At 50.3% G+C, this 57,671-nt stretch carries 51 protein-coding genes (2 of these 51 cut by a window edge); 30 read left to right on the plus strand and 21 right to left on the minus strand.

Annotation, left to right across the window (positions count from 1 at the left end):
• The 5 genes from BDT_RS04505 to BDT_RS04525 form a co-directional block, all read left to right on the plus strand.
• Window positions 1-742, plus strand: partial view of a TldD/PmbA family protein gene (locus tag BDT_RS04505; protein WP_015090080.1) — the 3' portion only. 647 nt of this gene lie to the left of the window's left edge; 742 of the gene's 1,389 nt are visible here — the last part of the coding sequence; its start codon lies beyond the left edge, outside the window; the stop codon is at window positions 740-742.
• Window positions 742-2,085: a TldD/PmbA family protein gene (locus tag BDT_RS04510; protein WP_015090081.1), complete on the plus strand. Its 1,344-nt coding sequence runs from the start codon at window positions 742-744 to the stop codon at window positions 2,083-2,085. The genes BDT_RS04505 and BDT_RS04510 overlap by 1 nt, the downstream gene beginning before the upstream one ends.
• 2 nt (window positions 2,086-2,087) lie before the next feature.
• Window positions 2,088-2,534 (plus strand): LEA type 2 family protein, encoded by a 447-nt coding sequence (locus BDT_RS04515; RefSeq protein ID WP_015090082.1) that lies wholly within the window; start codon window positions 2,088-2,090, stop codon window positions 2,532-2,534.
• 92 nt (window positions 2,535-2,626) lie between these two features.
• Window positions 2,627-3,145: a hypothetical protein gene (locus BDT_RS04520; protein ID WP_015090083.1), complete on the plus strand. Its 519-nt coding sequence runs from the start codon at window positions 2,627-2,629 to the stop codon at window positions 3,143-3,145.
• Complete coding sequence (locus BDT_RS04525; RefSeq protein ID WP_015090084.1) at window positions 3,100-3,423, plus strand: hypothetical protein; 324 nt, start codon at window positions 3,100-3,102, stop codon at window positions 3,421-3,423. Before BDT_RS04520 ends, BDT_RS04525 begins: the two co-directional genes overlap by 46 nt.
• On the opposite strand, the gene BDT_RS04530 is transcribed toward BDT_RS04525, so the two are convergent.
• Entirely contained in the window at window positions 3,400-4,185 is a 786-nt protein-coding gene (locus tag BDT_RS04530; RefSeq protein WP_015090085.1) for an HAD family hydrolase, read from the minus strand. The two genes, BDT_RS04525 and BDT_RS04530, sit on opposite strands and share 24 nt — an antisense overlap.
• A gap of 158 nt (window positions 4,186-4,343) precedes the next feature.
• Between BDT_RS04530 and topA the strand changes: the two genes are divergently transcribed.
• From topA to BDT_RS04585, 11 genes are all read left to right on the plus strand, one after another.
• Window positions 4,344-7,073 carry a type I DNA topoisomerase gene (gene topA, locus BDT_RS04535; RefSeq protein ID WP_015090086.1) on the plus strand — a complete coding sequence of 910 codons (2,730 nt, stop codon included), beginning with the start codon at window positions 4,344-4,346 and terminating at the stop codon, window positions 7,071-7,073.
• Window positions 7,074-7,164: 91 nt separating this feature from the next.
• A complete protein-coding gene (locus BDT_RS04540; RefSeq protein ID WP_015090087.1) occupies window positions 7,165-8,064 on the plus strand; it encodes a hypothetical protein in 900 nt (299 codons plus the stop codon).
• A gap of 119 nt (window positions 8,065-8,183) precedes the next feature.
• Complete coding sequence (locus BDT_RS04545; RefSeq protein WP_015090088.1) at window positions 8,184-10,205, plus strand: S41 family peptidase; 2,022 nt, start codon at window positions 8,184-8,186, stop codon at window positions 10,203-10,205.
• A 176-nt stretch (window positions 10,206-10,381) separates the two neighbouring features.
• Window positions 10,382-11,971: a tetratricopeptide repeat protein gene (locus tag BDT_RS04550; protein WP_080602329.1), complete on the plus strand. Its 1,590-nt coding sequence runs from the start codon at window positions 10,382-10,384 to the stop codon at window positions 11,969-11,971.
• Between the two features lie 9 nt (window positions 11,972-11,980).
• Window positions 11,981-14,710, plus strand: a complete 2,730-nt coding sequence (locus BDT_RS04555) for a hypothetical protein (protein WP_015090090.1) — start codon at window positions 11,981-11,983, stop codon at window positions 14,708-14,710.
• Between the two features lie 148 nt (window positions 14,711-14,858).
• Window positions 14,859-15,989, plus strand: a complete 1,131-nt coding sequence (locus BDT_RS04560; RefSeq protein WP_148278712.1) for a thiamine pyrophosphate-dependent dehydrogenase E1 component subunit alpha — start codon at window positions 14,859-14,861, stop codon at window positions 15,987-15,989.
• Window positions 15,989-17,044, plus strand: a complete 1,056-nt coding sequence (locus tag BDT_RS04565) for an alpha-ketoacid dehydrogenase subunit beta (RefSeq protein WP_015090092.1) — start codon at window positions 15,989-15,991, stop codon at window positions 17,042-17,044. Before BDT_RS04560 ends, BDT_RS04565 begins: the two co-directional genes overlap by 1 nt.
• Window positions 17,045-17,884 (plus strand): class I SAM-dependent methyltransferase, encoded by an 840-nt coding sequence (locus tag BDT_RS04570; protein WP_015090093.1) that lies wholly within the window; start codon window positions 17,045-17,047, stop codon window positions 17,882-17,884.
• Between the two features lie 259 nt (window positions 17,885-18,143).
• Window positions 18,144-18,590 (plus strand): phospholipase, encoded by a 447-nt coding sequence (locus BDT_RS04575; protein ID WP_235046264.1) that lies wholly within the window; start codon window positions 18,144-18,146, stop codon window positions 18,588-18,590.
• A 12-nt stretch (window positions 18,591-18,602) separates the two neighbouring features.
• Window positions 18,603-19,388 (plus strand): phosphatase domain-containing protein, encoded by a 786-nt coding sequence (locus tag BDT_RS04580; protein ID WP_015090095.1) that lies wholly within the window; start codon window positions 18,603-18,605, stop codon window positions 19,386-19,388.
• Window positions 19,389-19,392: 4 nt separating this feature from the next.
• A complete protein-coding gene (locus BDT_RS04585) occupies window positions 19,393-20,562 on the plus strand; it encodes a hypothetical protein (RefSeq protein WP_015090096.1) in 1,170 nt (389 codons plus the stop codon).
• Between the two features lie 27 nt (window positions 20,563-20,589).
• Here BDT_RS04585 and BDT_RS04590 read toward each other — a convergent pair whose 3' ends face one another.
• Genes BDT_RS04590 through BDT_RS04605 form a run of 4 tightly spaced genes read right to left on the minus strand, consistent with a single transcriptional unit; the run spans window position 20,590 to window position 23,555 of the window.
• Window positions 20,590-21,606 (minus strand): hypothetical protein, encoded by a 1,017-nt coding sequence (locus tag BDT_RS04590; RefSeq protein WP_015090097.1) that lies wholly within the window; start codon window positions 21,604-21,606, stop codon window positions 20,590-20,592.
• Between the two features lie 42 nt (window positions 21,607-21,648).
• Entirely contained in the window at window positions 21,649-22,164 is a 516-nt protein-coding gene (gene pyrE, locus BDT_RS04595; protein ID WP_173362279.1) for an orotate phosphoribosyltransferase, read from the minus strand.
• 32 nt (window positions 22,165-22,196) lie between these two features.
• The gene (gene cutA, locus BDT_RS04600) at window positions 22,197-22,511 is read right to left on the minus strand and encodes a divalent-cation tolerance protein CutA (RefSeq protein WP_011163517.1); all 315 of its coding nucleotides are present in this window, start codon (window positions 22,509-22,511) and stop codon (window positions 22,197-22,199) included.
• Window positions 22,512-22,514: 3 nt separating this feature from the next.
• On the minus strand, window positions 22,515-23,555 hold the full coding sequence (locus BDT_RS04605; protein ID WP_011163518.1) for a CNNM domain-containing protein: 1,041 nt from the start codon (window positions 23,553-23,555) through the stop codon (window positions 22,515-22,517).
• A gap of 236 nt (window positions 23,556-23,791) precedes the next feature.
• Here BDT_RS04605 and BDT_RS04610 point away from each other — a divergent pair, with 236 nt between their 5' ends.
• Window positions 23,792-24,580 carry a dienelactone hydrolase family protein gene (locus tag BDT_RS04610; RefSeq protein WP_011163519.1) on the plus strand — a complete coding sequence of 263 codons (789 nt, stop codon included), beginning with the start codon at window positions 23,792-23,794 and terminating at the stop codon, window positions 24,578-24,580.
• A 122-nt stretch (window positions 24,581-24,702) separates the two neighbouring features.
• Window positions 24,703-25,212, plus strand: a complete 510-nt coding sequence (locus tag BDT_RS04615) for a hypothetical protein (protein WP_011163520.1) — start codon at window positions 24,703-24,705, stop codon at window positions 25,210-25,212.
• 81 nt (window positions 25,213-25,293) lie between these two features.
• Here BDT_RS04615 and BDT_RS04620 read toward each other — a convergent pair whose 3' ends face one another.
• The 3 genes from BDT_RS04620 to fusA all read right to left on the minus strand — a co-directional run bounded on the left by BDT_RS04620 (window position 25,294) and on the right by fusA (window position 28,230).
• Window positions 25,294-25,734, minus strand: coding sequence for a hypothetical protein (locus BDT_RS04620; RefSeq protein WP_015090098.1), 441 nt, complete (start codon window positions 25,732-25,734; stop codon window positions 25,294-25,296).
• Window positions 25,735-25,965: a hypothetical protein gene (locus BDT_RS04625; protein WP_015090099.1), complete on the minus strand. Its 231-nt coding sequence runs from the start codon at window positions 25,963-25,965 to the stop codon at window positions 25,735-25,737. It abuts the gene before it with no gap.
• Between the two features lie 156 nt (window positions 25,966-26,121).
• On the minus strand, window positions 26,122-28,230 hold the full coding sequence (fusA, locus tag BDT_RS04630; RefSeq protein ID WP_015090101.1) for an elongation factor G: 2,109 nt from the start codon (window positions 28,228-28,230) through the stop codon (window positions 26,122-26,124).
• A 196-nt stretch (window positions 28,231-28,426) separates the two neighbouring features.
• Here fusA and BDT_RS04635 point away from each other — a divergent pair, with 196 nt between their 5' ends.
• Genes BDT_RS04635 through aat form a run of 3 tightly spaced genes read left to right on the plus strand, consistent with a single transcriptional unit; the run spans window position 28,427 to window position 31,619 of the window.
• A complete protein-coding gene (locus tag BDT_RS04635; protein ID WP_015090102.1) occupies window positions 28,427-29,863 on the plus strand; it encodes a RecQ family ATP-dependent DNA helicase in 1,437 nt (478 codons plus the stop codon).
• 17 nt (window positions 29,864-29,880) lie between these two features.
• Complete coding sequence (locus tag BDT_RS04640; protein ID WP_041577028.1) at window positions 29,881-30,954, plus strand: PQQ-dependent sugar dehydrogenase; 1,074 nt, start codon at window positions 29,881-29,883, stop codon at window positions 30,952-30,954.
• Window positions 30,954-31,619 (plus strand): leucyl/phenylalanyl-tRNA--protein transferase, encoded by a 666-nt coding sequence (gene aat, locus BDT_RS04645; protein WP_015090104.1) that lies wholly within the window; start codon window positions 30,954-30,956, stop codon window positions 31,617-31,619. Before BDT_RS04640 ends, aat begins: the two co-directional genes overlap by 1 nt.
• Window positions 31,620-31,638: 19 nt before the next feature.
• On the opposite strand, the gene BDT_RS04650 is transcribed toward aat, so the two are convergent.
• Window positions 31,639-32,220, minus strand: coding sequence for a hypothetical protein (locus BDT_RS04650; protein ID WP_015090105.1), 582 nt, complete (start codon window positions 32,218-32,220; stop codon window positions 31,639-31,641).
• Window positions 32,217-32,777, minus strand: a complete 561-nt coding sequence (locus BDT_RS19055; protein WP_158320223.1) for a cell wall hydrolase — start codon at window positions 32,775-32,777, stop codon at window positions 32,217-32,219. Before BDT_RS19055 ends, BDT_RS04650 begins: the two co-directional genes overlap by 4 nt.
• A 251-nt stretch (window positions 32,778-33,028) precedes the next feature.
• Between BDT_RS19055 and BDT_RS04660 the strand changes: the two genes are divergently transcribed.
• From BDT_RS04660 to BDT_RS04675, 4 genes are all read left to right on the plus strand, one after another.
• A complete protein-coding gene (locus BDT_RS04660; RefSeq protein WP_015090108.1) occupies window positions 33,029-34,618 on the plus strand; it encodes a polysaccharide deacetylase family protein in 1,590 nt (529 codons plus the stop codon).
• Entirely contained in the window at window positions 34,618-35,493 is an 876-nt protein-coding gene (locus BDT_RS04665; protein WP_015090109.1) for a trypsin-like serine peptidase, read from the plus strand. The genes BDT_RS04660 and BDT_RS04665 overlap by 1 nt, the downstream gene beginning before the upstream one ends.
• 9 nt (window positions 35,494-35,502) lie before the next feature.
• The gene (gene abc-f / locus BDT_RS04670; protein WP_015090110.1) at window positions 35,503-37,314 is read left to right on the plus strand and encodes a ribosomal protection-like ABC-F family protein; all 1,812 of its coding nucleotides are present in this window, start codon (window positions 35,503-35,505) and stop codon (window positions 37,312-37,314) included.
• Between the two features lie 80 nt (window positions 37,315-37,394).
• Complete coding sequence (locus BDT_RS04675) at window positions 37,395-38,861, plus strand: DUF1254 domain-containing protein (protein WP_015090111.1); 1,467 nt, start codon at window positions 37,395-37,397, stop codon at window positions 38,859-38,861.
• Window positions 38,862-38,896: 35 nt separating this feature from the next.
• On the opposite strand, the gene BDT_RS04680 is transcribed toward BDT_RS04675, so the two are convergent.
• From BDT_RS04680 to BDT_RS04695, 4 genes are read right to left on the minus strand one after another with little or no spacing between them, the layout of a single operon-like run.
• The gene (locus BDT_RS04680) at window positions 38,897-39,184 is read right to left on the minus strand and encodes a hypothetical protein (RefSeq protein WP_015090112.1); all 288 of its coding nucleotides are present in this window, start codon (window positions 39,182-39,184) and stop codon (window positions 38,897-38,899) included.
• Between the two features lie 31 nt (window positions 39,185-39,215).
• The gene (locus tag BDT_RS04685; protein ID WP_015090113.1) at window positions 39,216-40,142 is read right to left on the minus strand and encodes a hypothetical protein; all 927 of its coding nucleotides are present in this window, start codon (window positions 40,140-40,142) and stop codon (window positions 39,216-39,218) included.
• Window positions 40,143-40,156: 14 nt separating this feature from the next.
• The gene (locus BDT_RS04690; protein ID WP_015090114.1) at window positions 40,157-41,641 is read right to left on the minus strand and encodes a TolC family protein; all 1,485 of its coding nucleotides are present in this window, start codon (window positions 41,639-41,641) and stop codon (window positions 40,157-40,159) included.
• Window positions 41,635-42,369, minus strand: coding sequence for a hypothetical protein (locus tag BDT_RS04695; RefSeq protein WP_148278713.1), 735 nt, complete (start codon window positions 42,367-42,369; stop codon window positions 41,635-41,637). The genes BDT_RS04690 and BDT_RS04695 overlap by 7 nt, the downstream gene beginning before the upstream one ends.
• A gap of 191 nt (window positions 42,370-42,560) precedes the next feature.
• Here BDT_RS04695 and BDT_RS04700 point away from each other — a divergent pair, with 191 nt between their 5' ends.
• Window positions 42,561-45,713, plus strand: coding sequence for an efflux RND transporter permease subunit (locus tag BDT_RS04700; protein ID WP_015090116.1), 3,153 nt, complete (start codon window positions 42,561-42,563; stop codon window positions 45,711-45,713).
• Between the two features lie 35 nt (window positions 45,714-45,748).
• Here BDT_RS04700 and soxR read toward each other — a convergent pair whose 3' ends face one another.
• Complete coding sequence (soxR, locus tag BDT_RS04705; RefSeq protein ID WP_015090117.1) at window positions 45,749-46,222, minus strand: redox-sensitive transcriptional activator SoxR; 474 nt, start codon at window positions 46,220-46,222, stop codon at window positions 45,749-45,751.
• Window positions 46,223-46,316: 94 nt separating this feature from the next.
• On the opposite strand from soxR, the gene BDT_RS04710 reads away from it, so the two are divergent.
• Window positions 46,317-46,682 carry a hypothetical protein gene (locus tag BDT_RS04710; protein WP_015090118.1) on the plus strand — a complete coding sequence of 122 codons (366 nt, stop codon included), beginning with the start codon at window positions 46,317-46,319 and terminating at the stop codon, window positions 46,680-46,682.
• Here BDT_RS04710 and ygiD read toward each other — a convergent pair.
• Entirely contained in the window at window positions 46,679-47,449 is a 771-nt protein-coding gene (gene ygiD, locus BDT_RS04715; RefSeq protein WP_041577031.1) for a 4,5-DOPA dioxygenase extradiol, read from the minus strand. The two genes, BDT_RS04710 and ygiD, sit on opposite strands and share 4 nt — an antisense overlap.
• 1 nt (window position 47,450) lies before the next feature.
• Complete coding sequence (locus BDT_RS04720) at window positions 47,451-48,068, minus strand: YceI family protein (RefSeq protein ID WP_080602332.1); 618 nt, start codon at window positions 48,066-48,068, stop codon at window positions 47,451-47,453.
• 95 nt (window positions 48,069-48,163) lie between these two features.
• On the opposite strand from BDT_RS04720, the gene BDT_RS04725 reads away from it, so the two are divergent.
• A complete protein-coding gene (locus BDT_RS04725; RefSeq protein ID WP_015090121.1) occupies window positions 48,164-49,063 on the plus strand; it encodes a LysR family transcriptional regulator in 900 nt (299 codons plus the stop codon).
• On the opposite strand, the gene BDT_RS04730 is transcribed toward BDT_RS04725, so the two are convergent.
• Window positions 49,060-49,602: a PilZ domain-containing protein gene (locus BDT_RS04730; RefSeq protein WP_015090122.1), complete on the minus strand. Its 543-nt coding sequence runs from the start codon at window positions 49,600-49,602 to the stop codon at window positions 49,060-49,062. The two genes, BDT_RS04725 and BDT_RS04730, sit on opposite strands and share 4 nt — an antisense overlap.
• Before the next feature lie 64 nt (window positions 49,603-49,666).
• On the minus strand, window positions 49,667-50,623 hold the full coding sequence (gene thiL / locus BDT_RS04735) for a thiamine-phosphate kinase (protein WP_080602333.1): 957 nt from the start codon (window positions 50,621-50,623) through the stop codon (window positions 49,667-49,669).
• Between the two features lie 79 nt (window positions 50,624-50,702).
• Here thiL and ppk1 point away from each other — a divergent pair, with 79 nt between their 5' ends.
• Window positions 50,703-52,883: a polyphosphate kinase 1 gene (ppk1, locus tag BDT_RS04740; protein ID WP_015090125.1), complete on the plus strand. Its 2,181-nt coding sequence runs from the start codon at window positions 50,703-50,705 to the stop codon at window positions 52,881-52,883.
• A gap of 7 nt (window positions 52,884-52,890) precedes the next feature.
• A complete protein-coding gene (locus BDT_RS04745; protein ID WP_015090126.1) occupies window positions 52,891-53,397 on the plus strand; it encodes a SixA phosphatase family protein in 507 nt (168 codons plus the stop codon).
• Here BDT_RS04745 and BDT_RS04750 read toward each other — a convergent pair.
• A complete protein-coding gene (locus tag BDT_RS04750) occupies window positions 53,394-57,413 on the minus strand; it encodes an alkaline phosphatase family protein (RefSeq protein ID WP_015090127.1) in 4,020 nt (1,339 codons plus the stop codon). The two genes, BDT_RS04745 and BDT_RS04750, sit on opposite strands and share 4 nt — an antisense overlap.
• 198 nt (window positions 57,414-57,611) lie before the next feature.
• Window positions 57,612-57,671, minus strand: the 3' end of a protein-coding gene (locus tag BDT_RS04755) for a transposase (protein WP_015090128.1). The gene runs 483 nt beyond the window's last position; 60 of the gene's 543 nt are visible here — the last part of the coding sequence; its start codon lies off the right edge, out of view; it ends in the stop codon at window positions 57,612-57,614.

Consider the following 57,671-nt stretch of genomic DNA (forward strand, 5'->3'; position numbering starts at 1 on the left):
GATGCTGCTGACGAAGGCGGCTTATGCTCCGGCCGGGGACATGCCTGTTTTGATCGATAATGCCTTCGGGGGCGTTTTGTTCCACGAAGCTTGTGGTCACGGCCTGGAAACAACAGGTGTTGCGAAGGACTCTTCCGTATTCTGCGGCAAGATGAACCAGAAAATCGCACACGAGTGTGTGACAGCGATTGATGATGGCACCATCGAAAACGGATGGGGCTCTTTGAACATGGATGACGAGGGCAACAAGACCAAGAAAACGACTTTGATCGAAAACGGTGTTTTGAGATCCTATATCGTTGATGAAATGGGTTCCCGCCAGACCGGTTATGAAATCACTGGCAGCGGTCGTCGTCAGTCTTACAAATATGCTCCGGCTTCGCGCATGAGAAACACTTTCATCGCGGCTGGTAAAGACAAGTTTGAAGACATGGTTCGCGATGTGGACTATGGCCTTTATGCAAAACGCATGGGTGGTGGTTCTGTGAATCCGGGCACCGGGGATTACAACTTCCAGGTGGCTGAAGGTTACATCATCCGCAATGGTCGCATCGAAGAAGCGGTGAAGGGGGCCTGCCTGATCGGTCGTGGTATCGATACGCTGGGTAAGATCACCCGAGTTTCTGATGATCTGAAACTGGCGCGCGGTATGTGCGGATCTGTCAGCGGGACGATTCCAGCAGCTGTGGGTCAGCCTCAAGTTCTGGTTTCCAGCCTGATGGTTGGTGGGAGAGCAAAATAATGGATACTATTAAAAAGAACTTCCAAAAGTTGACTGAACAGGCCCGTAAAGACGGTGCCAAAATTGAAATGCTGGTGACCGGGGGCGAAGCCCTGAGCATCGGTTATTCCAAACGCAAGCTGGAATCGTTTGAGTCCACACAGACTCAGATGGCAGGTTTGCGTGTGATCCTGGGTGCGAATCAGGGTTATGCTTACACGGAAAATCTTTCTGAAGAATCCCTGCTGCGCACTTACGGTGAGGCTTTGAACAACGCCAAGACCGTGCAGACGGGTGAAACAAAACCAGTTGAGCTGGTGAAGCCTCAGGCCGTGAAAGCGATGCCGGAACTGTTTAAGCCAGAGGAAATCGCCATGGAAAAAAAGCTGGAAGTGGCAAGACTTCTGGAAGAGCTGTGCCTGGCAAAAGATTCCCGTGTGACGAATGTGCCTTATTCTGGATTCAATGAATCCGTGGTGTTCAAGCGCATTTTGAATTCAGAAGGTCTGGATCAGGAGTTCAAACAGAACTACTACAGTGGTTACACTTATCCTCTGGCCAAAGACGGTGAAAATTCAAAAATGGACGGCGAAGGTTTCTTTGCCCGCAAGTTTGATGACATCAACACCGAAGAAGTGACGGGCGAAGGTGTACGTAAAGCCTTGGCTCGTTTGGGAGCGACTCAGCTTCCGACGGGTAATTATGCAGTGGTGATCGACCGCGAGCAGTTCCCGACGGTTTTGCAGATGATTCATGATTATTTCTCTGCGAAAGAAGTCCACGAAGGTAAATCCCTGTTCAAAGGCAAGCTGGGTCAGAAGATCGCCAGCGACAAATTTGAGCTGTTGGACGATCCGTTTGAAACTCGGGGGACGTCAGTACGTCCGTTTGATGATGAAGGTGCGCCTTCTCAGAAGACCGTGCTGTTTGATAAGGGTGTATTGAAAAACTATCTGTCCAATCTTGAGTATGCCAACAAGATGAATCTGCCGCACACAGCTCATGCCAGCCGCGGTCCTGCTTCCCAGCAGGCGATTGCGCCGACAAATTTGGTTGTGGCAAACGGAGAGAAGTCTTTGCAGGATCTGCTGACATCTTATGACAAGGTCATCCATCTGGCAGGATTCGAGGGTGGTTTGCACGCGGGCTTTAAACAGTCCACGGGTGATTTCTCGATGCCGGCGTCTGGTTTCTTGCATGAAAAAGGCCAGAACATGGGTCCGATTGAACAGTTTGTGATGTCTGGAAACGTGCTTGAACTGCTTCGTGATATCGAGGCGGTGGGCCGTGACTACAACAAACCAGGCAATTCCTTTATCTGTCCTGATGTTCTGATCAAGTCTTTGAGTTTCGCAGGAGCATAATCATGAAGAAGTTCGCACTTGTTACATTGTTGTTGTTTCAGATGGTGGTAAGTGCGGGCTGCTCCAGCTTGTTTGGTTATGCCGAGGAACCGAAGGTTCAGTTGAATCAGGTGTATGTGCGTGATGCGGACTTCACCGGGGCGACCTTGATCTTTGTGGTGAATGTGCAAAACCCGAACAAGAGCGATATCAAAGTCAAAGAGATCGCCTACAAGGTCTTTATTTCTGGGAAAGAGCTGACCGAGGCCAAGACGGAAAAGCCCATTCTGGTTCCGGCCAACGCTGCCACTGACATCGAAGTTCCACTGCCGGTCAAATACACGGCGATCCTTGGTAATCTCGGGGACATCCTGACGGCTCGTGAGGTTGCCTATCGTATTGATGGCAGCGCCAAGACGGGCTTCTTTAGCATTCCGTTTTCCAAAGAAGGAAAAGTCGAACTTCGCTAAATTCCTGATGGCTAGTTTTTCTGTGGTGAATTGAAGTCCACTTGCCGCAACTTCTTCAGAGTCCTATGCTTTTTCACAAAGTAAGAGGGCTTATGAAGTTCATTTCTGTTTTGATTTTCCTGTTCACATCCATTTCATTCGCACAAACAGTGTCTCGTATTCAAGGGACCGAGGCGACCATCAATCTGGAAGGTCACGAAGGACTGATTGTGGGCGATCGTGTGCATTTCCTGAATTCACAGCTAAGCACGGCGGGCGAGGGCGAAGTTTCGCGCGTTTCTGCTGGTGGCAAAAAGGCCTTGGTGAAAATCCTTTCCGGTAAAGTGAAGACGGGAATGACGCTAGAGAAAATTTCATCCTCTGTGAATGCACCTAAAGAAACTGCGGCGCAAAGTTCTGCCGGAACGGCTATGCGTGCCGATGGTATTTCTTATGCTTCTTTGAGTGAAAGCGACCGTGCGATTCTGGAGCGTGGTGAGATTTCTCAGACGCGCTATGTGGTGGGTGGTATCTTGGCGACGTATCCATTGGTCTTGGAATCGGTCATGCCGTTCAAGGACGCTATATGGAAAAGGGCTGGATCTTTACAGTCGGTGAGCTGGCATCCCTGATGGTGTTCATGGCGGGAGTGGGTGATTGCGTGGACGATGCCTGGAGTTCCAATAGCAACTGCAGTAATAGAGGTGGGCTGTTGTTCGCCGGGGCGTTTGGTTTTGTCGGCTTCCGCATCTGGGAAGCGGTGGATGCGTGGGCGACTCCGCCCGAACAAAACCGCCGTTATCGTGAATTGAAATCCCGTTTGCCGGCCAGCGAAGACACGATCACCTTTGAACCAGGGTTCATGCCTTTGGCTGGCGGAGGCGCATTAGGCCTTCGTGTGACTTTTTAAGATCGCTTTTGCAATTTCAGTGAAACCCAACCCACCTCGGTCTTTAGAGACATAGGTGGGTTTGTTTTTTATCTGATCGATAAAGTTCTGAATGTTCGCCACCGCAAAGCTGTGCGGGAAGTAAGCAAACATCGGTTCGTCATTCGGGGAGTCCCCACTGAAGGCACAGACTTTTTTCGCCTCTTCCGCGCTGACACCGAATTCCTTTTCCAAAAATCTTAAAGACATGGTCAGTTTGTCATAGCTTCCGAACCAGCCGTTGACGTGGATGGAGCTGACTTTGGCTTGAGCACCGACGGCATGAAACAGGTCCACGATCTTTTGCACTTCGGTTTTAGGCAGGGCAGGAACATCTTCGCAGAAGTCGATGGCCAGGTCCATCAGGCGACAGAACTGGTCGCTGGCCAATGCCGAGCCCGGGACTTTTTGCAGAATCTCTTTTTCAAGTTGCTGAAGTTTTGTGCGATTTTCTTTCTGAATCTTTTCATCAAAGAAGAAATGACGGTGCATGGTTTTATTGTGATAGCGGAAATAGAAGCCACCGTTTTCACCCACGATGCCGCTGACGGGCCAGACGCGGGCGATCATTTCGCACCAGCCAGCAGGGCGGCCTGTGACCGGAATCACATGGATTCCGGCATTGTGCAGATTCCACAAAGCTTGATAAGCCTCCGGACCCAAATGTCCTTCGTCAGTCAAAGTGTCGTCGATATCAGTCAGAAGAAAGCGCAAGGGACTTGAGAATTCAGAGGCATTTTTCATTTCTGCAGTATATCTGCTGATCTTGCGAAGGTCTAAGTTGATATGGCTCGTCAAAATTTAGACTTGCACGGGCGGGCATTCGCCTTCATGTTTTGTCTATTATATAGGGGTCGCTACAGATATCCTCTGGAAGGTGACACCTAGACGAAGGACTTAGCATGGCCAAAAAAAGTGACGCAACAGATGGTATCAAGCTTGTCATCGTGGAGTCTCCCACGAAGGCAAAGACCATTCGCAAGTTCCTGGGAAGAGATTATGTGGTGGAGTCCTGCATGGGCCACATCCGTGACCTTCCTCAGTCCGCAAAAGACATCCCGGAAAAGGTGAAAAAAGAAAAGTGGGCGCAACTCGGCGTGAACGTCGATAAAAACTTCGAGCCCCTTTACTGCGTTCCCAAGGATAAAACCAAGGTCGTCAAAAACCTGAAAGACAAACTTGAAGAAGCCTCAGAGCTGTACCTCGCGACGGATGAAGACCGCGAAGGGGAATCTATCAGCTGGCACTTGCTGGAAGTTTTGAAGCCGAAAGTTCCAACCAAGCGCATGGTATTCCATGAGATCACCAAAGACGCGATTCAAAAAGCTTTGAAAGACACCCGTGAAATCGACTTCAACCTGGTGCGTGCCCAAGAAGCCCGCCGTGTTCTGGATCGTTTGGTGGGTTACACGATTTCTCCGCTGCTTTGGAAAAAAGTAGCTTACGGTCTTTCTGCGGGCCGTGTTCAGTCCGTGGCGGTTCGCCTGATCGTGGAAAGAGAACTTGAGCGCGTGCGCTTTAAAAAGTCCTCTTACTGGGGCGTGCTTGCGGAGCTGAGCAAAGACGGTGTGGCTTTTGAATCCCGTCTGCAACAATACAAAAATCAACGGGTAGCAACCGGTAAGGACTTTGATGGTCTGACGGGTCAGCTGACGGCAGGTAAAGACGTTCTGGTTCTGGATGAAACGACCGCGGGCAAACTGTCCATGGATTTGAAATCCGGCAACTGGCAGGTGACGGATGTCGAGGAAAAACCGACCTTCCGTAAGCCAGCGCCTCCGTTTATCACGTCCACTTTACAGCAGGAATCCAATAGAAAATTGGGTCTCAGCTCGCGTGAAACCATGCAAGTGGCGCAGAAGCTGTACGAACAAGGTTTCATCACCTATATGCGTACGGATTCCACATTCCTTTCCAATGAAGCTATCACTGCTTCCCGTGATTGCATCGAAAGCAAGTACGGAAAAGACTATCTGACACCTCAGCCGCGCAATTACGCTGCTAAGAAAGTCAAAGGCGCTCAAGAGGCCCACGAAGCGATCCGTCCTGCCGGGAACCAGTTTATGGATCCGGATGAAACGGGTCTGACGGGGACTCAGTTCCGTCTTTATGATCTGATCTGGAAACGTACGATTGCGTCCCAGATGGTGGATGCCCGTCAGAAACAAGTCAGCGCAAAAATCACCGTGGGTGATGCGTTGTTTGGTGCTTCCGGCATGACCATTGAATTCCCGGGCTTCTTGCGAGCTTACGTGGAAGGCAGTGATGATCCAGAAGCGGATCTGGCTGAACGTGAAGTGCGTCTGCCGGCTTTGAAAGTCAAAGACGGTGTGAAGTGCGCGAAACTGGATCCAACGTCCCACGAAACCAAACCACCAGCTCGTTATACAGAGGCAAGCCTTGTTCAAACGATGGAAAAAGAGGGCATCGGCCGTCCTTCCACGTACGCTTCTGTTATCGGAACCATCATTGACCGTGGCTACGTTCGTAAGAACGGAACGGCGTTGGTGCCGACCTTCACGGCGATGATTGTTTCAAAACTTCTAAGTCAGCATTTGTCCCAGTATGTGGATTTGGGCTTCACTTCCGAAATGGAACAAAGCCTGGATAATATCGCTGACGGGGAACTGGATTGGGAAAGCTACCTTGCGTCCGTGTACAAAGGCCCTAAGGGCTTGCGTGCGATGGTCGACAATCAAGGTGACAAGATTGATCCAAACGAAGCCCGTACAATGACCTTGGAAGGCATGGACAAATACAAATTCCATGTCGGCCGTTACGGTGCTTATGTGACCACTCAGCGTGATGGTGAAGATGTCAGTGCCTCTTTGCCTGACAATGAATCTCCGGCGGATATCACTCCGGAAATCGCTGAAAAACTGATTGATCAGAAAATCAACGGTGCTGATTCTTTGGGTAATGACCCGGAAACAGATCTGCCGGTTTATGTTCTGAACGGCCGTTATGGTCCGTATGTTCAATTGGGTGATGTGACTCCGGAAGACGACAAGCCGAAACGTGCGTCGCTTCCTCCGGGCACGCAGCCTGAACAGGTGGATCTGGCGATGGCGCTCAGCCTGCTGCAATTGCCAAAGACCTTGGGGACTCACCCGGGCACGGGCAAAGACATCAAAGCGGGCTTGGGTCGTTTTGGTCCGTTCGTGGTTCACGACGGCGACTATCGTTCGATTCCAAAAGGTGAAAGCATCTTTAATATCACCTTTGAAAAAGCCATGGAGATGCTGGCTCAACCGAAAAAAGGACGTGGTCGTGCGGCTCCGTTGAAAGAGCTGGGCGCGCATCCGGATTCAGGCGATGCGATTCAGGTCTTCAATGGTCCTTACGGTCCGTACATCAAGTGCGGCAAGGTCAATGCTTCTTTGCCAGAGGGTGCGACGCCAGACACGGTGACCCTGGAGCAAGCTGTTGCTTTGATCAATGAAAAGGGCCCGGCAAAAGGCAAAGGTAAAGCTAAAGGAAAGGCGAAAGCCGCTCCGAAAGCCAAAGCCGCTAAAGCTGATGGCGAAAAGCCTGCTGCAAAAAAGCCCGCTTTGAAGAAAGCCGCTAACGCCAAAGAAAAAGCCGAAGCTTTGGGTGTCAAAAAAGTAGTCACTCGCAAGTCCAAGAAGTAATTTGTTCACCCCCCTTTTCCGAGGGGGGAATCTCTGATAAATTCGTTCCGCATAGTTACAGATCCCATCACTGGGCATCGAAAGGTGTGTTATGAGCGACAGTCCCCTGAAGGGACAATTGGAGTTAGGAATCAACCGTTCCAAGGAGAAGGATAGAAACTTCCACCTTGGCGGTCGCAGTTTCTATTTCTTCGATTTCGACGACAACATCGCCTTTTTGACGACGCCGCTGATTCTTTTCCATAAAAGCGACAAATCTGAAGTGCAGATCTCCAGCGGGGACTTTGCCCAGCACCATCAAACTATTGGCAGCAGTGGTCCCTTTGCGGACTATAATATCGACTATTGCGATGTGACCGGCACCTTCCGTAATTTCCGTGACCACCATGTGGATGAACTGGAAAAACTGGAAGGCAAGAAGCAGATTTTCGTGCAAGACGTGGCCGCGGCTTTGGGTTATCCCGACTTCCAATGGAAGGGGCCTTCCTGGGAGTGTTTCTATCACGCGGCCTTTAATCAGCGCCCGCTGTCTGTGATCACGGCACGTGGTCACCATCCGGAAACAATGAAAGACGGTATTCGGGTCTTTGTTCAGAAAAAAGTTCTGCCATTGGAGCCCAACTATCTCAGTGTGTATCCGGTGAGTCATAAAGAGACACGTCAGCTTCTGGGTGATTCGGACTTCAAAGAAGGCACTGCAGAATTAAAACAAAGAGCCATCCGCGCCAGCGTGGAGCAGGCGATTGATCTTTATGGTTACAATCCGCATCACCGCTTCGGGATGTCGGATGATGATCCTAAGAATATCCAGCTGATTGTTGAGGAAATGACTCGACTAAAGGCGAGATTCCCCGAGATGTCGTTCTTTATGATCGAGACTCAGCATGGCAGTTTCATCAAGCATGAGGTCAAATTGAACGGCCTACGTGGCGACAAAGTGGAAAACCTTTCCCAGCTATCCTTCTTCGAAGAAGATCGACGAAAGTCTTAAGAATCCTTTCTACGTCCTAATTTATGACGTGCTTCATAAATTGAATGCTCTCAGCTAATTATTTGATAATCTAATGCAATTAGGACTGCTCCCGTTCGGGGAGCCATGGAAGGATCAGCATGAGTTCATTCTCAAAAGGCGTTAGAGGTTTCATCATTGCCGGATCATTGGCAGTTTCATCTTTGGCATCGGCCCAACTGAAAGAAGGCCTTGAGTGCCGTTACCTGACAGTGATTGAACAGGGCTTCCTTGCCAACCACGTGAAGTATTCCAACCGCGACACTGACTTGCAAAATCGTGTGATCGAGCAGTATCTGAAAAGACTGGATCCTTCCAAAATCTATCTGACTCAAGGTGATGTTGATTCCATCCGCAAGGCTGCAGGCAACGTTTTTGATAAAACCAAAAACCGTGACTGTTCATTCCTGGATGCAGCTCAGAAGATCGTTCTGGAGCGCGTGAAAGACCGCTCTGAATTTGCAAAAAAATATCTGGGCAAAGACTTCAAATTTGAATCCGCAACTGAATTCACGTTCGATCCAGAAAAGAAAACCTGGCCGAAAGATTCCGCTGAAGCGAATGAATACCTGAAAAAATACATTCAGTTCCAGATCGGGAACTACATGGCGACAGACATGAAGATGGATGAAGCCAAAAAGAACGTGATCAAAAACTATGAGCGTGCAGTGAAAAGAACCGCTGACACAACTCAGGATGATCTGTTCTCGGGTTACCTGGATTCCTTTGCTCGTGCGTTGGATCCGCATTCCAGCTTCTTCTCTCGTGATGTGCTTGAAGATTTCGAAATCCAGATGCGTTTGTCCCTGGAAGGTATCGGCGCGACACTTTCTTCCCAGGACGGTTTCACAGTTGTTGAACAACTGGTTCCGGGTGGGGCAGCGGCTAAATCCGGTCTGATCGAACCACAGGATAAAATCGTGGCTGTCGGTCAGGAAAAAGGCCAGATGGAAAACGTGATCGACATGGATTTGAAGGACGTTGTCAAAAAAATCCGTGGTAACAAGGGCACGAAAGTGCGCCTGACGATCTTAAGAAAATCCGGTGAAGGCAAAAAACGTTTTGATGTCACTTTGACCCGTGAAAAGGTGAATCTGGAGGACGAAGCAGCGTCCATCATCTATCAGGATCGTGAAATCAACGGTCAGAAAAAGAAAATCGGCGTTATCAATTTCCCATCCTTCTATGCGGATTCCCGTCGTGGCGGCAGATCTTCTGCGGCTGACATGAAAAAGCTGATCAAGGAAGCCAACGAAAAGAAAGTCGACGGCCTGGTGCTGGATCTTTCCAACAACGGTGGTGGTTCCCTTGAAGACGCGGTGAAAATCGCGGGTCTGTTCTTCCAGACCGGGAACGTGGTGAAGCAGTCCTCTAAAAATGAAGGCCGTGCAGAATCCGCACTTCGTGACACAGATCCAATGGTGGACTGGGCAGGTCCGCTGGTTGTATTGACCAGCCGTATTTCTGCTTCCGCTTCCGAGATCGTGTCCGGCACTTTGCAGGACTATAAACGTGCTGTCGTAATCGGTGGTGATCACACTTACGGTAAAGGCTCTGTTCAGTCTGTTCTTCCAATCCCGAACAATCTGGGAGCTATCAAGGTGACTGTGGGCATGTTCTTCGTGCCAGGTGGTAAATCCACTCAGCACCGTGGTGTGGATGCGGATATCGTGTTGCCAGGTCCATTCAGCACTGATGACATCGGTGAGAAATACATGGATTACTCTTTGCCGCCAAAAACGATTGAATCCTTCCTGTCCCCGGATGCCTACGTGAAAGAAGGCCCGGGCGCCTGGAAAGAAATCAAACCAGAGTGGTTGAAGTCCCTGCGTGAAAGATCCGGCGAACGAGTTGGCAAAAACGATGAATTCAAGAAAATCGTGGAAGAGCTGAACAAAGCCAAAGCCCGCGGTAAAGTGATCCGCGTGAGCGAAGTTCTTAAAGACAAGAACGAAAAAGAAAAGAAAGACAAAGCTAAAAAGACCGCTACCAAGGCCAAGAAAAACGAAGAGTATCTGAAGCGTCCTGATGTTCAGGAAGCTGAAAATGTTCTTCTGGATCTGATTCAGCTTGAGGACGGGAAATCCCTGGTGCCTCAGCAGAAGCAGGCTAACGCCAAGTAGTGTGATTTGAGGAAACGTTTGTTGTTGTTGAAGCCCGGAGCCACAGTCTCCGGGCTTTTTTTATTTGTCTTCGCGAACAGAAGTTCGGTCCAGAAATGTATTAAGGGGTCCAGAGTGGATGACTTGTAATTGTTAAAAAAAATTGACGTACGACACACTGAAACAGTGGAGGGTTTATGTCGTACGTTTTAGGTCTTCTGCTTTTGTGCGTTGTTGTGCAGGTCTCTGCAGCATCCGCCCCATCGTCTGGCTCTGTCGAGCAATTGCGAATTTTTCTGAACCAGAACCCTTATGACAACAATGTCCGTCGCCACCTGATTGAAAAACATCTGGAGCTTCATCAAAGCGCTGAAGCTCATGCGGAGTTTGCCTCTTACAAGAAGTTGGATCCCCATCTGAACGTCGATGGTGGAAATGCCCTGCAGATGCGGCTGGATATGCTTGATGGAAAGTTTGGTGCTGCCAAACACCTAGCCTTGAAACTATTGACTGTGGCCCAGCTGGGGGCGGAAGACCGCTACCGAGCACATTTAACTTTGGGCGATCTGGCCTATGTTCGCTTTACCTCGGGGGATGCGGTTTCCCGGTATAAAAAAGCTCTTTCGGTCAAGCCGGTCCCGGAGGCGAAACATCGACTGGCGCGTGCTTACCTTCAGAACAAAAAGTACGGCCGTGCTCAGGGTATACTGAGCGACCTGATCGGAGTGGGCTACGCCTCGGATCCGGTTCGTTACGATTATCTGCAAAGTTTGCTGGAGGCCGGACAGAACCAGGCCGCAGCCCTGCGTTTGAGTCAATGGTACAGCGAAGAGCCGGGCAATCCATGGATTGTGACAGCCCATGCGCGTTTTTTACTAAGTCTGGGACAGGACGAATCGGCGCGTATGATACTTCAGCAGTATGCTGAGATCTATCAACCAACTACGGAAATCGATGAGCTGTTGCGAAGCACTCAGCCGCAGCGTACCCCAACGGCGGAGACCGTCATGGTGCTTGGGCTGCGCCCGGAGATGCCGGTCAATGCAGGAGTGGTGCGGGGAGCTGCCTCTGCCGGAGAGGTCGCGGGGAAGCAGGCAATGGAATCGTCTTTGAGCCCGCGACACTGGCAGATGCAGGCCGTGGCTGGATATCAGATGATTAATAACCGGGTGGAAGGGCAGGGATTTAATTCCCTGCTAAGTCCCGAGGCGGGTTACGTTGCAGGTGTTGCCGCCGAAACTGACAATGAAGGTTCCGCCTATTCCTTTGTGGGCAGGGCCCGCACGTCTTGGCAAACCTATAAAATTCCTTCTGGGCTTCAGCAGAATGGAGACCGGTCTCAGGCATTTGATATTGCCGGAGGACTGCAGACTCTGTTGGCAGCGGACTGGCAGTTGCAAATGCAGCTTAACTATCGTTCACGCAGTGGCATTGAGTCGGCGACCAACACTTATGTGTCGGGTTATCAGATGCTGGGTGTGCAGGCGGGAGTTTCAAAAACCTGGCAGCTTCGTTTTCCGTGGAGCTTTGAAGTCCACGCTGATCTGACTTTGCCCGTGTACTTTACCGAGTCCACGGCCGAATCAGGTCAGTTGCGGTTTGGCTATTTTTCAAGCCTGCAGGCACTGGCGCAGTATCCGCTGCGTGAAGGACTGGCCTTTCGCGCAGGTTTGGGTCTTGTGCGCAACGAGATTCAGTTCAATGGCAATGGGTCCCGCGGTGTGACCGATGCCACAGATTCCGAAGAAGGTTTGATGATTCCAGTCAGTCTTACGTGGGTTTATTAGGGGGACGTTGTGTTGAAATATGTTTTGATGGCCTGTCTTTTTCTGAGTGCCTGCAATTTTTCTGAAGAGTCTAAAGTCACAGGAAACACTCCGCAAAGCACTCCGGAGACTGATCCTGCGCCAGGAAGTTCCGCGCCGTCTTGGGTGGATGTGCGTGCGTTGGTATCAACAGGTGAAAACCTCAGCTTCAACAATCAAACCGGCGGGCCCCACGATCTGGCTTTGAACCCGTTAACGGGGCAACCGGGTGTGGCATATTATGATAAGTCCGCGACGGCGGGGGGCAGTGGTGCAACCCCGACGATAGGCGCACTGAAGTACGCCTGGATGGATGAGTTTGGCACCTGGAATGTGGAAGTCGTCGATCTCAACTATGGAACAGCCCTCTGCGGAAATTTGAATTCAGTTTGCGTTGGTGCGCCGAACTCGGCTACCGCCGGGCAGTTGAATCAGGGAAAAATTCTGCGGGTGGCATTTAAGTCCGACGGCAACCCCGTCATCGCCTATGTATATGGATCAAGCCAGAACACCACTTTGCTTGCCGGAAGCGGGACCAAGGACATTCGATTTGCCGAGCGCAGTTCCAGTGGTGTTTGGTCGGTGACAACAGCTTTTCAAGCCCCGGTCAGTGCGGCACCCACAAATGTGGCTGTGGCCACCATTGATCCGATGAAGGCACTTCGCCTGGTGCTGGACAGCGAGGACCGGCCTCACATCACTTTTTCATTCTTCACTCAGACCTCCACAAACAGCCAGGTGAAATATCTTTTCCGTTCCAGCACGGGTGTGTGGTCTTCAATGAACGTGGCGCCACTGGTGTCGCTGGCGGGGACCATCACGGCGGCCAATCAGGCCGGCATCAGTTCAGGGCTGGCGTTGTGCCCGGTGAACGGAGCGCCGATCCTGGGTTTCACCACGACAACGGGGGCGGCAGGGACTTTGAACAACCCTTCAGTGGCAAGATGCACGGGATTGGATGCGGATGGAAAATGTCAGGCCTTTGAAGTCGTGAATCTTTTGCGGGGGTGTGCGGGCAGCACTACTTGTATTTCCGGTTTGGTGAATACGAATCATAACGGTGGAACACATCTGGATTTGAAAGTCGAGCCCACCACCCATCGTGCGGTGTTGGCATTTTATTCTGTGGGCAATCCGAACACCACAGGCCTGCATATTCGCAGCCCCGTGGCCTGCGATGTGGCTCAGGATGGGGCCACCAACTCTTGGGGGCCGGCGACCACCATTGCGGCGGCTTCCACAGGGGCTTCCGGAATCTCTTTGGCTATTAAAGGTGTGACAGACTATCTGGTTTCTGCCGGAGTGGCGACCACGTCGGTAGCCATGAGCAAATTCAACGGCACAGCCTGGTTTGCGGCGAATCACGGGATTGAAACAACGACGGTCGCGCAAGAAGGGGTGTCACTTGCTTATGATGCTGCCAGCGACACAGCTTTCACCAGCTATGCCCAGCTTCCCGCCGCGGCAGGTGGCGCTGTCGGCAATGACCTGAAGGTCGCGCAGATTGATCCGGATGACCTGGTGACAGGGGGAGCCGCAGGAAGCTTTGTAATTTCTGTGGTCGACAACCGTGGCAATGTGTTTCCGAACACGGCCTCTTTCCCGGTGATCAGTGCCGCCAAGGCACCGGATGGCAGAGTCGGCTATGCATACTATTTTTATGACAACAACAACACTCACGCCAGTTCCAAACTTTATTTCGGAACACGCGGGGGCACATTTGTAGAGCCGTATTTCTCTGAAAAATTTGTGACCAGCCATCAACAAAGCGCTTCGGCCACGGCGGCGGTGGGAAATATGCCGTCATTGGCCTTCGACAGTAACAGCAATCCGATGATTGCCGCCTACAATGGTGTGGCGACTGAGCAGAATCTGATTCTGGCCAGATCCAGTGATCGAGGTGTGAGTTTTACAATCACGGTCGTGGATGATTCCGTAGTCAACGTCGGTCAGTACGCAAGTGTCGCCCTGAGTGGTGATGCCATCGGAATCGCGTATTATGATGTCACCAACACGGCCTTGCGTTTTGCCAGATGGACAAAACAAAAAGGCTGGAAAAGATTTGTCGTGGACGGCGCCGCGGGAGCGGGCTCTTGCGGTAACGCCACTGCGGATGCGGGGAAATTTGCGAAGCTCCAGTTTACGAGTTCTGGACAGCCTGCGATTGCCTATCAGTACGACACAGGGGTGCGAGTGGCTTTTGCCAGTGAATCGCTAAGTTCCGCCAGCTATGTGTGGAATTGTGTGGCGATTGAAAATTCCGGATCCACTTTGGGTGCGGGAATTGATTTCAAACTGGATGCTTTGAACAGGCCCTTTGCGGCTTATGTGGATACAACGGCGGGTTCAGTTCGCTATGCAAGTTGTGCTTCGGCCGTTGCAACATGTTTGACCACCGGGACTAGTGCGTTCACGGCCGGTGTCGTGGAGGTGACTGGGGTGACCTCTTTGTTGGGTGAGTCTGCGCCGACGTTGGGGGTAGGCAGTGATGGAGCCAAATACGTGGCCTTCCATAGCTCAGTCAGTAAGGCCTTGCGTCTGGGGACCCTGGCTGCGGCAGGCGGCAGTTTTGTCTTTGAAAGCATTGAACAATCAGTCCTGCCGGCGCCCTCATTTGTGGGGCAGTACGGGGCGCTTTTGATTAATTCCTACGACCGCCCGACGGTCTTTTATCGCAGCTCAGAAAACTGGCTGCGCTACTATTCCCGCGAGCAGGAATAGCCAACTGCCTAAAGAGGGGGCACATTGTGTGCCCTTGAGGACTTAAACCCCTTTAAAATTGATTTGAAGAGACTTCTCACCGTGGCAAATGGGCGTGACAAAAGCCTCTCTTTTCGCTTAGATAGACGCGAATATGGAGGCCCTGAAAATGGCTAAAAAGACCACTGTGAAAGCAGGGGGTAAGGCGGCTGCTGGTAAGACTACCAAGAAGGCTGCAAAACCTGCTGCAAAGTCCACTGTGAAAGCTTCTAAAAAAGCGACTGCTCCTGCAAAAAAGAAGCAGAGCTTTGGTGGATTGTCTGAAGAAATTTTGCTTCGCATGCATAACCTGATGGTTAAATCCCGCGTGCTTGAAGAACGTCTGATCAAAATTTATAAAGCCGGTGAGGCTTACTTCTGGATTGGTGGACCTGGTGAGGAAGCCTGGGGTGTTGCCTTGGGTATGCTGGCGCGCAAAGGCTCTGGCCCAGAGAACGACTGGTTGCACCTGCACTATCGCTGTACTCCGACGATGGTGGCTTTGGGCATGGACATGATTGATTCCATCCGCTTGATGATGAACCGTGCGACGGATCCATCCACAGGTGGTCGTAACTTCTCCAGCCACTATTGCTTCCCGCAGTGGAACGTGGCTCCGGTGACGTCTCCTTTGGAAGTTCAATATCCGATCGCGTGTGGTACGGCTCACGTGCAAAAGCGTGCGGGTAAAGGTGCGATCTCTATCGTGACTGGTGGTGACGCTGGGACTGCTGAAGGTGACTTCGCATCCTGCTTGATTCTTGCCTCCCGTAAGGGCCAGGAACTTCCGATGCTGATCACTGTTCAGAACAACGGCTACGGTATTTCGACTCCGTATGAAGGTCAGCACGGTGAAACGAACATCGCGGATCGCGCTGCTGCGTTCAACATCCGTTCCCGTGTGATCAACGGCAATGACCCGATTGAAACTTATCTGGCTCTGAAAGAAGAGATGGAATACATCCGTAAAACCGGCAAACCATCCTTCATCGAAGCGAAGGTGACTCGTTTGTACGGTCACTCTTCCGCGGACGGCGCCAATAAAAAACCACACTTGTTTGACCCGGTTCTGACTTTCGAAAAAAACCTGATCGATGCTGGCATTCTGGATCCGAAGGCTGCGAAGAAGATCTGGGAAGACTATGAAGCCGAAGGCGTCAACGCCCAGGAACAAGCCCGCCAGGAACCGGTGCCGACTCCGGAATCTGTTTGGGATCATGTTTACGTTAACAGCGAAAATGCAGATTGGAGAAAATTCTAATGGCAAGTATTGCTCAGGCCATCAGAATGGCCCTTCACTATGGTGAAGCCAACATGGGAGTTAAAGACATCTTCGGTCAGGACGTGGGCGCACCACTGGGGGGCGTTTTCACAGCGACTCAAGGTTTGGAAACGGCGTGGAACTCCACTCTGGATGAACGTGGGATCATCAGCATGGCGATGGGTATCGCGATGGGTGGTGACCGCTGCGTGGCTGAAATCCAGTTTGCGGACTATATCTTCAACACCATCGATCTTTTGAAAATTGCCGGTAACACTTTGTGGTGCACAAACGGTCAGATTCAATTGCCAATGGTGGTGATGACTCCGGTGGGTGCGGGGATCTTTGGTTCCGTTTACCACTCTCATTCCTTCGATGCATGGGCCTCCCGCCTGCAAGGCTGGAAGATCGTGATGCCGTCCAATCCGTTGGATGCTTACGGTTTGATGCTTTCTGCGATCGAAGATCCAAATCCGGTTCTTTATTTGAAATCCAAGGCGTTGATGCGCCATAAAGGTGATGAGCTGATCCCGGGTGAGCCTGCGGATGAAAAAGAGCTTAAAGCCATGATCGACAAACCAGTTCAGAATTCTGAAGGCTGGAAGCCGCGCTGGCCGGAACTTGAAAAATACATGGTTCCAATCGGCAAGGGCAAGATCACTCACGCGGGTGAACACATCACGGTTGTCACATACAGCCGCATGGTGCACCTGTGTGACGAAGTGGCGGTGAAACTGGCAGAAGAAGGCATCTCAGTTGAGGTGATCGATCTGCGCTCGATTTATCCATACGACTGGCCGATGATTAAAGAATCCATCGAAAAAACCGGCCGCGTATTGTTCGTGAACGAGGACACGGAAGTGACCAACTTCGGTGAGCACTTGGCGTACCGTGCGACTCAAGAGTGCTTCTATCAACTGATGGCGCGTCCGCGTGTTCTGGCTGGTAAAAACCTGCCGGGCATCGGTCTGCATCCGAACCTTGAAAAGAACTCTGTGCCACAGATCCATGACATTGAACTTGCGATTCGTGAAGTCGTAGCGGAAGTGCCGTAAATGAAAAAAGAAATGTCCCACAGAAAAAAGGTCCGCCGTCGTGTGAATAAAAAAAGCACGGCTTTGGTATTCGATAAATACGAACTGTACCGCAAAGCGGTTCAGTCGGCGGAAAATGATGTGGTCTTTATCTGGAACACGTTCCGCGAGCTGAAAGGCAAGCAGCCCCGTGTATTCCGTGAAGACTTCTGCGGGACCTTTGCTCTTTCCACCGAGTGGATCAAACTGCACCCTCGTCATGAGGCGGTGGGTGTGGATCTGGATCCGGAACCAATGGCCTACGGCAAAGCCAACTATCTGACGAAGCTAAAACCGGAACAGCAAAAGCGCATGAAGCTGGTGGAAGGCAACGTGCTGGATCCGAATCTGGCCAAAGCCGACATCGTGGCGGCGATGAATTTCTCTTATTTCTGTTTTAAAAAACGCGACGTTTTGAAGAAGTATTTCGCCAATGTGCTGAAGACTTTGAACAAAGACGGCATGTTCCTGGTGGACATCTTCGGCGGCAGTCAGTGCTACGAAGCCATTGAGGACGCGATCAAACACGAAGGCTTCACTTACTACTGGGATCAGACGAACTTTGACCCTGTGACCAATGAGGCTCTATTCCACATCCACTTCAAAGTGGGTGGGAAGAAGATCGAACAGGTTTTCACCTATGACTGGCGCATGTGGTCCATCTCTGAGATCCGCGACATCATGGAAGAAGTGGGCTTTAAAAAGACCCACGTGTACTGGGAAGGTACGGCTCCGGATGGTTCCGGAGACGGCAACTTCACCCGTGTGGATCACGGCGAAGCTTGTCAGTCCTGGATCGCTTATGTGGTCGGAGAAAAATAGCGCCGGTTGGTGAAAAAGGCCCATCTCCTTCGTTGTCGGGCCTTTTGCTTCTCTTCGACGTGCTTGGAGCACGCCTCCGTTTCGCAAAAAACCCTCCGCCTCGGATCTGAACCTTTTTGACCAACCTTGATTGGGTGGGGCGCGGAGGGGATTTTCTGGTTTTCTTAATTGTTTTTCTTTGGTCTGTCTCTTGCTCCTTTAGGGGCTGATGATATTCAAATGCAAACTAACCATATTCAAGCCTCGCAAGGGACACTGGGTGTCGCTTGCTGTCTATTTGTTGGTCACTTTGGTGGCTGGGCAGGGGTTTGCTAAAAATACGCTGAAAGACTTTACCAGCGATGGCTGCAGCATGAGTCCGGACGGGTTTGCCTGGTCGGTGAATGCCTATTTGGACTGCTGTGTGGCTCATGATGTGGCTTACTGGGCCGGTGGTGCCCGTGAAGACCGTTTGCGGGCCGACGAAGAATTAAAACAATGCATCACCGTCAAAGCCAACAAGTACACTGCGGACGCTTACTTCCGTGGTGTGCGTGTGGGTGGATCCGCGAAGCTTCAGACACCCTTTCGCTGGGGCTATGGCTGGGTTGAAGACCGCGGTTACAAGCCGCTGGATATGGAAGAGCGTTCCGAGGTCGCAGACAAGATTCTGTCGGTCGACTGGGAGCAGATTTACGATTCAATCTTTTTAGGAAACAAAAAATAACAGGAGACGTCCATGAGAAAATACATCGCTTTACTTGCCGGATTGATGTTGTCAGCCTTTGCCGAAGCCAAGGTGCTTGTGGTGTCTGATATTGATGACACGTTGAAGGTGTCCCACGTGTTGTCCAAGAAGGGGGCTGCAACTTCGTTTGCTGACGATGACAGCCGCTTTGTGGGTATGTCGGAAATCTTCCAGATGTTAAATCTGCAGCATGAAGACATTGAATTCCATTATGTGTCTTTGGCGCCAAAGCTTTTGATGAACGAGCAGCACACGGATTTCCTGGAGGAAAACGGCTTCCCGATCACGAAGCTGCACATGAACTCGGGCATCAAACAGGATCCTGAGCTGAAGCAAAAAGTCATCCGCAAGGTGCTTGCTGAAACCAATCCGGAAGTGGTGATCTATTTCGGCGACAACGGTCAGTTCGATGCGGTTGTTTATGACCAGATGGTCAAAGAGTTTCCGCACATCCCGGCGGTCAGCTATATCCGTGAGGCTTATTCCAGACTGGATCGTTCCAAGTTCCCAACGATGGAAGGTCAGATTGGTTTCGTGACCAGTGTGGAAGTGGCGATTGACCTGATTTCCAAAGGTCTTTTGATGAAGAAGGCCTATGGCCCGATTGAGCAGATCGTTTACAAGCGCATGAAGAAAGACGACAAGGATGAAAAATTCGGTCCCATGGTCTTCCCATGGTGGCAGGACTGCCGCGACTTCAAATGGCAGTGGGACGTAAAGAACCCTTCTGTAAAACTTCAGAAGATCCAGTCCGTAATTGCTGAAAGATGTGGATAAGACCATGAAAAAGTCCTCTTTGTTCATTCTAGCTTTGAGTGCCTCCACAATTTTGGGGGCGTGCTCGTTTCAGAAGGACCCTAGTAAGCCATCCAAAGTGGTTGAGGTTGTTGAGGTGCCTAAAGAAGTTAAGGTGGGGATGACGAAGGAGGAGATCTATGAAGACATTTCAAAATCCTCTGAGTTGAAATTTCCCGATAAGTTAAAAGTTGCTGATAAGCTCGATGATGAAGAAATGTTCTTGAAGCTTTTGGATGAAGTCGACTTCTTTAATGTGAACGAGGTCGGTGAAGATGGACTGACTGCTCTACAGTTGTTCCTTAGGGAAGATGTGGAAATAGGGCATGTCTTGAGTTTGTTGCGCAAGGGTGCCTCTTTATATGTGCCGATAGCTGGAACTGAGTACACTGGTTTTGACTTCTTGAAAAAGAAGAATAGTGAGTGGAATGAAGTTCGATCGCAACTCCCTTTCAATGATCTTTATCTATATGAAAATACCAGTTTCTATTCTCTAGAGGCCTTGTATGATAGTTATGATCGAACTAGATTTCCGATGCTGAAGCATTTGCCCGGAAAGCAACCACTTATTTGTCAAACGTTGGGTTATGCAAGAGCATACCGTGACTTTGAATCTATGGATGTGAAGAGAGTAAAGTTTTTTGATCTTTTACAGATGATTGAAAAGCGCGAGGGAACATTTGAGTTTAAAGATCCATTTGCTTTTGTTAAAGCAGCCTTTGTGATGGAAGATATCGGTGCATTTGATTTCTTTTTGAAAAAGCTTGGACGAGAGTTGAATAAGGAAGAAAGACTTAAACTGATTGAAACTTTTGATGAAGCGACTTTGTATTGGGTGCGAGATGCTCATCATTTTTTATCTTTTTCCGAGGCTGAGATTGTTGTTGTCGGGGAACAGATTCTAAAAAATGTTGAAAAAAAGAAGATTAAAAAAATGATGCAAGAAATTCAGTCTTCCTCTGTTCTCGACATGCTTATTAAGAAACACCCATCGGCCTATGCTGTGGCATATGATCGGATAAAGACCGAAGAATTTAATCCCTATTTTGATGATGAATGTGCGGCATGTGAGGTAAGAAACTCTATCAAGAGACGTGAAAATACTAGTATTGAGAAAAAGCCTTCAGAATTGATAAGAATTGAATGCGCTGATTAAAAAAAAGGGGCTTTACAGCCCCTTTTTTTATTTATATCCGCTGCCAGATTTGGATGGTTGCATTGGTGGCGGTGGAGGCTGCGGTCTGCTATTTGATCTGAAGACTTCGGGTTGGGTCACGGACTTGGTACCCTTGCTGCCAGTACAGAAATCCAATTCGATATCACATGCATTGGCCATAGACTTACAGAAAGCTTCACCTTCGGGAACATTTTTCATGAACGAATTTAGCAACGGGTCTCCTTGTCCATGTTGCATGCGATTGATTTCCTGTAGGCATTCACGAAGTCCATTGGACTTATCTCCTGATGCCACAAGTTGTTTTGAATCCTTTTTTTTCTCTCCAGAGACATCATATTCTGAAGGAAACGCATGGCTCAAACGCTCTTTGAACTTTGTCCTTTTGTCGCTAAAAGACATATTGGGATAAAGGGGATATTCCTTGCCGAACTCCGCATCCTTCATACTTTTTCTTGGATCTGGACTGCCAGTCAGTAGGTAGTTCATGTTTTCGCCAGCTTGCCAGCCAAACCAAGAACTATCATCGAAGCCATAGTATTTGCCGACGGCCTGAACACCTTTTGGCCCCAAATTGGTGTCTCTAGTTAGGCCCGGATATATTTTTGAGCTCCAATCACTAGGAGCCACGTCGGAGTCTTGAGCGCTGCGTTTAGTTTTAGAGCGCTCCTTGCTAATGTAGCTTTGACAGAAGCCGTAGCTCCTCATCATTGATATGACATATTTTTGATAGTTTTTGCGTGCATCGAAGTCAGAGGCAAGATTGTTTCCACCTCGATCGCTGAGCTCGTAATTTTGTACTGCCACAGTTCCCAATAGAAGCAGCCACTTCTCAGAGGGAACAACTTCACGACCTCCTGCTTTGTTGGCAAAATATTTTTGAGCTCCGCAGGAGACGCATTGTAAATGCGTATTGGTACTGAAGTTGCCACTGCTGCGGCAATCAAACTCATCGTAGCCCGCGAAGGACGGGCTGGCGGTGAAAACAATAGCTGTGGCTAATAGAGCCTTTGAGAACTGCTTCATCCTGTCTTCCTCTCGATAAGATAAACCAGTTCTCTTTATCGGCTAGAAATCGGATTTCTTGAACAATGGACGAAGGTCCAGACCGATCTCGGTCAGCTTGGGTTCCGGGAAGTGTGGCCCGCGGTGGATCACACACAGAACTGTGGAAATCTCAGCTCCGATAGAGCGCAAATCCGCGGTGGAAAGCACCACCTGGCCGCCGGTGGTGACGACGTCCTCGATCACGCAGACCTTCTTGCCTTTGATCTCAAGGCCTTCGGCAAACTTGCAGGTGCCGTATTCTTTGGCTTCTTTACGAACGAACACACAAGGGATCCCGGTTTCCAGGGACAATGCGGTGGCGATAGGGATGCCGCCCATTTCAAGGCCGGCCAGAACTTCAGTGCCGGCAGGAATCAAGGGAACCATTTGTTTGGCGATTTCACGCAGCAAAGTCGGCTGTGCCTCAAAACGATACTTGTCGAAGTATTCGTTCGAGATCTGGCCCGAGCGAAGTTTAAACTCCCCAGTCAGGTGAGCAATGTCGTAAATGTTCTTGGCAAGTTCTTGTCTGGTCATGGCGATAGCTCCTTCGCTTTTCAAAGCTAGGGCTATCTTTGACTTTCTTCAAGCCAGTTCTTGAAAGCGGGATTGATTCCCAGGACGGGGAGAGTCATGACACACGGGACGTCATAGGGGTGAAGCTCTTCGACCCTTTTTGTGATTCTGCTCTGTGCATCAGGGGTGTTCAAAGCCTTCAGGATCAGGATATGCTCGGAGCTTGTCTCTAATTTTCCCTCCCACCAGTACATCGATTCCATGCCTGGAATGATGTTGGCGCAACCGACAAGTTTTTCCTCCAGCAGAGTTCTTGCGATACTCTGCGCGGAAGTTTTGTCAGGGCAGGGGATATAAAATAGAATCACAATCTAGCTCCGGCGCAGTTTCTGTTTGCGCATCTGCCACTGTTCCAGGGCGAACTTGCGCATGTCTTCCACGCTGTCCAGTTCATCGACGATTTCTACACCTAGAAGGGTTTCAACCGCGTCTTCCAAGCTGACCAGACCAGCCACGATGCCGTACTCGTCCACCGCCAAGGCCATGTGTTCTTTTTCTTTGATAAAGAAATCCAGAACCTGGGACACAGTCATGCGCTCTGGGATGCTGGAGATCGGAGTCACGATCTCACCCACCTTCTTGTCGTGCAAGTCGTTGGAAAGGGTTTCGTGAATTTTATAGCGATAGGTCATGCCGATGATGTTGTCCAGGCTGCCATCGTAAACCGGTATGCGCGAGAAGCGCAGAGGACGGTATTTGTTAAAGACCTCTTCCACGGTTAATTCTTTGTCCAATGCAAAGAACACGGATCGTGGGGTCATGATGTCAGACACATAGATCTTGTCCAGCATCAGCAGGTTTTTGATGATGTTGGATTCTTTGCCTTTCAAAGTTCCTTCTTCCACGCCGATTTCGGCAGTCATCAGGATCTCTTCACGGGTCACTTCCGGATCTTCAGAGGTTTTTGCAAAAAAACGGCCCAGCCACTCGGACATGATCACCAATGGATACAAAAGCAAGATCATGAACTGGATGGTGTAGGCGGCAAAGGGAACCAGGGCTTTCCAGTGCGCGGCACCGACAGACTTGGGAATGATCTCAGACAGAATCAGGATCATGAAAGTCAGGGCAAAAGAGGCCACGGTGACGGCTTCTTGTCCGTATTGAATCTGAATTTGGTAGGCGATGGCGGCGGAGCCCAAGGTGTGGGACAGGGTGTTCAGGGTCAGGATGGCAGAGATAGGGCGGTCGATGTTTTCTTTCAGGTGTTCAAGAAGCTTTCCGCTTCTTTTATTCTCTTTGACCAGAACCCCGATGTAAGCGGAGGTCGAAGTCAGAAGAACGGCTTCCAGCATGGAACATAAAAAAGAGATACCGATGGTACTGATAAACAGAACAATAATAATCGTCATAGAGTGATGCTTAAATCTGAGAAGTTAAATGTGACGGGCAGACGCCTGTGATATTCCATAGAGACTAGAGTGTACCACATTCGGGAAGGGACCTGTCTATAACGCGACTTGCAAGAAGTCCTGATATAATCGAGATAAATCAGGAATTTGTGAGTCATCAGGACCCTGATGAGGGGTTTTTGACCTTTCGCCGGGCCCTTCATAGACTTTGGTAAAGCTTAAAAGGAGTACTAAAGATGATGAAGAATTTGGCAGCGGCCCTTTTGGTGTGGGGGGCATTCATGCAAGCTCATGCTGAAGTAAAAACTGAAATGGTCGAGTACAAAGAAGGCAAGACGGTTTTGGAAGGTTTTCTGGCTCAGGATGATTCCTTAAAAGGTCCGCGTCCGGCGATCATCATTGTTCACCAGTGGATGGGGTTGGGTGAACATGAAAAAGCCAGCGCCCAGCGTTTGGCGGAAAAAGGTTACGTGGTACTGGCTGCTGACATCTATGGCAAAGGGGTCCGTCCCGGGTCCCCGGCAGAGGCCGGCAAACTTGCCGGCACATACAAAGAGGACGTGAAGCTTTACCGGGCGCGTGAAAAAGCGGCTTTTGATTATCTTAAGAAAAATAAAAATGTCGATGCCAAGCAGATCGTGATCATGGGGTATTGCTTTGGTGGTACCGGAGCCCTGGAGGCGGCTCGTGCAGGTTTGCCTGTGGTGGGGGCGGTCAGCATCCATGGTGGTCTGGCCAGCAAGAATCCCAAGGATGTGAAGAACATCAAATCCAAGGTGCTGGTCTTGCATGGAGCTATTGATCCCTACGTGCCACCAGCGGAAGTCGATGGCTTCATGAAAGAAATGAACGAAGCCAAAGTGGACTATCAGTTCGTGGCGTATTCCGGAGCGGTTCATGCCTTCACTCAGAAAGATGCGGGCAATGATCCATCCAAGGGGCACGCCTACAACCCCGTCGCGGAGAAACGTTCCTGGGCGGCTCTGGAGGCCTTTCTGAATGAAGTGGCACCAGTTGCAAGGTAATGCGAATTGAGCTGTCTAGAGTCTGAACAATCGTGAAAATATGGCAAGGGTGGTGACGGGGAATGGTCCTGTCGCCGCCCTTGTGTTAAAGACTTCGCTTTGAATACAAAAGGAGTCTTCATATGAAAACAATCTTGCTGGCGGCCCTGCTTTCTCTTTCTTTCGCGGCGCCAACCTTTGCCAATATCTCTGACAATTCCCAGGACGTGGTTTCTGCTAAAAAAGGAAAAGGCAAATCCGAGCCGGCTCCGAAAGAAGACGACGGTGGTCGTGGTGAAGAAAAAGACCCTCGTGAAGAAACCTATGAAGGCAATGACCGTGACAGTGGTGGTTCTTTTGATGGCGGCGGTTACGGCAGCGGCGGATTCGATGGCGGCGGCTATGGCGGTGGTGACGGTGGCGGCATGATCGGTGAGATCTTCTCTGTTCCGGGCAAAGGCAAAACCTATCCAGTGACTTCCAACACGACAGTGGAAGATCGTGGCGATGTTCTGGTTTACACAACCCGCACTCAGGAAGACATCAGCTATGATGAAACCTGCACAACGATTTCTGTTTTGGTTGTGGCGAAATCCACAGGCAAAGTGATCTCTTCTGACAGCAACGAATATTGCAATCGCTGGCCGATGTAGTTTCGATTTTCACATTGTTTAAAAAGCAAAAGAGCTGACCCTAAAAAGTCAGCTCTTTCTATTTGCAGTGGCCAGTCCCGCCTAGCTGGCTTCAGAGGTTTTCGCGCGCTTGCTTTGGCGTTCTTCCACGTAGTCCATCACCAGCAAGGCCACGGCATTTTCCAGGGCGCCGGATTGTTTGGCAGCCGCAGGTTTTTCAACGAAACCCAAAGCTTTCAGCCACGTCTTTTTGTTCAGACTGTAAATCAATACACCGGCAGAAACCACGGTCATTACAAGGTACACAATCATGCCGCCAGTGATCTGAAACTCTTCCCCCTTGTCCAGCTGGCCGGCAAGGCTTGCGATGAACAGCGAGATCCCCACGCAGCTTAAAGCGAGTGATCCGATGGTGGATACCAGAACGAACGTCAGCGCGCGCAGATGCAACACCAGTTGCTGGGTGAAGGCGATGCCGGGTTCTTTGAACAGGCTTTTGGCGTTACCGATAAAGAAAGAAATGATGGGCAGAAGGAAGTTCATTTAGTCATCCTTTCTTTTGTACAGCATGCGCGCGATCACAAAGCCTGCAAGCGCCGCGATGCCGACAGAGGCCCATGGGTTTTCTTTCATGGTTTGAGTCAGGCCGTCTTTCAGGTCTTTGATTTGTTCACGTTGCTCGCCGGGAATTTTGTTTTTGATGGTGTCAGTCTGAGCTTTCAGTTCTTCCTGAAGCTGCTTTTTAATTTCGGCAATAAGCTGATCGCGATCCATGGCTGTCGTCCTTGGCTGATAAGATGATTTTACGAATCTCTTTTCGGCACAAACAGCAGGGATGTTAAGTTTTTCCGGATGAAGGTCGGGGCGGGGAAATAAAAAAAGCCCGGTGTTTCCACCGGGCTTTGAAGTTTGAAGATCAAACTTTGAAGACTACTTTTGCTCAGCTGCGCGCTTAGCTTGGTATTTCTTCGCAAGCTCTTCCTGGATGTTACGAGGTACTGGAGCGTACTTCGCGAATTCCATGGAGAACTCACCTTTACCTTTGGTCGCAGAACGAAGGTCTGTAGAGTAACCGAACATTTCTGTCAGTGGTACTTCAGCTTCGATCACGCAGTTACCTTCGAATGCAGTAGTTGCAACGATGGAACCACGGCGTTGGTTGATTTGACCAACAGCGGAACCTTGGTATTCGTCTGGAACTGTCGTCTCAAGCTTCATGATCGGCTCAAGAACAGTTGGTTTAGCGGAAGCGTAAACTTCACGAAGAGCCGCCATACCAGCGATTTTGAACGCCATGTATGAGGAGTCGACATCGTGGTACGCGCCGTCTTCCAGAACAACTTCAACGCCAACGATCGGGAAGCCAATCAGAGGACCTTTAACAGTCTGCTCTTTGAAGCCTTCTTCAACCGCAGGGATGAATTCCTTAGGAATACGACCACCGACAACTTTGTTTTCAAATTTGAATACAGCGCCGTCTTCTTGTGGAGGAAGAGGTTGGATTTTACCAACGATCTTCGCGTATTGACCGGAACCACCAGTTTGTTTTTTGTGAGTGTAGTCGTACGGAGCTTCAACGGAGATAGTCTCACGGTAAGCAACCTGAGGTTGACCCACGATAACTTCACAGTTGAATTCACGTTTCATACGCTCAACGTAGATTTCCAAGTGCAACTCACCCATACCAGAGATGATAGTCTCGTTGGATTCCTCGTCACGGTGTACGCGGAATGTAGGGTCTTCCTTACGGAATTTCTGAAGAGCTTTGGAGAAATTGTTCGCCGCAGTTTTATCTTTAGGCGCAATTGCCAAGCTGATAACGGAATCAGGTACGTGCATGGATTGCATGGACGCCTGGATGTTCTCGTCACAGAAAGTGTCACCGGAAGCACAGTCGATACCGAACAATGCTACGATGTCACCAGCGTAGGATACGTCGATATCTTCCATTTTGTCAGAGTGCATACGAACCAAGCGAGGAATCTTAACAGATTTCTTGTTCACTTGATTGACGATGAAATCGCCTTTGCCCATTTTACCTTGGTAAACGCGCATGTAAGTTAGCTGACCGAATGGAGTCTCTTGAAGTTTGAACGCAAGAGCAACCAATGGCTTCGTGGAGTCTGGGAACAGGTCGAACTTCTCTTCGTTCTTGGTGATATCAAGAGCTTGCTCTTTTTTCTCAGCAGGAGACGGAAGATAGTAAGTAACCGCGTCCATCAGACGCTGAACACCTTTATTTTTGAAAGCAGAACCGCAAAGAACCGGAACAATTTTCAAGCTGATGGTGCCCTTACGGATAGCCGCACGGATCTCTTCAGTTGTTGGCTCTTCTTCCATCAAGAATTTCTCTTCGATAGCAGAGTCAACGTCAGCCAATTTACCGATCATGATCTGACGGTATTTTTGTGCAGTTTCAACCAGATCAGCCGGGATTTCTTCAACTAGAACGTTTTCGCCGGAGTCACCTTGGTTGATGTAAGCTTTCATGTCAGTCAGGTCAACGTGACCTCTGTGCTGATCTTCCAAACCGATTGGGATCTGGATCATAACTGCGTTCAAACGCAATTTTTCGATCAAAGCATCAGTAACACGGTATGGGTTGGCACCTTGACGGTCCAATTTGTTCACGAATGCCAAACGAGGAACGTTGTAACGTTTCATCTGACGGTCAACAGTGATGGACTGAGATTGAACGCCGGCAACACCGCAAAGCAACAGGATCGCACCGTCAAGAACGCGAAGAGAACGTTCAACTTCAACTGTGAAGTCCACGTGCCCCGGTGTATCGATCAAATTGATTGTGTAATCCTTCCACTGAACCTGAGTTGCAGCAGACTGGATGGTGATCCCTTTTTCTCTCTCTAGATCCATGGAGTCCATTGTTGCACCAACGCCGTCTTTTCCACGAACTTCGTGGATGGCGTGGATTCTTCCTCCATAGAACAGAATACGTTCAGAAGTTGTGGTTTTCCCGGAGTCGATGTGCGCCGAGATACCAATGTTTCTGACCATATCAATATTCCACTTTTTGGACATATCTTTACCCTTCGTTTATATGGTTTTAATCGCTGTTATTATTAGCAAAAATTAAACAAATTTTATGAAAGTACTCGAATTATCATCAAATACTACTAAGTGCAAAAAAAGATTCTAGGCCAGAATCCCAACGCACCGCATCCTCGAGGCGGTTGGCTAGTCGGGCCCCTCTCAGTAGCGTAGACTGATCGGCACTATGACCGATCTTCTTCAGCTTTTAAAAGCGAACTTTCCTTTTACTTCTTTCCGGGGCGAGCAAGAGCAAATCCTGCATAAAGTTTGGGCAAACCAGAACCTGCTGGCTTTAATGCCCACGGGAATGGGAAAAAGCCTCTGCTTTCAGTTTCCGGCAAAGACCCGCGAGGGCCTGGTTGTCGTCATTTCCCCCTTGATCGCCCTGATGCAGGATCAGGTTTTCAAGGCCCAGGAACTGGGGATCAGCGCCACGTTTTTAAGTTCCACTTTGAGCCGGGACGAACGGGAGTCCCGGCAGAACCGCCTGGCCAAGGGCGACTTCAAACTGATCTATGTGACTCCGGAGCGGTTCCGTAAACCTGAGTTTCTTCAAGCTATTGAAAAACGGGCGATCCAGCTTTTGGCCGTGGATGAGGCCCATTGTATTTCCCAGTGGGGGCATGACTTCCGCCCGGACTATTCCCGGGTCGGAGAGTTTCGCGCCCTTTTGGGCAATCCGCCGACTTTGGCGCTGACGGCAACGGCGACGCCCGAGGTTCAAAAAGACATCCTGAAAAAACTGAACATGGAAGATGCCCTGATCATTTCTGCCGGGATTGAGCGTCCGAACCTGGCTTTGAATGTTCACGACATCTATGGAATCGATGAAAAGATCCGCGCCATCGTGGGTCTTCGTCATCTGACGCCAGGAACGGCGATCATCTATTGTTCGCTGATTCAAACTCTGAAGAAAGTGTCTTCCGCCCTGAACCGCCTGGGGATGGCGCATCTGGTGTATCACGGCGATTTGCCGCCACAGGATCGCAAGCGCAATCAGAAAGCTTTCCAGACCGAAGAAGCTCCGCTGATGATTGCGACACCTGCTTTCGGTTTGGGTATTGATAAAAGCAACGTGCGTCTGTTGATTCATGCCGAAACTCCGAATTCATTGGAATCGTATTTTCAGGAAGTCGGTCGTGCCGGTCGTGACGGGGCCGAGTCGTCTTGTCATCTGCTGTATGACCAGGACGATGTCAGCATTCAGATGGAGTTTTTGAAATGGTCTCACCCCGAGCCTGATTTCATCCGCAAAATCTACCAACTGATAGAAGACAAAAGAATGCAGGTGGATCAGGGCGGGTTTGACTTCCTTCGCGAACAAATGAATTTTAGAAATCGCCGGGACTTCAGATCTGAAGCCGCGGTCAGTATTCTGGAGCGCTGGGGCTGTCTGCAGAAATCTGACGATCCGTTTCCGTATGCTTGTGTGCATGAACCCACGGACGAACAGTTTCTGGCGGAAAACGGCGAAGCTATTTTGCGCGCTCAGAACACCAAGCTTTTGCAGATGGTTCAGTGGGCGAATCAGGACAGCGAGTGCCGCATGAATCGAATCTATGCGTATTTTGGGCATGAGCACGCGGAACCGTGCGGGAAATGCGATATTTGCAAACGATAGAACTTAAGGAGGTTGTGATGAGAGCTGGATGGATTGTTTCTTTTGTGCTTTTGATTTCGCTTTCTGCGGTGGCGAAGCAACTTCCTTTGGAAAAACTGAAAATGCCTGCGGGGTTTCAGATTTCGGTGTGGGCCCAGGTGCCGGGGGCTCGGTCTTTGGCGCAGGCTCCGGATGGCCGGATTTTTGTGGGTTCTCGTTCGGGCGACAAGGTTTATGTGGTGAAGGATGGCAAGACCAGCATCTTCGCGCAGGGCCTGGATACTCCAAATGGGGTCGCCTATAAAGATGGAAAACTTTATGTGGCCGAGATCGCGCGCATTCACGAATTTGATGCCAGCCCCAATGTGAAGCTGCCGGCAAAACCACTGCGTGCTTTGCCGCAGAGCTTTCCTTCGGACACTCACCATGGCTGGAAGTTCATCCGCTTTGGCCCGGATGGGAAGCTGTATGTGCCGGTGGGCGCTAACTGCAACATCTGTGATCCGGGGACGGATTATGCACGTATCTATCGCATCGACGTGAACGGCACCAGCAAAGAGGAAGTCGCTTCCGGCGTGCGCAACACTGTCGGTTTTGATTTTCATCCGCAATCAAAAGAACTGTGGTTCACCGATAACGGTCGCGACTGGATGGGGGATGATCGTCCCCCATGTGAAGTGAACCGTTTGACCAAAACAGGTCAGAACTTCGGATTCCCGTTTTGTCATGGTAAGGACACGCTGGATCCTGACTTCGGCAAAGGCAAAAAGTGTTCAGACTATGTGGCTCCGGTCGTGGAGCTTCGTGCGCACGTGGCGCCTCTGGGTATGCGCTTTTACACCGGTTCTCAGTTCCCGGCACCATACAAAGACAGCATCATTCTGGCTGAACACGGTTCCTGGAATCGTTCCACCCCGCAAGGGTATCGCCTGACGTTTGTGAAACTGAATGGTTCCAATGTTGAAAAAACCGAATCTTTCATCGAGGGCTGGTTGCAGGGTGATTCGTCCTGGGGGCGTCCGGTTGACGTGGAAGTTTTGCCCGACGGGTCCATGTTGATTTCTGATGACAAAGCGGGCGTGATTTATCGTCTGATTTACAAGGTAAAATAATGCAGGGGAAGTTGCGATCTTCAGTGGACTTTCCCGATCCGCGCGAAACTTTGGCCGAAGGAATTCTGGCCATCGGCGGATCTTTGGATGTGGGCACGCTTTACTCGGCCTACAGCAAAGGGATTTTTCCGTGGCCTCAGCCAGGTCTGCCGATGCTGTGGTTTTCTCCGGAAGAACGGGGCGTGCTGGAGTTTCGTGATTTCCACGTGCCTGAAAGTCTGCGCCGTTTTCGCAAGCGTCATCCCGAAATTCACTTTTCAGTGAATCAGGATTTTCACCACGTGCTGGAGGAATGTTCCAAACAGCCTCGTCCTGGTCAGGATGGTACCTGGATCACGGGGCAGATGAAACGCGCCTACCTGGAATTCTTCAAGGCCGGTTATTGCATGTCGGTGGAGGTTCGTGAAAACAACGTTTTGATCGGCGGCATATACGGTGTGCTGGTCGAAGGCGTGTTCAGCGGTGAAAGCATGTTCTATCGAAAGCCCAATGCTTCAAAATTGGCACTGTGGAGACTGGTGGAAGTTCTGTCAGAGCAGGGGCACGAATGGATCGATGTGCAGATGGTGACGCCCGTGGTGGCCAGTATGGGCGGGAAGCTGATCGATCGCGAACAATATCTGGAAATGTTGGAACAAAGACACTTCCAGTTCGAAACAACATAAAAGGTTTCTGGTTCTTTTTTTATTCCAGAGTTACTTTGTTGGCTTTACCGTCTTTGATTTCGTAAACGGTTGCCGGGCCGAGATATCTTTCCACCTGAATGCCGACTTTTTTACCCAGCTTCTTGGCGTGTTCGTCCTCCGCGGGCAGAACATACAGTGGGATGCCGGTTTCTTTGGTTTTATCCTCTTTTTTCAAGACGGTTTTTTTGATGTCTTTTATATTCCAGGACTGGATTTCGACAGCTTTCCACTGACCTTCTTTTTTGGTCAATGCCACCGCGTACTGGCGGTGCAGATCACTTCCCAAAAGCACGATGTCTTTGTCGCCGTTGTTATCGAGGTCGGCGATAAAAGCCATGGGGACACCGTTGGGTTCGACTTCTTTGATCAGGCTTAAAATCGATTCTGGATAATCTTTCAGATCGAAAGTCAGAAACTCTGGATTCCAGTCGATCAGGGCTTTTTTGGCTTCAGCGGGCAAGGTGACCTTCACGGCCCCGTCCTGCACGGTGATTTCCGCTGTATCGGACGCCGATGTGGCGACCGGGGCGGCTGTGCTGCAAACACTGTAAAGAAGAGTTGCGATCAATGCTTTCATCATTTTGCACCTGTGCTTTTCTTGGTTTGGCTGCTGCTGCCAGAAGAGGAGTATTTGCCGATCACGCCCAGTTTTTTTGGACAGGATTCACCGCGCGGAACCAGGAAGGTGTGATTGCCGACCTTTCCACAGTGGGTCATGCGGCGAGCCCAGTAGGGACGGGCAATGCTGGGATTATAGTAATAGATGACGTCATTGGGGCCTTCCTTTACGGAAAGATTCACGGCCTTTTTACACATATCCAATGCTTCTTTGTCTTCATCTTTGGTGGCGTTGATATTGTTGCCGATGCGATCCTGAGTCCAGCTGAACTGGGCATCGTCATAAACGACGCCGCAGATGGAGCTTGGGTAAGCGTCATCTTCAGAGCGGGACAGAACCACTTTATTCACGGCCACCATGCCTTCGAAGGATTCTCCGCGGGTTTCATGGTAGCAGTTGCAAATCATGCAGTTGGTGGCGGATTGTCTTTTATTGCAGGTCATGGAAGCTGCAAATGCAGACGAGTTTATAAGGGACACACAGGCAATTATGAAAAGGGCAACGATCTGTATTTTCATTATTCTCATTTTATATGGGAAGTATTGAATTTGAAGAATTCTTTGTTTTTCTCCTCGACCTTCAGTGAATATGTGTTCCGAATCTTGGCCCAAAGTCCTGCTCATGACGTGTCTTATACTGAGACACTGATCGCCGTTAATTGTTCCTCGTTCAATCTTTGGACACCTTTTAGGGCCCAAACCCCGTGATTTCACGGGCATAGCCGTTGCAATCACCCTTATTGAATATTAAAAACAATACGGAGGATTCCATGTCCAAAAGAAAACTGATCGCAAAGGGCCTTGTGACTTTGTCTTTGTTCACTCAGCATTTTGCCTGGGCGCAAACAACCACCACAGTTAAAAGACCACCACAATTTGTGATGTTCGCTTTTGATGGATCCTATAATAATGAAGTCTGGCAGTATTCGCGTGACTACACGAAACTTAGAAAAGATGCGGGCGTGGACACACGTTTCACATTCTTTATCAATCCGGTTTATTTCCTAAGCCCTGACAATAAAACCTTCTATCAACCACCGGGTCAGCGTTTGATCCTGGATGGCGCTGGTAACGAAATGGCCACCAAAAACCGTGGTTCCGCTATCGGTTGGGGTGATGACAAACGTGATATCTCGGATCGTATTGACCAGATGAATGCGGCTTACCGTGAAGGCCATGAAATCGGTTCCCACGCCGTGGGTCACTTTGATGGTGGCTTCCGCAATAAAAAATGGGACCTGCGCTGGAGCGAGGCTGACTGGAAGTCCGAATTCACGCAATTCTATGCGATCCTGGATCGCGTGTTTGACCTGAATGGTATCACTAAAAAAGAATCCAAAGGTTTGTTGTTCAGAAACGAAATTACGGGTTTCCGTGCCCCGGTTCTGGGTGTCAGCCCGGGCTTGTGGCCGAACCTGCCTAAGTTTGGTATTCAATACGACACTTCCAAATTGAACTTCGTAAACTACTGGCCACAGAAAAACGAATTTGGCACATGGAACTTCCCGCTGGCTGAAGTGCCAGAACCAGGTGGCGCGCGCAAATGGATCTCTATGGATTACAACTTCTGCGTTCGTGACTCTGCCCGGGTGTTGAAGGAAGAACCTCAATCCATGCAGATCATGAAACGTGATAAAAGCGGCAACACGGTTAAAGCCAACAAGGCCCGTGACTGCTTGAACGAAGTTTCCACTGCGCAAAAAGCACAGGTGAAAGCCAACATGCTTTCAATCTATCGCAGCTACTTCAACAACAACTACTATGGCAACCGTGCTCCGGTTCACATTGGTCACCACTTCTCCAAATGGATGAGCGGTGCATACATGGAAGCTTTCTTCGAATTTGCGAACGAAGTGTGCTCCAAGCCAGAAGTGAAATGCGGTACTTACAATGAGCTTCAGGCCTTCATGGAGAAATCTTCTGCCTCTGAAGTTGAAGCATACAAAAAAGGCACTTTCGCGAAACTGCCGCGTCCTAAGTCCGCAAGCGTGGCTCGCCACCTGGATCTGAAGATCGACATGACCTCTGACCGTGACTTCATGAACATCTCCCTTGCGGGTCGTGATGCTCAGATGGCGGGTCTTAAGAAGTTCGTGACTGTGGGCGATGTGACTAAAGAAATCGACGGCATTATCGACCTGAAAGACATCCGTGAAGTGAGCGAGGCGGGTCAAGACGCTTTGGTTCGTATCTCGGTTGAAAACCGCATGAACAAAGAGATCGCCACCGCGACTTACACTGTGAAAGCGGTAGGCACTCAGAACGAAGTTGTGGACTCTGAGAACGTGGAAGGTCGCTGGGAACAAGGCCACATGGCTGAAGCTCACCGCGATGACGTGGACTTCACTAAAGGACACTAATGAATGTGTGGAAGGCCGCCCTTGCCGGGGCCCTTATCATGAATCTTGTCGGGTGCGGAGGAGGCTCTGCACCTTCGGCATTTGTAAACACTGATGGGACACTGACCCAGGGTGTGATTTATGGCGAGGATTCCATTCAGGAGGTTTCCACTCACACCCGCAACACCCGGGCCAACGTGGCTCTGGTTCATTCTGACAAATGGAACGAGATTATGAAGGGTGATGCTGCGTGGACCGTGGATGAAATCTACGGAACCGGTCAGCAGCTTCCCTGGAGTGATCAGGAATCCAAGGCCTTTTGTTCCGGAACTTTGGTGGCGCCGAAGATGGTCCTGACTGCAGGACATTGCTTCACTGAAGATCATACCTGTGAAAACACCGTATTTGTATTTAATGACGAGCAAAAGATGGAAGGGGCCACCGCCCGCAAGGGCTGGCAGTGCAAGCAGATCGTAGCGCAGAAAAATGACTTCCAGAGCGGCTTGGACTATGCCCTGGTTGAAGTGTCCATGCCCAAGGACGAAGTTGAACCCGTCGTCATGTCGACTATTGCGTCGGTCGTCGGCGATTCTGTTTACTCTATCGGTTATCCACTGGGCAGCCTTAAAAAAACCGCGCAGGGCAAAGTGCGCAGCGTGAATGAAATGGGATCTTTAGAGACCAATCTGGATGTTTTCGTCGGAAACTCGGGTTCTCCGGTGTTTGACAGCAAAACTCATGATTTGATCGGAATCCTGCACGGTGGTGAAGATGACTTCCAGCCGGAGAGCGAAGATGGCTCTGTTCAGATCATGAAATGCGCAGAGGACGGCTGTAAGGGCGAATTCGTCATTCCTATTCAGAAAATTGTGGCCGATATTGAGAAACAGAAGTAAGTTGGGGCCATGCTTCTCATCAATACACATAAGCTCGAAAAATCCTTTGCGGGGAAAACCCTGTTTAAAAACGTCTCTTTGGGCATTGAAGAGGGCGAACGCGTGGGCCTGGTCGGTCCTAATGGGGCCGGCAAATCCACTTTGCTGAAAATTCTGGCGGGCACCATGACTCCGGATTCCGGGGACGTGACTGCGAAAAAGGGTTTGCGTCTGGGGTATCTGGAACAAACGCCCACTTTCAAAAAAGATGAAACCATTCTGGATGCGGTGTTAAGCAAGGCGGAGGATCCTCACGAAGCCATTGGTTCGGCTTACGAGTGGATCGCTCGTCTGGAGCTGACTCAGTTCGGAGAAAACTTTCTGGTCAGCGAACTTTCCGGGGGCTGGAAAAAACGCGTGGCTTTGGCGCGTGAACTGGTGCGCGATCCTGAATTGTTGTTGCTGGATGAGCCGACGAATCACCTGGACGTGTCCAGTATCATGTGGCTGGAGGATTTCCTTAGCCGTGCGCCGTTTGCGACTTTGATCATCACGCACGACCGTTTGTTCCTGCAAAGAACTGTGAACAAGATTTTTGACCTTGATCCGAAAAATCCCAACTATCTGATTTCCACCACGGGTGGCTATCTGGAATATCTTGAGGAAAAGGCGATCTTGCTGGCCGGGCAGGAGCAGAAAGAGCTTGCGATGAAGAACACTCTTCGTCGTGAAACGGAATGGCTGCGTCGGGGAGCGAAAGCCCGTCTGACCAAACAGAAGGCCCGTATTGATCGTGCCGGCACTTTGAAAGAAGACGTCGAAGAGCTTTCTGCGAAGAATGCCGCCCGCAAAGTAAAAATTGAATTCAAAGAAACCGATCGCAATCCGCAGAAGCTGATTGAAGTCGATCATGTCACGAAAGCTTATGATGGCCGTGTGTTGTTCACTGATTTCAGTTATCTGGTGACGCCGAAAACACGTTTGGCATTGCTGGGGGACAACGGTTCGGGCAAGTCCACGCTGATCCGCATGCTGCTTCAGCAGGAAGCGCCGACCTCGGGTCGTGTGGTTCAGGCAGACAAGCTGAAGATTGCCTATTTTGAGCAAAACCGTGAAACGCTGAAGCCGAAAGAATCCGTTCTGAAAAACATCTGTCCTGACGGGGATTACGTCCACTATCAGGGCCAGTATGTATTTGCGCGCAGTTATCTGGAAAGATTCCTGTTCAACCGCCAGCAAATGGATCTGCCGGTGGAAAAACTGTCAGGTGGCGAGCAAAGCCGTCTGCGTTTGGCGCAGCTGATGCTGAACGAAGCCCAAGTGCTGATTCTGGATGAACCGACCAATGACCTGGACGTGGCAACCCTGACCGTGTTGGAGGATTCTTTAAAAGAATTCACCGGCGCTGTGATTCTGGTCACGCACGATCGTTTCTTTATGGATCAGGTGGCTTCCGACATTCTGGCATTGCACAAGAATCTGGATGGTTCCACTTCGATGGAACGTTTTGCCGGTTATCTGCAATGGGAAGAATGGTTCGAGGAACAAAAAGAACTGCAGGCTCAGGAACTAAAAAAAGAAAAGAAAGCTGAAAAGTCGGCGGGCAAACCCGTGAAGCTTTCCTTCAAGGAAAAGTTCGAGCTGGAAAACATGGAAGCCAACATTTTTGAAATGGAAGAAAAGTTGTCAAATCTGCAGATCGAAGCGGGCAAGCCCGAAGTGGTCAGCCAGGCTTCCAAGGTGCAGGAACTTTTCGCCGAGATTTCATCTTTGCAAAGCAAAGTCGAAGCCGCTTATGCCCGCTGGGCTGAGCTGGAAAAAAAGTCCAAAGGCCAAGCTTAACAGTCTAGCCTGGTGCATTCTTACATATTGCTGATCTTCAGAGCGCCTTCAATCATAAGTTGTTGAGCAAGGAGGCTCTCATGAAGATCCAATTCGTCAATCTGGCCGTTGCTCTGACGGCCGGGATGCTGGTGGCATCCTGCAGTTCGTCCGAGAAAAAAAGCACAGCATCGGTCAAGACCACGGCCAGCCCCGCTGAAATTCAAAAACTGGCGGAAGAAGTTTATATTTACGGTTATCCCATGGTTCTAGTGGAAACCAGCCGCGAGATTCTGACCAATGTTTCCCGCGTGACTGCGGATGCGGCCCCTGTGAATCAATTCCTGCATAAAGACCGCTTCCCGGATGCCAGCTTCACTCAAGTGGTCAGCCCCAATGCTGACACATTATATAGCTCCGCATTTTTGGATCTGTCGCGAGAACCCGTCATCCTCAGCGTTCCGGAGATGGGGAAGCGCTATTATCTGATGCAGATGATGAGTGCCTGGACGGATGTGTTTGCCTCACCGGGAACCAGAACTACAGGTTCACATAAGGGGGACTTTGCGATCACGGGCCCTGGCTGGACCGGGGATCTTCCTACCGGGGTCACCGAGATCAAATCACCGACTAACACCGTGTGGATCATCGGACGCACGCAAACCAACGGACCGAAGGACTTTGCCGCCGTTCGTGAAATTCAGAAAAAATATCGTCTGACCACGCTCAGTTCCTGGCAGCAGTCTGACACCGAAGTTATTGCCACTCCCGCTCGTCAGGTCAGTTCCACGGTGGATATGAAAACTCCGCCGGTGGCGCAGGTGGAATCCATGGATGGGGTTGAGTTCATGGAAAAGTTCGCAGGATACCTGAAGCAGAATCCGCCGAAGGTCGAAGATTCGGCCATGGTTGAAAAGATGGCTCGTTTGGGAATTTCTGAAACCGGGCAGTTTGATGGGCGTGCATTGAGTGATGCTCAGCGGGTGGCGTTCAATCGCGGGGCGAAAATGGCCCTGGAAAAAATCGTAGCCATGAACCAGGCACCTCCTGGTGTGGAGGTCAGTGCGGGCTGGGTGTATTCCTATCACATGGGGGCTTATGGGGCTGACTATGAAAACAGATCCTATGTCGCCAAGTACTTCCTTGGGGCCAACCTTCCTCAGGATGCGGTTTATCCGCGCGCTTCGGTTGATGCCAATGGCATGCCGCTAAAAGGGGATAACAAGTACACCCTGCGCTTTAGCAAGGGGCAGTTGCCTCCGGTTCGGGCGTTCTGGTCCCTGACGATGTATAACTCCAAGCAGGGCTTCGTGAAAAACCCGCTAAACCGATATACGCTTGGGGATCGCGATAAATTGAAATACGGCAAAGACGGATCGCTGGAGCTGTACCTTCAAAGCGAGCGTCCTGAGGCCAGCAAAGTGGCTAACTGGCTGCCGGCTCCGGCAGGGGATGATTTCAACTTGCTGATGCGTTTGTACTGGCCCAAGGATGAAGTTCTTGGTCATCAGTGGCGTATGCCGGGTGTGCAGCAGGTGCAGCCAGCCACGGGCCTGAGTCTGCGTTAGGGAAATAAAAAAGGGGCTTTCAAGGCCCCTTTTTTTTATCTTGGTTGTACGCTGTAGTTTGTGACTTCTTCTTTGGCCGTTTCATTTGGATATCGAACGGTCTTGATGTTCAGGATCAGGTCCAAAACACCCTGGTCACCTTCGCAAACATAATACTTTTTGTACTTGCAGATATAGTTGAAGCAAAATTCGTTTTTCGAGAAGTGAGAAAAAGAACACTGCACGTTGTAAGTGTATTCCACGGAATCAACGACCGACGGCACATTCAGTGCCAAAGCCGGCTGGGCCAGGAATCCAATTGCAATCACCAGTAGTTTCTTCATCTCAAATCTCCTTGCTTCGTCCTTTGCGGGACTATTGTTTTTTCAGGATCAATTTGCCTGACATGGAGTAATTAGATGTCAGAGCGCCTTCCAAAACACCATTTACAAGTTTGCCATAAATAGCTGCTTCAAATTTGGAGTTCAGATCGCGAGCCGGTTTACCGGTCAAAGTCAGGCGTGGCTCTGCAAGATCGGCTTCGTAAACACCGTTCAAAGTCAGGTCTGCCGTGTGGCCTGGATCGTCCGCGCGGTTCAATTCACCCATCAGACGAGGGATGGTCACAGTAGAGCCTTCCTTCACAGTTTCCTGAACATAAAGGCGCAATGTGATGCCCACAACGCCTTTTACCGGGCCGGAGTTGCCCTGATCCATCTGGCCCACGTAAGTTCCAGAGATCGCTGTCAGCTGCGCACGCAGTCTTTCGTAGTAGGCAAACTCTTCCTTGCCGCCGCCTGTGGACTCACTTTCGCGGGCTTTCAAAGAAAGTCTCACGATGCCTTTCGGGCCCGAGATGGCTTTAGCTTCACCCAGGATGTTGTTGCCGCTGATTTTAGCGTCAACAGTCTGGATTTCGTCACGGCCCAGGGATTTGATGTCTTTTACGTTCACCAAAGTCAGGTCGCCGGTTTCTGGAGCAAAGCCAACCACGAAGTCATAGCTTTCACCAGCCGGGTTGATGCGCTTGTAAGTCGCGTAAAGAGTGGAATGCAAACGAGTGGAACCGTCAGAGTTCTTCGCGCCGTTATCGACTTTCAGTTCGAAGAATTTGACTTCCAGATCCTGAGTGCCGTCAGCTGTTGTGATTTGGCCCACGTAAGTGCCGATCACAGGTTTGTAAGTTTGTTGCAACTTTCCATTAAGTTCGATCTCGCGCTGTTTGCCGGCGTTTTTGTCCTGATCAAACGCACAGGCTGCAAGACTTAGAACTGTCGCTGCAAGAATTAGTTTTTTCAACATGGTAACCCCTCTTATTATTTATTTTCAGTGTAATCAGCTGACGAAGCATCGTCAGGAATCAATTCGTCACGGGAAGCCGCCCATTCATTCAGCGCAATGGCGTAATCACCCATGGCACGCATGTATTGAACTTCCGAGTCGAAATAGTTGTTCATCGCCGTGATCAGGATCGAGATATCCGTACGACCCTGATTGTAGGAACGGTTCAGTTCCTGAGAGGCTTTTTCACGATAGCCTTTTTGTTTTTCCGCGCTCAGCACCACCGCATAAGTGGACTGCACTTTGCGCTGGGCCTGGATTTCAAGGTCTTCAGCTTCCAGCAACTGGCGGCTAAGGCGGGTGGATTCCAGATCTTTGGAAAGCTTCTTGTTGATGATCTGCTCGTTCTGGATGTCAGAACCGAAGTTGTACTGGAATCTCAGACCCATGTAGTACTTCGGACGGGTGCCGGACACGACGTCAGAATAAGCATCGTTCGCGTTTTCATCCACACCGGTGGTGTACACACGGCCGACGAAATTCAAAGTCGGATAGCTCAGGGATTCTGCCGCGGTCAGGGATTCCTGGGCCGCTTCCACTTTCAGTTTTTGTGAACGGATGGTGCGCAGCTCTTCCACTTTTTTCAATGGCAGCTTTGGCACGGTCGGGATGTTGCCCGGGATCTGGAAGCGGACTTCAGTGCCGGGTTCCAAAGAAAGCAAAGTCACCAGATTTTCCAGATTGTCCAGATACTCGGTGGAAGATGTTTTTACTTTTTGTTCGCGAGTTTCAAACTCAGCCTGAACCTGCGGCAGGTCGCCCGGATTGGAATATCCCAAAGAGGTTTTGCGTTTCACCGCATCGACCAGTTTTTTGTAGCGGTCACGGGAAGCAACGGATTCTTTGAAGTTTTCCTGTGCAACATAAGTGTTCCAGAACTGGCGGATCGATTCCAGCACGACCTCTTCCAGCTCGTTGGCGCGGTTGATGCTTTCCGCCTGATAAGTCAGCTCGGCTGAATTCACGGTGCCACGGTCAGCAACCCCGAAGAAGTTCCCCAGAAGCGCTTGTTCCAAAAGCAACCCGGCGCTGTCCAAAGTCTGCTCGCCCGGAGGCGGGTTGGTCACAACACTGTCGAACTCAACCTTCTGGGAAAGACGGCTTAGTTCAATGCCCAGGGTGGTTCCGGTGGTGAAAGGTTTTTTCACGCCCACGGTGGTGCGATAGCGTTCGTATTTTGCTTCCACCGGAGTGGAGTTGGAAAGCAGACCCGCGGACTTGTCATACTCAAAGCCGGTTTCCGCATTCAAAACCCAGTCATAGGCGGAAAGCGCCAATGCCGGTGTCAAACGGAACTGCTGGTACTTCAAATTGACTTCCTTGGTTTTAAGGCCTTGCTTTAAAACCAGTTCGGCCACGTCTTTCTGAGTCAGCGTGATTTCTTTCTTTGCAGGAGCCTGCTGGGCATACGCTGCCTGGATTGTTGTCGTGCCAAGTAGTGCAAGAAGGATTTTTACCATGTTACTTTTGTTCCTAGCTCAAAGTTGTCTTTTTGAAGTGCGATTTCATTGTTGTCTTTAAGAGTTCTTTGGGACCATTCAGTGAATACAGACCATTTTTTACCAAGCATCACATCAACGCCATAATTCATGGATTCATAAGCGCTGGATTTGCTGAAAGTCGCAAAATCGTTAGAGCTGCTTTGTGTGTAGCTGATGTTTCCGAATTGCGGGGACACGTTCAAAGAAAGCCAAGGCAGGCGTTCCCAGCCCATGCTGATCACGGGCCCTGCGCTGAACATGATGGTGTTCAAACGGGCATCGTCGATTTCGTAACCGGAATCCAGTTTCACGGAAGCACTTTGAGAAGCAAAGCCGCCCTTGGCGCGAAGACCCAGCGTCCACAAAACTGCTTTGGTTTGCAGGGAAGGGCTCATCACACCCAGTTCAAGACCCGGCATCACAGTTGTGCCATTTTTGCTCAAGTCAAAAGAACCGGAACCATCTTTGGTGGCGATGCCTTCTGGCTGGAAGCTTTGGATCGAGAAGCCGGCGAAATATTTCCAGCTGCGCGTGATGATTTCCGGGCGGGGATCTTTCAAAGTCAGCATGCCGGACACTTGAGCGTCGGTGGCGCTTTGTTTAGCCAGACCGTCGTACTTGGCTTCTGCTACTGCCATGTCTCGCAAGCTTTGAGCGTTGCAGATCCCAGAAGAGAAAATAACGGCTAAAAGAAATCCCCATTTCATAGTGCACTCCCGAATAAATGTGCGTCAGGAATAGTCCGAGGGTTGGGGGCTGTCAACCTCTGCCAGTGGTCCTTCGGGGGCCTTTATAAATCCTTTAATATCAAGGCCTTATGAGCCGCTGTGTTGATAGGAATCCTAATGACTAATGGGGGTGGATTGCCTAGAGTGTCCCGGTCTTTAGAGGGGTATGTATGAGACTGTCGGATATTTCTATTAAGAATCCTGTATTTGCGTGGATGCTGATGTTCGGTCTGATGATTTTCGGACTGATTTCTTTTTCCCGCATGGGCGTCAGCCAGATGCCGGATGTCGATTTTCCAACCGTGACGGTGAGCGTCAGCCTTGATGGCGCGGCTCCAGAAGTCATGGAAACTCAGGTCGTGGATCCGATTGAATCCTCGCTCATGACCGTCGAGGGCATTGAATCCATCAAATCCAGCAGTAAAACCGGCAGCGCCAGCATCACGGTGGAGTTTGACCTGGATCGCAACATCGACCTGGCGGTTCAGGATGTGCAGGCGAAAATCTCGGGTATTCAAAGAATGCTTCCGGATGATGTGGATCCTCCGTCTATTTCAAAAACCAATCCCGATGATCAGCCGATTCTTTGGTTGGCTCTTACCTATGATAAGGAAGATCCGGAATTCCTGATGCGCTATGCGCGTGACTATCTGAAAGACCGCTTCACCACGGTGGAAGGTGTCGGTGACATCTTCCTGGGCGGTTATACCGATCCGGTAATGCGTGTGCATGTGCGCCCGAAAGATCTGCTTCGCTATAATATTTCAGTCAATGACGTGGTCGATGCCATTCGCAACGAGCACTCGGAGCTTCCGGGTGGTTACATCCAGACTGACAAAAAAACCTTCAACGTGCGCACCATGGGTGAGGCAAAAACCGAAGAGGAATTCCGTGACATCGTGATCAGCCGCCGTGCGGGTGTCACCGTGGCCGATCCTACCAACATGGTCAAAATCCGTCAGGTGGCTGACGCCAGCATGGGTCTGGATAAGATTGAGCGCATGTCCCGTTTCAACGGGAAGACAGCTTTGGGTCTGGGGATCCGCAAGCAGCGTGGCACCAATGCGGTGTCCGTGGCGCGCGCGGTGAAAGAGCAAATCACCGTGATTCAAAAAACGCTGCCTCCGGGCATGAACCTTCAGGTGAACTTTGACAGTACCAAGTTCATCGAACAATCCGTGGGCGAGCTGAACCATCACTTGGTTCTGGCAGTTATCTTTACGTCTTTGGTGTGCTGGATGTTCCTGGGCAGCTGGTCGGCGACCTTCAACGTCTTGTTGTCGATCCCGACGTCATTACTTGGGGCTTTCATCGGTCTTTATTTCCTGGGTTATACGTTGAACACATTCACGCTGCTGGGTCTGACTCTGGCGATTGGTATCGTCGTGGATGATGCCATCATGGTTTTGGAAAATATCTTCCGGTACAATGAAAACGGACGGGGACGCATTGAATCCGCGATCCTGGGTGCGCGTGAAATCTCGTTTGCAGCGATGGCGGCCACCGCGGCCGTGATCGCGATCTTCCTGCCGGTGGCTTTCATGAAGGGCATCATCGGTAAGTTCTTCATGCAGTTCGGGGTGACAATTTCTATCGCCGTATTCCTGTCACTGGTCGAGTCTTTGACCATCACACCGATGCGTTGTGCGGGCTTCGTTCACCATGGTGAACGAAAAACCAAACTGGGCAAGGGCTTTGAAGCCCTGATGGAAAACACGCGCCTGGGTTACGACCGTTGGCTGCGTGTCAGCTTGCAGCACCCGTGGAAAGTATTGATCGGTTCATTGGTGTTTGTGGCGGTGTCCTTTATCTCTATTAAGTTCCTGAACAAGGAAATGAGCCCGGCGCAGGATCAGAGCATCTTTATGGCCCGCTTGATTATGCCGGTGGGAACGTCCCTGCAGTACACGGATCAGCAGACCAAAAAAGCGGAAGCGTGGTTGTTGTCCCGTCCGGAAATCAAACAGGTGTATGCGGCCCTGGGTGGCTTCGGCGGCGGTGTTTCTGATGCCAATGTCACGATGATGTTTATCACCATGAAAGAAAAAAACGAGCGCGGCAAAGATCCTGAAACCGGGAAAGTTCTGTCCCAGCAGGAATTCATGCAAGTGGCCCGTAAGAACCTTTCCAAGATCGAAGACATGCGTCCGGTCCTGATGGATCTTTCGCAGCAGGGTTTCTCGGGTGGTCGTGGTTATCCGATCGAATTCACGATCCTGGGTTCAGACTGGGATAAACTTGCGAAGTACACCGAAGACATGATGAAGGCCATGAACGACAGCGGACTGATGGTCGACGTGGATTCCAACTATCTGTTGGGTATGCCCGAGATTCAGGTGCAGCCGGATCGTTTATCAGCGGCTCAGCATGGGGTCAGTATTTCTTCGATTGGTTCCACGGTCAGTGCTTTGATCGGCGGGGTGAAGGCCGGGGAATATCCTCAAGGCGGGCACCGTTACGATATCAAATTGAAACTTGTGGATCAGGGTGATCCGATGGGTGAAATCAAAACGTTGTTCGTCGGTAACAGCCGCGGCAATCTGATTCCACTGCCAAGAGTGACGAAAGAAGTTCAGACTTCCAGTTTGCAGTCGATTTCCCGTTCCAACCGTCAGCGTGCGATCACGGTGACGGCGAATATGAAGCCGGGCGTGTCCCAGCAGGCGGCAATGGCCTACATCGAGGATTCCGCAAAAAAGATTCTGGAGCCTGGTTACATGATCGATCAGGGCGGAAGTTCCAAGACCTTTAAAGAATCCTTCCAGAGCTTGATCTTTGCTTTGGTTATGGGTCTGGTGATTGCTTACATGGTTCTGGCCAGCCAGTTTAATTCCTTTATCGATCCGGTGACGATCCTGATGGCGTTGCCATTCAGCTTCAGCGGGGCGTTCTTCGCACTTCTGATCACGGGTCAGTCTTTGAACATGTTCTCGATGATTGGTTTGTTGCTGTTGATGGGTATCGTGAAAAAGAATTCCATCTTGCTGATTGAATTCACCAACACGGTTCGTGACCGCGGCACCAGCAAGGCTCTGGATGCGCTGATTGAGGCGTGCCCGACACGTCTTCGTCCGATCCTGATGACATCGGTGGCAACCGTGGCGGCGGCAATTCCGTCAGCAACGGCACGCGGAGCGGGTTCAGAGACCATGCGTCCGATGGCGATTTGTCTTATCGGTGGGGTTGTGGTTTCCACGGCGCTGACTTTGTTCGTTGTTCCGGCGGTGTACCTGCTGATGGATAAGTTCAAAAAACGTGACGAGGTTCGTGAAAAAACCAAACAAGCCTTCGCCGCTGTTGGCGAAGAGGGCCTTGAGGCCTAAAGCAAAAAGCCCGGTGGCAGTGCCCCGGGCTTTTTTTATTTCAGCCATTGCTCTCTTAAAAGTTGGGCGCCGGTGCCTTTTTTGCCGTACCGATCCTCGGGATTTCTTAGCGGGCAGTCTTTCAGCGACATGCAGCCGCACCCAATGCAGCTTGCCAGCTGTGATTGCAAGAGCTGCAACAATTTGATGCGTTCTTCAAGATCATCATTCCATTTTTTGGTTAAACGTTTCCATTCCGTCGCCGTCGGCGCGTGATCCTGTGGCAGGGATGACAGGTGATCTTTGATTTGCTCTAAGCTCATTCCCAGATGTTGAGAGATCTTAATTATTGAAATCAGACGTAAAACCGCGCGGTCATAGCGGCGTTGATTGCCGTTGTTGCGATGACTTTTGATCAGCCCTTTGGATTCATAAAAGTGCAAAGTCGGCACAGAGATGCCACTGCGAGTGGAGACTTCACCGACTGAAAGTGTTGTTGCGAGGGCCGGAGCTTTGGTTTTTGCCGCCATATTTGTTTTGACCTCAAGTTAACTTGAGGTTGTAGCATCAGCCAAAAATCACGCAAGCAATTTAATCGGGCCGCTTAAGGCCAAAGGAGATTTCGTGAACTATTTTACCTATAAGATGATCCATCTGATCAGTCTGACCCTGATGTTTGTGAGTTTTGGTTTCATGCTGGTGGCCGTGGCCATCGGGGAGCCAGCGCAGAAATTCAGAAAATTCAGTTATGCCTTGCACGGTGTTTCGTGGCTGGCCCTTTTTGCCAGTGCCTATGGGCTGGTGGAAACTTTGGGGATGAGTGCGAATTTTCCCAACTGGGGCCGGGCTAAAACCGCGATCTGGGTGATGTTGGGGATCTGGGCATTTATTGTGCGCAAGAAGCCGCAATGGACTTTCACCAATATGGCGGTGCTTTCAGTTTTGGGAAGTGCGGCAATCTGGCTGGCGGTTGCCAAGCCTATGTTCTAACGGCTCCACATCACGGCACGCATCGACAGGGAGCCCATTTCAAACCCTTCGTAAGGATAGGAAATGCGGTCTTCCCCAGTGCTGGCGCCAAACGCATACAGCAACGGCAGATAGTGCTCTGGTGTGGGAACGCTTAAGGTGGCGCTTTCACCCAAGTCTTCATAGTCGGTCAGGGTTTTGGTGTCGCGGGATTCCAGGGCGGCTTTGATTTTGCCGTCGAACTCTTCGGCCCATGGGAAGCTGCCGTCTTTGTTTTTCCATTGAATCAATCTTAAGTTGTGAACGATGTTGCCACTGGCAACGATCAGGACACCCTGTTCACGCAAAGGGCGCAGCAGTTTTCCCAGTTCCAGATGTTGTTGGTTTGTTTTTGTCACATCCAGGCTGACTTGATAAGTGGGAATATCCGCATGTGGGTACATGTGCGCCAGGACGGACCACGTGCCGTGATCCAAACCCCATTTGTCATAGAGCTCAGATTTTGGCAGCAGTCGTTGGGTTTCGTGGGCGATGCTTAACGGGCCTCGTGCCGGGTACTGCATATCAAACAGTGCTTTCGGGAATCCGTAAAAATCATGAATCGTGGGAGGGTCGGGATGATAAAGAACTTTCGTTCCTTCTGTCTCCCAGTGAGCAGAGACAGAAAGAACGGCCTGTGGTTTTGGCAAAGCTTTGCCCAGTCTGTTTAAGGTCTCTGTGAATGTGTTCTTGTCCAGAGCATTCATCGGAGAACCGTGACCAATAAAAAGCACAGGCATCGTCGACATATTAACCTTTCTTAGGAGCTGGTTTGCCAGCCTGGATTTTGAGGATCAAAGTCACCTCATCACCCACAACCGGACCGGCTTCCACAACACTGCTCCAGTTCAGGCCGAAATCCTTGCGGTTGATCTTGCCAGTCGCAGTGAATGCCACTTTGTTGTTGCCGTAGGCGTCGTTCACGTCACCCAGGTACTTGGCATCCAAAGTCACTTCTTTAGTTTTACCCTTCAATGTCAAATCGCCAACAATTTTCAGATTGTCCGGTGTGCCAGTGATCTTTTTTGTGACAAAGGTCATTTTAGGATTTTTGGCCACATCGAAGAAGTCCGGGCTTTTCAAGTGATCGTCACGGTCTTTGTTTTCTGTGCTGATGCTGGCAACTTCAATATTCAATTTGGCTTTGGACTTTTCAAGTTTTGCGTCCACGTCCAACGTTCCATCAAATTGAGCAAAGCGACCTTCCACCGTGGAAATGACCAAGTGAGGAATTTCAAAACCGATTTTAGAGTGGGCAGGGTCGATGTTGTAAGAACCCGCCGGGATGGATTTAGCGAATGCGGACATACCAATCAAAGTAGCGAAGGTTACTGAAGTAACGGTGGAACCAAGAATAAGTGCTTTCATGTGAATTTCTCCTTTTATGTTGTTTCAACGGACTTAGTATCGTGCGTTTTTGATTATTGCGAAAGGTGACATATTCGGAATATACTGTTGCGTATATGGAACAATTAGATCTCAATCAGATACGCACATTCGTAAAACTCGTTCAAAGCGGCAGTTTCACCAAGGCGGCCGAGGTACTGAAGCAACCCAAGTCCCGCGTCAGCCGCAGGCTGTCGGCCCTGGAAAAAGATCTGGGCGTGCAGCTGATTTACCGCACGACACGTCAGTTCCAGCTGACCGAGATGGGACGCATCTATTACGAACGCGCTCGCGGTCTGATTGAAGGACTTGAAACTTTGACCGGCGAGGTCAGCGAATCCACCGCGGAAATTTCGGGTGTCATTCGGGTCACGGCCTCGGATGATATGGGCGTGAAGCAGCTTCCGCTGATCGTGGATGAATTCACCAGGCAGTATCCGCGTGTGCGCTTTGATTTGTATCTGACTCAAGCGTATGTGGATCTGGTGAAAGAATCAGTCGACGTGGGGATTCGTATCGGGAACCTGAAAGACAGCTCCCTGCGGGCGCGCAAGATCGGCACCGTAAGAAATTTGCTGGTGGCGTCCCCGGGCTTCCTGGAACGCTATCGTGTCGGGGATGATCTGACCAAGCTTGCCGCAGCCCCTTTCCTGGGGCTGACCCAGCAACCAAAGCTGGATGTCGTTCGTTCCTCTGATGGAAAGCGTCTGACGTTGAAAACCAATCCGATCGTCACTGCGAACAATCCGGAAATGCTGTTGAATCTGGCCCGTCTGGGAAAAGGCTATGTTTTTGTGCCTGAATTTTTGTGCAAGGATGAATTGCGTGATGGCCGGCTGGTGCAGATTCATAAAAATCTGCGCGGGGATGAAGTGTCGGTTAGTTTAGTATCGCCCGATACGAAAGAAACTTCCCAGAAGGTGAAGCGCTTCATGGACTTTGCTTATAAACGTTTAAAAGAAGTGTATTTCGCTTAAGAAAAGGCGCCCAAAAGCATCTTGTAAATACCGGAATATTCAAAGCGCAGAAGCGCCCAGATCGTCGCACACCACATGGTTGCCAAAAGCCCCATCAACACCAACTGGGGCAGATTGGCGAAGCTGACTGAGCTGCGCGGGCGGCTCAGCATGTCATCAATCTGACCGCGGTCCTGGCTTTCTTTGAATTTGCGGGCCAGGCCCTGGGCAAGCACGATTCTTTGCTGCATTTCAAGCTTATAGAAGTGGACTCCCACGAGCATGCGGGAATCAGAAATGTTTTCAAGTCGGGTGACGATTCCATAACACGCCATCTGTCTTGAGCCCGGAGGAGTGACCTGGATTTTCACGACTTCTCCCAGAAGCGGACACAGATCATCCGGAGCAGTGAAGGCCAAGCCCGTCAAAGAGACGTTTTTGATTTCGGTGCCTTCTTCCCATGGGATTTGCTTCGGGCCTGCCACGCGAACCAGGCTGTCGTCCTCAGTGTTGAGAATGTAGCGTGGTGATCGGCCGTGATAGCGAGCAAGACTTGTCATGCTATACTTTTCGGCCCATTGCTGGCCTTTCTGAAGTAAAAGGGCTGTCTCAATTTGAGAAATTTCAGTTTGAAAAGTGTTTCCAGCCCTTGAACTCTTTAATCTCTTCATGATGATCCGCATGAGTCACAAAGACGCGAGGATCTTCTGTGAATTGTCCAATCATCTTCCATCCCGGGAAATATTCGTAGTCCTCAGGGTGGATCGCCATGAGAAGTTCGTAATCCTCGCCACCCCAAAGTACAATGTCCTGTGGATTTATATGCAGATCTACGGCAAGACTTTGGCTTTCAGTGTGCAGTGGAAGATTTTCGGCGAATAGATGAAAACCTCCGCCCGCGGGGCGTAACAACAGGGCATCATTCACCAGTCCGTCACTGCAATCCATCAGCGCGTGAATGCGGGTGTGATGCTTTTGCAGATGGGACACCAGATCTAGACGGGGCTTCGGACGCAGATGTCTTTCTTTGGCAGTATCAAAGCCTGCAAGCTTTTTTTGTAAAGCGGTCATGCCCGTGAAAGACAGCCCCAAAGGTCCACTGCACAACAGCAGGTCACCGGGCTTGGCACCTTTGCGGGTCAGCGGGTTTTCGCAAGACCCGTGCACGCTGACATCCACCACCAGTCGGTCCGGGGATGTTGCCAGATCACCGCCGGCAACTTGCATGTGGAAATCATCAGCCAAACTGGTCATGCCTTTATAGAAATCGTCAAGCCAAGATTCATTTAGTTTTTTCGGCAGGGCCAGGGACACCTGCGCAAAATGGGGAAGTGCTCCCATGGCGGCGATGTCACTCAAATTCACCGCAAGTGACTTATACCCCAGATCAAATGCGCTGAAATAGTCGAGGTCGAAGTGAACGCCTTCCACCATCATGTCCTGGCAGATCACTGAATAGCCGGGATAATTCCTGAAAACAAAGGCGTCATCACCCAACGGTACTTTGGTGTGATCATTTTGACGCTGGACCCGATAACGGATGCGATCAATAAGCGACCATTCTTTTGGAGTATTTTGCATGTCGTTGTTCCTGGTAAGACATTGCTAAAGAAGTCGCTTTATTGTGAAATAAGGAGGTTAGGAGTCAAGGAGGATTCTTTTGAACACGCCCAAAGCGGCTTCGCCGAAACGCACATCGAAAAAGAAATCTACACGCAAGCCGAAGGTTGTCGAACATCCTCTGTCATCTGAAAGTCTTTTCTCCAGCCGGGAGATCGGCTGGCTGAATTTCAACAGACGAGTGTTGGCTGAGGCCGAGGACTCACGCAATCCATTGCTGGAGCGTGTGAAGTTTCTAAGTATCTCCGGTTCAAACCTGGATGAGTTCTTTATGAAACGGGTCGGCGGTCTGAAGCGCCACATGGCCTACGGAGTTTCCGCCAAATCATCTGACGGCAAAACCCCGATGGCTCAATTACAGGAAATCCGACAGTTCGTGATCCCGATGATTCAGGATCAGGCCCATGCGTACAACAAGGTGCTGAAGCCGGCTTTGGAAAAAGAAAGCATCTATCTGCTTTCCTGGAAAGACCTTACTGACAAAGAAAAAGACAGTGTCAAAAAGTACTATAACCGCAATGTCTTCCCCGTTCTGACGCCGCTGTCGGTGGACCCGGGGCATCCATTCCCGTTCATCTCAAACCTGTCGATTTCTTTGGGTGTGACTTTGAAACATCCGGGGAATGAGGAAAAACTTTTCGCCCGCGTGAAAATTCCAAAAGTTCTGCCGCAATGGATTCGCACGGATGCGGAAAGCAAGGACTATCGTTTCATCAGTCTTTTGGATGTGATCAAAGAGAATCTGGCGGATCTGTTCCCAGCCATGCACGTGCTGGGAGTGATGCCTTTCCGACTGACCCGTAATGCCGATTCGGACCAGGATCAGGAAGATGCGGAAGACTTGCTGGAGGCCATCGAAGAAGAACTGCGCCAGCGTCGTTTTGCTGAAGTGGTTCGTCTGGAGCACGGGCCGAATCCAGATCCCTGGATGCTCAAATTCCTGATGGAAGAGCTTGAGCTGATTGAAGAAGACATATACGAAACCTCCGGTCTTTTGGATTTCACGGATCTGGGGCTGATCTCGGACGTGAATCTGCCGAAATTGAAATTCGAGCCTTATACTCCGGTGGTGGCTCCGGCCTTTGCTGAAGACGGGCACGGGATGTTTAACGCCATCAAGATGGCGGACCAGCTGGTGCATCACCCGTATGAAAGCTTTGCCGCGTCGGTGGAAAAATTTATTCGTGTGGCCAGTGAAGACCCCAAGGTTCTGGCGATCAAGATGACTTTGTATCGCACCGGCGATAACAGCCCGTTCATCCGCGCTTTGATTCGCGCGGCAGAACAGGGAAAGCAAGTCGTCTGTTTGGTGGAACTGAAGGCGCGCTTCGATGAAGAGCGCAATATCTATTGGGCAACCGAGCTTGAAAATGCCGGCGTTCACGTGGTGTACGGGGTTGTGGGTTTGAAGACTCACGCCAAGACCGCGTTGGTGGTTCGTCAGGAGCAAGAGGGCTTGCGCTGTTACTGCCATATCGGAACAGGGAATTTTAACGTGGCGACATCGCGGTTCTATACGGATCTGGGGTTGTTGACGGCGCGGGAAGAAATCACCAACGATGTGGTCGAGTTCTTTCACTATCTGACGGGTCGTTCTTTGAAAAGCAATTATCAGAATCTGCTGATTGCTCCGGTGAATATGTTCTCGCGCTTTAAAGCCATGATCGAGCGTGAAGCCGAGCATGCGAAAGCGGGGCGTCCGGCGCAGATCATTGCCAAGTTCAACAACTTTGAAGAAAACGACATTGCCGTGGCCCTTTACGCGGCTTCGCAAAAAGGTGTCGATATTGAGATGATCGTGCGTGGTTTCTGCTGTCTTCGCCCGGGGGTGCCGGGAATGAGCGAACGCATTCGTGTGACGTCGATCATTGGTCGTTTCCTGGAGCATTCGCGCCTGTTCTATTTCCGCAACGGCGAAAAAGACCCGGTGGACGGGGAGTTCTATCTGGGCTCTGCCGACTGGATGTACCGCAATCTGCACGCCCGGGTGGAAGCCATCGTGCCGATCCTGGATCGGTCCCTTAAAGAGAAGTGCTGGGAAATCCTAAGTCTATGTGTGAAAGAACAGCGCCAATCCTGGGAAATGAAGTCCGATGGCACTTATGTTCGCCAAAACTCGCAGGATGTCGGCTTGCATCAAACCCTGATGCAAATTGCGAAAGCCCGGGTTACATTTGTGGATGAAAATACCAGTTCATCCACCAGTTCAATTTCGGAGTAGTGCATAAGTGGAATTGATCATCATCCGTCACGCAGTCGCTGAAGACAAAGAAGAGTTCGCCAAAAAGGGCCAGGAAGATCACCTGCGCCCGCTGACCCTGAAGGGTCGTAAGCGCATGCAGAAGGTCTGCGTGAATTTGCGCGACTATGTGAAGGAAATCGACCTGATTGTTTCAAGTCCCCTGACTCGTGCACGCCAGACGGCTGAGATCATTTCGCAAATCTATTTCGAAACCAAAGTGGTCGAAGCACCCGAGCTGGTGCCGCACAGTCCTCCGCAGGCGTTCTTAAAATGGCTGCGGGTGCAAGGGCGCAACTACAAGCGCATCGCCATTGTCGGTCACGAGCCGCATTTGAGCGTGTTTGCCAGTTATATGCTGTCGATGAAGGCTGAAAGTTTTATTGATTTGAAGAAAAGCGGCATTATCGGTCTGGAGCTGGAATCTTTTTCGTCAGCCGAAGCGGGCCGAGCACAGCTTTTGTACTCGATCCCGCCCAAATTCCTGGCTGATTAAGGTGTGAACTTCAGGGACTTGAAGAACGCCTCGGAAGAATCTTCCGCGTCGTTGGAATCGTGCTGGATCGTGATTGCCACGATTTCAAAGTCACTGACGTTTCTTTCCGGGAAGGCTTTTTTCAGGTCTTCCATCAGATTGCGCTTATAGTTCTGAGCTTTGCCCAACATATCCTGGTTGTTCAGCAGAAGCTGTTTCGCTTCTGGCAAAGTCGCCACCACGATGTTTTTGTTCGAGTACCAGTTTTCGAACACGGAACCGGCCTGACGAACTTCACCGTTCACTTCGTCACCCCAGTAGTAACCGAACAAGATCACCTTGTCATTCTTAGGGTCCACCAAAGTGCGGTCGCCGTTGGATTTGCCATCACGGATCGTGAACCAAACCTGGAAGGCCGAGTCATCTTTGCCGGTTTTTCCTTTCACTGGGTCCGCGCCTTTAACGCCTTTGGTAACTGCCAGTTTCAGATCCATCGTCGAGAATTCCGCCGGAGAGAATCTGTACGCCATCGTCGTCAGACGGATGGAGTTGTTTTTACTTCTCATCGCAGCCCAGTCTTTTTCACCGTTGAATTCAGCAGTGATGTAACCGGAATCCTTGTTGTCATCCATGCCACCCGGAGTGCGGGATTCATAGTTGAACTGGTGATCCATGCGGAAGTGCACCATGTTCTGGTGGTGGTACTCGATGTTGATACCTTCAGGCATGTTGGACTTGGTCGCAGGGGACACCTTCACGCCAGCCATGACATCCGGAAGTTTTGCCACATCCAGAACCGCATACGGATCATAACGCAGCTGGGACTGTGGAAGTTTCGTTTTTACTTCATAGCTGTCTGCCGGATCCACGATCGCTGGCAAAGCCTGACGGTTCAGTTCGTAAGAATTTCCGTATGGCAGGAAGTCCACCAGATTTTCGTGACCCAGGTGCATAACCTTGGCAACGCCCGGTTTACCCAAAGAATAGTAAGCGCGGTTCTTGATCGGTGAGGCATTCGCCGCAGACAGGATCACGCGGGAGTTCCATTCCAAGTTGGCGTTGTCATCCGTGATGTTGGCTTCAGCCAGCGCCGTCACCAGACCTTTCATGAAGGCTTTTTGGTTGAAGCGGGAAGACAGGATACCAGCCAGGTGATCGGCTTTGATGGTGCCCATGTCCACAGCCTTCAGGCGCGCCGGGAACTTGGATGAAGACACTGTCACAACACCGTCGTTGTTTTCTTCGAATTGACCGATGATTTTTGTGGCTTTCATGAAGATGTGAGAATCTTCAGGGTCACTTTCAAAGGTCACAGAGAAGTAACGAGTTAGACCGATCAAAGATCTTTCGTTTTTTCTCCAGAAAGAATCCATCGCCGTCGGGGAAATGGACTTGGAAGCGGTTTTTTCAGTCTGGCAGATCTCCGGACCTTGGTTTTCAGACAATGCTGATACCAGGGCAAACGGAACGTCTGTCGTGTTCAGGATGCTGGAACCATGCAGTGGAGCCGCTACAGACACGAAACCTTTTACGTATGTGGATACGAAACTTGGGTTTTTAACAAAGGCGTGAAGTGTATCCACCGCACCTTTGGAATAGCCCAGGAACACATAGCGAGGAGCCTTGTGGCCACGCTGCGTGCGCATTTTATAGTCATCACGGATGTAGTTCATGATGATGTCAGCGTTCAGGTCGCTCGCACACGTGGATTCCACTGGCGGCTGGATCACACGCAGACCCAGATCATCCTGCAAAGCATTCAGACCCAAAGAGAAGATCTCTTTGTCAAAGATGCTGTTGTAGATGCCTGGAACGTAAACCAAAGTTACGTCTTCCAGTTTGGAGTTATAGATCTTTGTCAGCGGGGTTGGATAGATACGGTCTTCAAGGTCTGCTTCCTTGATAGCTTCTTTCAACAGTTGTTCCGCTGCACTTGCTTTAGTCGCTTGTTTCACGTCAGTCAATTTTGCGAAAGAGGAACGCAGGGATTCTTTTGTGGAAACCCAGTTTTTCGCAAACACCATGTCACGTGTTTCAGGCAGGAATGGTTTTTCCTGAACCACGATGGATTTTTCCAGCAGGTATGGCAGCTGGTACATTTTCATGACCGCGCGTTTTGCTGGCAGAACGAATTTCGCGATGTCGCTCATGATGCCGCCACCGGAAGTCAGGTCTGTGGTTTTCAGATCCAGGTTCGCGGTTTTGGTATCCTGAAGGATGCCGACTTTCGCTTTTACTTTTTCAATGCGTGGGTCGTTCATCAGGTTTTCAACAGAACCTGCAGTCAGGACAGCGTCAGTGACCGCACCGATGTCTTCCGGGCTGATCATAGTGTTGACGTCGAACTTGGAGATATCAAAGTTCATCGGGCTCATAGAGCTGGATCCTGGTTTTTGGAACGGATCAAACTTGAAGGCATCCATGAAGCTCTTGATTTCAGACACCAGGAAGTAAGGACGCGTGTCAGACACGAATCTGGTCAGGTGCTGGAAGATGCGTTTTTGGGAAAGGTCTTTGGCTTGAGTTTCAACACCACGGCGGGAGTTGATGTTGACCTCTTGCAGAGCTTCGCGGCCGGATTTTTCATGGCGTTGAGCTGTTGCGCCGAACAGGTCTTTGGCTTCCACACCGAAGAATGGAAGGATGTCTTTAGAGCGGATTTGGCCTGGGATCTGACGTTTGTTGGAAGCCACCAGACCGAAGCTGGAAGCCGCCGTCAAAGAACCGTGGGTGCGGTACATTTTAGTGAAACCACCCAAAGCAGACTTGATATAGTTGCCATCTTTCAAAGTCAGGATGAAATCCGGGAAATCGAAATTGCGCTCAGAAGCCGACTCAATCAGACGGAAGACAGAGTCAGGATATTTAGTCAAAGCCGTGATCTTCAAAACCTGATCCGCTTTCATGGCTTTAGGAGCCGCTTTCGTAGAATGATATTCCTTAGGAATATCCAAAGGATTCCCTTTTTCCGGATAGTAATAATACAACCCATTCTTCTTGTCATATTGGACCTTCGCCCCACCAGTGGAGGTTTCAACTGTCATCAATGTGTCAGAAGAGTTGTTGCGGTTGATGTAAACGGCCATGTCGAACCAAGCTTCTTTTTTGAACTCTTGGATCAGGTTAGGCATTTGTTTGCGGTCTTTAAGATAGACCGGACCCCAGGTGCCCAATGCCATCAAAGGCACAGCCACGTCTTTGGATTCTTTCAGTTGTTGAACGTTATTCAGGCCCGCACGTTTGATAACTTCAGCGATATCAACGCCATTCAGTTCCTGTTCTGGTGCGCCTTCCTGGAAGCGACCGATGTTTCCGTGATCGGAAACCAGCACGATTTCAACTTCGACACCTTTGTCTTTATAGTTTTTGATCAGGCGTTTGATTTCAGAATCAAGGATGCGCATGACGGGGAAAAGGCGATCTTTTTGCGTGTGCGCGGTGGAATCGATAGCGCCCACGTATCCAGTCATGACTGGTTTTGCTTTGGCGGAGGAAAGCTCATCGATAACGGTTTTGATTTCAAGTTTAGGAACTTCTTCGGTTGGGAAGTACATCAGGGCTTCAACGTAAGGGTTGAAGAAGGATTCAAATGCACCCATATAGTATTTAGGTGCCGCCAAACGACGGTAATAGTCGCGTGGATCACCCTGGATGGATTGAGAGGATTCATCAAAATACGTGGCTTCAACAGATTTGATACGGCCCGCAGCTCCGAAGATGTCGGAAGTGTGGGTCACTGTTGCCCAGGACAGATCGGTCATGGATGGGAATGGAGCGACGTGCGCGCCGAAGTTGCCGAAGTCTTTAAACAGACCCTGTTTTTGTGCGGCTACGAAGGCTGCATAACTTAAACCGTCAACACCTAGGATGATGGTTTGGGAGTTCTTTTGAACCGCGTCTTTTTTCAGGTAAGCCGTTACCGGCTTTCTAGGCTCAAGCGGAATATCAAAGGCATGGGCAGAGGCTGCTCCCAGTGTCAGGGAAGTGGCGATAAAGCTCATTGCCAGAACATTCTTATAAGACTTTGCGGACTTCATAGGAACCCCTTTAAAAAGTTGTCTCACTATGAATAAAGGCAAGAGCGATGCCAAAGGTCCTTCGCCATCTTAACCAGAACAGACTTAAAACCGAATCTGTATAAATCACTGTCTCACTCCGGGACCAGTGACATTTCACTCACCACACTGTCAGCTTTCTACCTCCTCTTCCCATGCTTTGGGGACCCTCGCCCCGGTCTATCCCCAGGACCAAATCACCGAATCAAATCCCGCCCGCCGCCAAAGGGGATCTTTCTT

This window comes from Bdellovibrio bacteriovorus str. Tiberius, from assembly GCF_000317895.1.
Taxonomy (GTDB): Bacteria; Bdellovibrionota; Bdellovibrionia; order Bdellovibrionales; family Bdellovibrionaceae; genus Bdellovibrio; species Bdellovibrio bacteriovorus_F.

Excerpts from the sequence above, each read along its gene's own strand:
- BDT_RS04590 (WP_015090097.1), bottom strand. The coding sequence starts at position 21,606 with ATGAAGCAGTTCTCAAAGGCTCTATTAGCCACAGCTATTGTTTTCACC.
- BDT_RS04515 (WP_015090082.1), top strand. The coding sequence starts at position 2,088 with ATGAAGAAGTTCGCACTTGTTACATTGTTGTTGTTTCAGATGGTGGTA.
- BDT_RS04700 (WP_015090116.1), top strand. The coding sequence starts at position 42,561 with ATGAGACTGTCGGATATTTCTATTAAGAATCCTGTATTTGCGTGGATG.
- BDT_RS04540 (WP_015090087.1), top strand. The coding sequence starts at position 7,165 with ATGAGCGACAGTCCCCTGAAGGGACAATTGGAGTTAGGAATCAACCGT.
- topA (WP_015090086.1), top strand. The coding sequence starts at position 4,344 with ATGGCCAAAAAAAGTGACGCAACAGATGGTATCAAGCTTGTCATCGTG.
- BDT_RS04685 (WP_015090113.1), bottom strand. The coding sequence starts at position 40,142 with ATGTTGAAAAAACTAATTCTTGCAGCGACAGTTCTAAGTCTTGCAGCC.
- fusA (WP_015090101.1), bottom strand. The coding sequence starts at position 28,230 with ATGTCCAAAAAGTGGAATATTGATATGGTCAGAAACATTGGTATCTCG.
- BDT_RS04520 (WP_015090083.1), top strand. The coding sequence starts at position 2,627 with ATGAAGTTCATTTCTGTTTTGATTTTCCTGTTCACATCCATTTCATTC.
- BDT_RS04650 (WP_015090105.1), bottom strand. The coding sequence starts at position 32,220 with ATGATGAAAGCATTGATCGCAACTCTTCTTTACAGTGTTTGCAGCACA.
- BDT_RS04690 (WP_015090114.1), bottom strand. The coding sequence starts at position 41,641 with ATGGTAAAAATCCTTCTTGCACTACTTGGCACGACAACAATCCAGGCA.
- BDT_RS04695 (WP_148278713.1), bottom strand. The coding sequence starts at position 42,369 with ATGAAATGGGGATTTCTTTTAGCCGTTATTTTCTCTTCTGGGATCTGC.
- BDT_RS04640 (WP_041577028.1), top strand. The coding sequence starts at position 29,881 with ATGAGAGCTGGATGGATTGTTTCTTTTGTGCTTTTGATTTCGCTTTCT.
- BDT_RS04510 (WP_015090081.1), top strand. The coding sequence starts at position 742 with ATGGATACTATTAAAAAGAACTTCCAAAAGTTGACTGAACAGGCCCGT.
- BDT_RS04560 (WP_148278712.1), top strand. The coding sequence starts at position 14,859 with ATGGCTAAAAAGACCACTGTGAAAGCAGGGGGTAAGGCGGCTGCTGGT.
- thiL (WP_080602333.1), bottom strand. The coding sequence starts at position 50,623 with ATGCAAAATACTCCAAAAGAATGGTCGCTTATTGATCGCATCCGTTAT.
- BDT_RS04550 (WP_080602329.1), top strand. The coding sequence starts at position 10,382 with ATGTCGTACGTTTTAGGTCTTCTGCTTTTGTGCGTTGTTGTGCAGGTC.
- BDT_RS04605 (WP_011163518.1), bottom strand. The coding sequence starts at position 23,555 with ATGACGATTATTATTGTTCTGTTTATCAGTACCATCGGTATCTCTTTT.
- BDT_RS04675 (WP_015090111.1), top strand. The coding sequence starts at position 37,395 with ATGAAGATCCAATTCGTCAATCTGGCCGTTGCTCTGACGGCCGGGATG.
- BDT_RS04530 (WP_015090085.1), bottom strand. The coding sequence starts at position 4,185 with ATGAAAAATGCCTCTGAATTCTCAAGTCCCTTGCGCTTTCTTCTGACT.
- BDT_RS04615 (WP_011163520.1), top strand. The coding sequence starts at position 24,703 with ATGAAAACAATCTTGCTGGCGGCCCTGCTTTCTCTTTCTTTCGCGGCG.
- BDT_RS04725 (WP_015090121.1), top strand. The coding sequence starts at position 48,164 with ATGGAACAATTAGATCTCAATCAGATACGCACATTCGTAAAACTCGTT.
- BDT_RS04635 (WP_015090102.1), top strand. The coding sequence starts at position 28,427 with ATGACCGATCTTCTTCAGCTTTTAAAAGCGAACTTTCCTTTTACTTCT.
- BDT_RS04750 (WP_015090127.1), bottom strand. The coding sequence starts at position 57,413 with ATGAAGTCCGCAAAGTCTTATAAGAATGTTCTGGCAATGAGCTTTATC.
- soxR (WP_015090117.1), bottom strand. The coding sequence starts at position 46,222 with ATGGCGGCAAAAACCAAAGCTCCGGCCCTCGCAACAACACTTTCAGTC.
- BDT_RS04545 (WP_015090088.1), top strand. The coding sequence starts at position 8,184 with ATGAGTTCATTCTCAAAAGGCGTTAGAGGTTTCATCATTGCCGGATCA.
- BDT_RS04720 (WP_080602332.1), bottom strand. The coding sequence starts at position 48,068 with ATGAAAGCACTTATTCTTGGTTCCACCGTTACTTCAGTAACCTTCGCT.
- BDT_RS04680 (WP_015090112.1), bottom strand. The coding sequence starts at position 39,184 with ATGAAGAAACTACTGGTGATTGCAATTGGATTCCTGGCCCAGCCGGCT.
- BDT_RS04730 (WP_015090122.1), bottom strand. The coding sequence starts at position 49,602 with ATGACAAGTCTTGCTCGCTATCACGGCCGATCACCACGCTACATTCTC.
- ygiD (WP_041577031.1), bottom strand. The coding sequence starts at position 47,449 with ATGTCGACGATGCCTGTGCTTTTTATTGGTCACGGTTCTCCGATGAAT.
- BDT_RS04565 (WP_015090092.1), top strand. The coding sequence starts at position 15,989 with ATGGCAAGTATTGCTCAGGCCATCAGAATGGCCCTTCACTATGGTGAA.
- BDT_RS04610 (WP_011163519.1), top strand. The coding sequence starts at position 23,792 with ATGATGAAGAATTTGGCAGCGGCCCTTTTGGTGTGGGGGGCATTCATG.
- BDT_RS04585 (WP_015090096.1), top strand. The coding sequence starts at position 19,393 with ATGAAAAAGTCCTCTTTGTTCATTCTAGCTTTGAGTGCCTCCACAATT.
- abc-f (WP_015090110.1), top strand. The coding sequence starts at position 35,503 with ATGCTTCTCATCAATACACATAAGCTCGAAAAATCCTTTGCGGGGAAA.
- BDT_RS04570 (WP_015090093.1), top strand. The coding sequence starts at position 17,045 with ATGAAAAAAGAAATGTCCCACAGAAAAAAGGTCCGCCGTCGTGTGAAT.
- BDT_RS04620 (WP_015090098.1), bottom strand. The coding sequence starts at position 25,734 with ATGAACTTCCTTCTGCCCATCATTTCTTTCTTTATCGGTAACGCCAAA.
- BDT_RS19055 (WP_158320223.1), bottom strand. The coding sequence starts at position 32,777 with ATGAAAATACAGATCGTTGCCCTTTTCATAATTGCCTGTGTGTCCCTT.
- BDT_RS04665 (WP_015090109.1), top strand. The coding sequence starts at position 34,618 with ATGAATGTGTGGAAGGCCGCCCTTGCCGGGGCCCTTATCATGAATCTT.
- pyrE (WP_173362279.1), bottom strand. The coding sequence starts at position 22,164 with ATGACCAGACAAGAACTTGCCAAGAACATTTACGACATTGCTCACCTG.
- aat (WP_015090104.1), top strand. The coding sequence starts at position 30,954 with ATGCAGGGGAAGTTGCGATCTTCAGTGGACTTTCCCGATCCGCGCGAA.
- BDT_RS04660 (WP_015090108.1), top strand. The coding sequence starts at position 33,029 with ATGTCCAAAAGAAAACTGATCGCAAAGGGCCTTGTGACTTTGTCTTTG.
- BDT_RS04525 (WP_015090084.1), top strand. The coding sequence starts at position 3,100 with ATGGAAAAGGGCTGGATCTTTACAGTCGGTGAGCTGGCATCCCTGATG.
- BDT_RS04580 (WP_015090095.1), top strand. The coding sequence starts at position 18,603 with ATGAGAAAATACATCGCTTTACTTGCCGGATTGATGTTGTCAGCCTTT.
- BDT_RS04625 (WP_015090099.1), bottom strand. The coding sequence starts at position 25,965 with ATGGATCGCGATCAGCTTATTGCCGAAATTAAAAAGCAGCTTCAGGAA.